Origin of the sequence: Kibdelosporangium banguiense, from assembly GCF_017876405.1 — a bacterium.
Lineage (GTDB): Bacteria > Actinomycetota > Actinomycetes > Mycobacteriales > Pseudonocardiaceae > Kibdelosporangium > Kibdelosporangium banguiense.
Genome location: NZ_JAGINW010000001.1, coordinates 12,684,411 through 12,742,081, shown reverse-complemented (window position 1 = coordinate 12,742,081; position 57,671 = coordinate 12,684,411). Strand labels below are relative to the sequence as shown.

47 protein-coding genes and 1 tRNA gene (2 of these 48 cut by a window edge) are annotated in these 57,671 nt (G+C 67.1%); 20 read left to right on the top strand and 28 right to left on the bottom strand.

Translation table 11 applies throughout. From position 1 onward, the window contains the following. The 5 genes from JOF56_RS57070 to JOF56_RS57050 form a co-directional block, all read right to left on the bottom strand. A protein-coding gene (locus tag JOF56_RS57070) for a hypothetical protein (RefSeq protein WP_245378832.1) crosses the window boundary here: on the bottom strand, window positions 1–224 show its 5' portion. 40 nt of this gene lie to the left of the window's left edge; 224 of the gene's 264 nt are visible here — the first part of the coding sequence; it begins with the start codon at window positions 222–224; its stop codon lies off the left edge, out of view. 24 nt (window positions 225–248) lie between these two features. Continuing rightward, on the bottom strand, window positions 249–1,175 hold the full coding sequence (locus tag JOF56_RS57065; protein ID WP_209647827.1) for a tyrosine-type recombinase/integrase: 927 nt from the start codon (window positions 1,173–1,175) through the stop codon (window positions 249–251). Window positions 1,176–1,252: 77 nt separating this feature from the next. Further along, a tRNA-Val gene (locus JOF56_RS57060) sits at window positions 1,253–1,327 on the bottom strand. A gap of 62 nt (window positions 1,328–1,389) precedes the next feature. After that, a complete protein-coding gene (locus tag JOF56_RS57055; protein WP_209647826.1) occupies window positions 1,390–1,851 on the bottom strand; it encodes a peroxiredoxin in 462 nt (153 codons plus the stop codon). Window positions 1,852–1,947: 96 nt separating this feature from the next. Beyond that, window positions 1,948–2,379: a DUF3052 domain-containing protein gene (locus tag JOF56_RS57050; RefSeq protein WP_209647825.1), complete on the bottom strand. Its 432-nt coding sequence runs from the start codon at window positions 2,377–2,379 to the stop codon at window positions 1,948–1,950. A 372-nt stretch (window positions 2,380–2,751) separates the two neighbouring features. Between JOF56_RS57050 and aceE the strand changes: the two genes are divergently transcribed. Further along, window positions 2,752–5,499 (top strand): pyruvate dehydrogenase (acetyl-transferring), homodimeric type, encoded by a 2,748-nt coding sequence (gene aceE, locus JOF56_RS57045; RefSeq protein WP_307855759.1) that lies wholly within the window; start codon window positions 2,752–2,754, stop codon window positions 5,497–5,499. Here the strand turns inward: aceE and JOF56_RS57040 are convergent. From JOF56_RS57040 to JOF56_RS57025, 4 genes are all read right to left on the bottom strand, one after another. Further along, complete coding sequence (locus JOF56_RS57040) at window positions 5,442–6,713, bottom strand: MFS transporter (protein ID WP_245378831.1); 1,272 nt, start codon at window positions 6,711–6,713, stop codon at window positions 5,442–5,444. The genes aceE and JOF56_RS57040 overlap by 58 nt on opposite strands. An 87-nt stretch (window positions 6,714–6,800) precedes the next feature. Continuing rightward, complete coding sequence (locus JOF56_RS57035; protein ID WP_209647823.1) at window positions 6,801–8,048, bottom strand: M14 family metallopeptidase; 1,248 nt, start codon at window positions 8,046–8,048, stop codon at window positions 6,801–6,803. Between the two features lie 449 nt (window positions 8,049–8,497). Then, window positions 8,498–10,894: a helix-turn-helix transcriptional regulator gene (locus JOF56_RS57030; RefSeq protein ID WP_209647822.1), complete on the bottom strand. Its 2,397-nt coding sequence runs from the start codon at window positions 10,892–10,894 to the stop codon at window positions 8,498–8,500. A 40-nt stretch (window positions 10,895–10,934) separates the two neighbouring features. Then, the gene (locus tag JOF56_RS57025) at window positions 10,935–12,131 is read right to left on the bottom strand and encodes an Hsp70 family protein (RefSeq protein ID WP_209647821.1); all 1,197 of its coding nucleotides are present in this window, start codon (window positions 12,129–12,131) and stop codon (window positions 10,935–10,937) included. 285 nt (window positions 12,132–12,416) lie between these two features. On the opposite strand from JOF56_RS57025, the gene JOF56_RS57020 reads away from it, so the two are divergent. The 3 genes from JOF56_RS57020 (at window position 12,417) to JOF56_RS57010 (ending at window position 17,147) form a co-directional block, all read left to right on the top strand. Beyond that, window positions 12,417–13,718, top strand: a complete 1,302-nt coding sequence (locus JOF56_RS57020; protein ID WP_307855758.1) for an IniB N-terminal domain-containing protein — start codon at window positions 12,417–12,419, stop codon at window positions 13,716–13,718. A 226-nt stretch (window positions 13,719–13,944) separates the two neighbouring features. Next, window positions 13,945–15,744: a dynamin family protein gene (locus JOF56_RS57015; protein ID WP_209647819.1), complete on the top strand. Its 1,800-nt coding sequence runs from the start codon at window positions 13,945–13,947 to the stop codon at window positions 15,742–15,744. Next, entirely contained in the window at window positions 15,741–17,147 is a 1,407-nt protein-coding gene (locus tag JOF56_RS57010) for a GTPase family protein (RefSeq protein WP_209647818.1), read from the top strand. Before JOF56_RS57015 ends, JOF56_RS57010 begins: the two co-directional genes overlap by 4 nt. Here JOF56_RS57010 and JOF56_RS57005 read toward each other — a convergent pair. From JOF56_RS57005 to JOF56_RS56995, 3 genes are all read right to left on the bottom strand, one after another. Then, window positions 17,144–17,326 (bottom strand): DUF397 domain-containing protein, encoded by a 183-nt coding sequence (locus JOF56_RS57005; protein WP_307855757.1) that lies wholly within the window; start codon window positions 17,324–17,326, stop codon window positions 17,144–17,146. The two genes, JOF56_RS57010 and JOF56_RS57005, sit on opposite strands and share 4 nt — an antisense overlap. Window positions 17,327–17,343: 17 nt before the next feature. Next, the gene (locus JOF56_RS57000; protein WP_307855756.1) at window positions 17,344–18,186 is read right to left on the bottom strand and encodes a helix-turn-helix domain-containing protein; all 843 of its coding nucleotides are present in this window, start codon (window positions 18,184–18,186) and stop codon (window positions 17,344–17,346) included. 76 nt (window positions 18,187–18,262) lie between these two features. Beyond that, on the bottom strand, window positions 18,263–19,483 hold the full coding sequence (locus JOF56_RS56995) for an HNH endonuclease signature motif containing protein (RefSeq protein WP_209647817.1): 1,221 nt from the start codon (window positions 19,481–19,483) through the stop codon (window positions 18,263–18,265). A gap of 1,051 nt (window positions 19,484–20,534) precedes the next feature. On the opposite strand from JOF56_RS56995, the gene JOF56_RS56990 reads away from it, so the two are divergent. Next, complete coding sequence (locus JOF56_RS56990; protein ID WP_209647816.1) at window positions 20,535–21,380, top strand: SAM-dependent methyltransferase; 846 nt, start codon at window positions 20,535–20,537, stop codon at window positions 21,378–21,380. Here JOF56_RS56990 and JOF56_RS56985 read toward each other — a convergent pair. Then, window positions 21,377–25,420, bottom strand: a complete 4,044-nt coding sequence (locus JOF56_RS56985; RefSeq protein ID WP_307855755.1) for a LamG-like jellyroll fold domain-containing protein — start codon at window positions 25,418–25,420, stop codon at window positions 21,377–21,379. The two genes, JOF56_RS56990 and JOF56_RS56985, sit on opposite strands and share 4 nt — an antisense overlap. Before the next feature lie 137 nt (window positions 25,421–25,557). Then, on the bottom strand, window positions 25,558–26,544 hold the full coding sequence (locus tag JOF56_RS56980) for a helix-turn-helix domain-containing protein (RefSeq protein ID WP_209647814.1): 987 nt from the start codon (window positions 26,542–26,544) through the stop codon (window positions 25,558–25,560). 274 nt (window positions 26,545–26,818) lie between these two features. Between JOF56_RS56980 and JOF56_RS56975 the strand changes: the two genes are divergently transcribed. The 4 genes from JOF56_RS56975 (at window position 26,819) to JOF56_RS56960 (ending at window position 34,610) form a co-directional block, all read left to right on the top strand. Further along, a complete protein-coding gene (locus tag JOF56_RS56975) occupies window positions 26,819–31,228 on the top strand; it encodes a S8 family serine peptidase (RefSeq protein WP_209647813.1) in 4,410 nt (1,469 codons plus the stop codon). Window positions 31,229–31,364: 136 nt separating this feature from the next. After that, window positions 31,365–32,729 carry an AAA family ATPase gene (locus JOF56_RS56970; RefSeq protein WP_209647812.1) on the top strand — a complete coding sequence of 455 codons (1,365 nt, stop codon included), beginning with the start codon at window positions 31,365–31,367 and terminating at the stop codon, window positions 32,727–32,729. Next, the gene (locus tag JOF56_RS56965) at window positions 32,726–33,484 is read left to right on the top strand and encodes an HNH endonuclease family protein (protein ID WP_209647811.1); all 759 of its coding nucleotides are present in this window, start codon (window positions 32,726–32,728) and stop codon (window positions 33,482–33,484) included. The genes JOF56_RS56970 and JOF56_RS56965 overlap by 4 nt, the downstream gene beginning before the upstream one ends. An 88-nt stretch (window positions 33,485–33,572) precedes the next feature. After that, a complete protein-coding gene (locus JOF56_RS56960) occupies window positions 33,573–34,610 on the top strand; it encodes a saccharopine dehydrogenase family protein (RefSeq protein WP_209647810.1) in 1,038 nt (345 codons plus the stop codon). A gap of 9 nt (window positions 34,611–34,619) precedes the next feature. On the opposite strand, the gene JOF56_RS56955 is transcribed toward JOF56_RS56960, so the two are convergent. Together JOF56_RS56955 and lipA are read right to left on the bottom strand one after the other, a co-directional pair. Continuing rightward, window positions 34,620–35,300, bottom strand: coding sequence for a DedA family protein (locus tag JOF56_RS56955; protein WP_209647809.1), 681 nt, complete (start codon window positions 35,298–35,300; stop codon window positions 34,620–34,622). A 98-nt stretch (window positions 35,301–35,398) separates the two neighbouring features. Then, a complete protein-coding gene (gene lipA / locus JOF56_RS56950) occupies window positions 35,399–36,400 on the bottom strand; it encodes a lipoyl synthase (protein ID WP_209647808.1) in 1,002 nt (333 codons plus the stop codon). Window positions 36,401–36,586: 186 nt separating this feature from the next. Here lipA and JOF56_RS56945 point away from each other — a divergent pair, with 186 nt between their 5' ends. Further along, window positions 36,587–38,092, top strand: a complete 1,506-nt coding sequence (locus tag JOF56_RS56945) for an alpha/beta hydrolase (RefSeq protein ID WP_209647807.1) — start codon at window positions 36,587–36,589, stop codon at window positions 38,090–38,092. Window positions 38,093–38,164: 72 nt separating this feature from the next. Then, entirely contained in the window at window positions 38,165–40,714 is a 2,550-nt protein-coding gene (locus JOF56_RS56940) for a M14 family zinc carboxypeptidase (protein WP_307855754.1), read from the top strand. On the opposite strand, the gene JOF56_RS56935 is transcribed toward JOF56_RS56940, so the two are convergent. Then, the gene (locus tag JOF56_RS56935) at window positions 40,698–41,606 is read right to left on the bottom strand and encodes an oxidoreductase (RefSeq protein WP_209647806.1); all 909 of its coding nucleotides are present in this window, start codon (window positions 41,604–41,606) and stop codon (window positions 40,698–40,700) included. The two genes, JOF56_RS56940 and JOF56_RS56935, sit on opposite strands and share 17 nt — an antisense overlap. Window positions 41,607–41,625: 19 nt before the next feature. Further along, window positions 41,626–42,123, bottom strand: a complete 498-nt coding sequence (locus tag JOF56_RS56930; RefSeq protein WP_209647805.1) for a hypothetical protein — start codon at window positions 42,121–42,123, stop codon at window positions 41,626–41,628. A 127-nt stretch (window positions 42,124–42,250) separates the two neighbouring features. Between JOF56_RS56930 and JOF56_RS56925 the strand changes: the two genes are divergently transcribed. Then, entirely contained in the window at window positions 42,251–42,844 is a 594-nt protein-coding gene (locus JOF56_RS56925) for a TetR/AcrR family transcriptional regulator (protein WP_209649118.1), read from the top strand. A 14-nt stretch (window positions 42,845–42,858) separates the two neighbouring features. Continuing rightward, window positions 42,859–43,809: an LLM class F420-dependent oxidoreductase gene (locus JOF56_RS56920; protein WP_209647804.1), complete on the top strand. Its 951-nt coding sequence runs from the start codon at window positions 42,859–42,861 to the stop codon at window positions 43,807–43,809. Between the two features lie 54 nt (window positions 43,810–43,863). Here JOF56_RS56920 and JOF56_RS56915 read toward each other — a convergent pair whose 3' ends face one another. The 7 genes from JOF56_RS56915 to lpdA form a co-directional block, all read right to left on the bottom strand. Next, entirely contained in the window at window positions 43,864–44,169 is a 306-nt protein-coding gene (locus JOF56_RS56915; protein WP_209647803.1) for a hypothetical protein, read from the bottom strand. Continuing rightward, entirely contained in the window at window positions 44,138–44,434 is a 297-nt protein-coding gene (locus tag JOF56_RS56910) for a hypothetical protein (RefSeq protein WP_209647802.1), read from the bottom strand. Before JOF56_RS56910 ends, JOF56_RS56915 begins: the two co-directional genes overlap by 32 nt. Before the next feature lie 42 nt (window positions 44,435–44,476). Beyond that, window positions 44,477–45,208 carry a lipoyl(octanoyl) transferase LipB gene (gene lipB, locus JOF56_RS56905; protein WP_372448355.1) on the bottom strand — a complete coding sequence of 244 codons (732 nt, stop codon included), beginning with the start codon at window positions 45,206–45,208 and terminating at the stop codon, window positions 44,477–44,479. A 2-nt stretch (window positions 45,209–45,210) separates the two neighbouring features. Next, the gene (locus JOF56_RS56900; RefSeq protein WP_245378829.1) at window positions 45,211–45,819 is read right to left on the bottom strand and encodes a phosphatase PAP2 family protein; all 609 of its coding nucleotides are present in this window, start codon (window positions 45,817–45,819) and stop codon (window positions 45,211–45,213) included. Beyond that, window positions 45,816–46,706 (bottom strand): TIGR01777 family oxidoreductase, encoded by an 891-nt coding sequence (locus tag JOF56_RS56895; RefSeq protein WP_209647800.1) that lies wholly within the window; start codon window positions 46,704–46,706, stop codon window positions 45,816–45,818. The genes JOF56_RS56900 and JOF56_RS56895 overlap by 4 nt, the downstream gene beginning before the upstream one ends. Before the next feature lie 104 nt (window positions 46,707–46,810). Next, window positions 46,811–48,508, bottom strand: a complete 1,698-nt coding sequence (gene sucB / locus JOF56_RS56890; RefSeq protein WP_209647799.1) for a 2-oxoglutarate dehydrogenase, E2 component, dihydrolipoamide succinyltransferase — start codon at window positions 48,506–48,508, stop codon at window positions 46,811–46,813. A gap of 51 nt (window positions 48,509–48,559) precedes the next feature. Continuing rightward, window positions 48,560–49,930: a dihydrolipoyl dehydrogenase gene (gene lpdA / locus JOF56_RS56885; RefSeq protein ID WP_209647798.1), complete on the bottom strand. Its 1,371-nt coding sequence runs from the start codon at window positions 49,928–49,930 to the stop codon at window positions 48,560–48,562. A gap of 176 nt (window positions 49,931–50,106) precedes the next feature. Between lpdA and JOF56_RS56880 the strand changes: the two genes are divergently transcribed. Further along, the gene (locus JOF56_RS56880; RefSeq protein WP_209647797.1) at window positions 50,107–50,442 is read left to right on the top strand and encodes an oxidoreductase; all 336 of its coding nucleotides are present in this window, start codon (window positions 50,107–50,109) and stop codon (window positions 50,440–50,442) included. A 360-nt stretch (window positions 50,443–50,802) separates the two neighbouring features. On the opposite strand, the gene JOF56_RS56875 is transcribed toward JOF56_RS56880, so the two are convergent. Beyond that, window positions 50,803–52,278 carry a leucyl aminopeptidase gene (locus tag JOF56_RS56875; RefSeq protein ID WP_209647796.1) on the bottom strand — a complete coding sequence of 492 codons (1,476 nt, stop codon included), beginning with the start codon at window positions 52,276–52,278 and terminating at the stop codon, window positions 50,803–50,805. 142 nt (window positions 52,279–52,420) lie between these two features. Between JOF56_RS56875 and JOF56_RS56870 the strand changes: the two genes are divergently transcribed. From JOF56_RS56870 to gcvT, 4 genes are read left to right on the top strand one after another with little or no spacing between them, the layout of a single operon-like run. Then, a complete protein-coding gene (locus JOF56_RS56870) occupies window positions 52,421–53,662 on the top strand; it encodes an APC family permease (RefSeq protein WP_209647795.1) in 1,242 nt (413 codons plus the stop codon). Window positions 53,663–53,686: 24 nt separating this feature from the next. Continuing rightward, window positions 53,687–54,145, top strand: coding sequence for a DUF2269 family protein (locus tag JOF56_RS56865; RefSeq protein ID WP_209647794.1), 459 nt, complete (start codon window positions 53,687–53,689; stop codon window positions 54,143–54,145). 5 nt (window positions 54,146–54,150) lie between these two features. Further along, window positions 54,151–54,603, top strand: coding sequence for a DUF2269 family protein (locus tag JOF56_RS59350; RefSeq protein ID WP_245378828.1), 453 nt, complete (start codon window positions 54,151–54,153; stop codon window positions 54,601–54,603). An 11-nt stretch (window positions 54,604–54,614) separates the two neighbouring features. Beyond that, on the top strand, window positions 54,615–55,700 hold the full coding sequence (gene gcvT, locus JOF56_RS56860) for a glycine cleavage system aminomethyltransferase GcvT (RefSeq protein ID WP_307855753.1): 1,086 nt from the start codon (window positions 54,615–54,617) through the stop codon (window positions 55,698–55,700). 119 nt (window positions 55,701–55,819) lie between these two features. On the opposite strand, the gene JOF56_RS56855 is transcribed toward gcvT, so the two are convergent. Beyond that, entirely contained in the window at window positions 55,820–56,110 is a 291-nt protein-coding gene (locus tag JOF56_RS56855) for a hypothetical protein (protein WP_209647792.1), read from the bottom strand. Between the two features lie 144 nt (window positions 56,111–56,254). On the opposite strand from JOF56_RS56855, the gene JOF56_RS56850 reads away from it, so the two are divergent. Next, a complete protein-coding gene (locus JOF56_RS56850) occupies window positions 56,255–57,346 on the top strand; it encodes a branched-chain amino acid aminotransferase (RefSeq protein ID WP_209647791.1) in 1,092 nt (363 codons plus the stop codon). A 53-nt stretch (window positions 57,347–57,399) separates the two neighbouring features. On the opposite strand, the gene JOF56_RS56845 is transcribed toward JOF56_RS56850, so the two are convergent. Then, entirely contained in the window at window positions 57,400–57,597 is a 198-nt protein-coding gene (locus JOF56_RS56845; protein ID WP_209647790.1) for a hypothetical protein, read from the bottom strand. A gap of 62 nt (window positions 57,598–57,659) precedes the next feature. On the opposite strand from JOF56_RS56845, the gene cobU reads away from it, so the two are divergent. Next, on the top strand, window positions 57,660–57,671 hold the start of the coding sequence (cobU, locus tag JOF56_RS56840; protein WP_209647789.1) for a bifunctional adenosylcobinamide kinase/adenosylcobinamide-phosphate guanylyltransferase. 516 nt of this gene lie beyond the right edge of the window; the window shows 12 of its 528 coding nt (coding positions 1–12); its start codon is at window positions 57,660–57,662; its stop codon lies beyond the right edge, outside the window.

Below are 57,671 nucleotides of genomic sequence, written 5' to 3'. Positions count from 1 at the left end.
CTGAGCATGTGCGCCTTGCGGGCTGACAATGCCCTCTGCCGCCGGACCTCAGGTGTCAGAATTCCGTCCGGGTCGACCTGCTGCTCGAATCGCGCGAGGAGCGCGTCGCGACCTTTGCGGGCTTTCTCGCTGCGGTCCGTGGTGTTGGCCCACGAAGCGTGCGCAGCCATTCGAGCGCGTAGGGCACGCTGCTCGGGGGTCATGGTGGTTTTGACGTCTCCCATACCCCCGAGCATGCGGCCCGCTTGTTACTTGAGTCGGTCGCCGAGCGAGAGCTTCCGGGCTGTTGCAAGGGCCCGTTCGTCGGCGGCGGATTCGCCGTATCGACGGGCCATGGCGTCGGTCCGCCACCCGAACACTCTCATCATGTCCTCTGTGCTCGCGCCGGCCATCTTCCACGCGTGTGCGGACGCGTGCCGACCGAGATGGGCGTGGACGTTGCGGCCGATCTCCTCGTTGATCCCGGCGGCTTTGCCGCGTCGCCGCAACATGAGTTTGATCCCGTTGGCGGTCAGTGGCCCTTTTCCTTTCTCGGAAAGCCACAAGGCTTTGTGGTGTGCCCATTTGTCGTTCGCGCGCACGCGGAGGTATCGAGAGAGTGCTTGTCCGGTTTTTGGGCTGAACGGGACGGCTCGGGGCCGTCTGCCTTTGCCCACTACTTGGATGACGTCGAGGTCGAAATCGATGTCGTCGACTGTCAGGTTCGCGACCTCCGAGAGTCGCGGGCCGTTGTCGGTGAACAGCCGGATGAGCGCGGCGTCGCGACGTGAAATGAGGTCGCGGCCTTTGCACCCGTCGAGGAGTCGGTCCCACACGTCGTCGGGGACGACCGGGACCGGGGCCGGTGGGATCTCCGGCGGCTTCATCTTCGCCATGGGATGCTCGTCGATCTCCCCCTCGGCAACCAGCCATTTGAACCACTGCTGGAGGTGGCGGTACCGGGTGTCTGCCGTGCTGGCTGACCGGGTGTCGAGCAGGTGCCCGATCCAGTCCCGGACCATGGTGGTGGTGATGTCGGCCGGCTCGTCGGGTGGTTCAGGGAGTTGGTCGAGCCATGCGGCGAAGAGGCGGGTGGACTCGTCGTAGTTGCCGATAGTGCGGGGGCTCTTGTTGTCGGCTTTGAGAGCCCGTCGCCATTCACGCAGTAGGGGATACCAGCGGTGGTCTGTCTCCATATGCGGACTCCACAGTGAGGGTGTCACTGAGCGGCCCGCTAACGGATGCCTCGAGGTTTTTCGGGTGTTTCTGCTGGTGGTGGGCGTAGCAGGTTTCGAACCTGCGACCCCCTCCTTGTAAGGGAGGTGCTCTTCCGCTGAGCTATACGCCCTGATCAGGTGACGCCGATGGTTGAGGCGGAGTCACCTGACTGTATCAATCATGCTGGGTCAATCATGCCAGGTCGGCGACAGCCTTTTTCCAGGCCTCCTGGTCGCGGGCTTCGCCGGGCTGGTTGATCTCGGCGTAGCGGACCACGCCGTCCTTGTCGATCAGGAAGGTGCCGCGGTTGGCGAGGCCGGCTTTGTCGTTGAAGACGCCGTAGGCGGTCGCCACGGTGCCGTGCGGCCAGAAGTCCGAGAGCAGGGGGAACTGGTAGCCCTGCTGGTCGGCCCATGCCTTGAGGCTGAAGGGGGTGTCCACGGACACGCCGATGACCTGGACGTTCGCGTCGGTGTAGGTCGCGAGCTCGTCGCGGACCTGGCAGAGCTCACCCTGGCAGATGCCGCTGAACGCGAACGGGTAGAACACCAGCAGCACATTCTTCTCGCCCTGGTAGGACGACAGCGTGACTGGCTGCTTGTTGTAGTCGTTGAGCGTGAAGTCAGGGGCCTTCGAGCCGACCTCGACCGCCATACCCGCATCCTCCCAGAGGTGTCTGCTTGTCCGAGCGTGCCCAGCCTAGTACCCCGTCTGGGGACACGGCCCAGACGGTTCGCCCTTCGGGGAACGCTAGCGGCGGGTGTTGGCCGATTTGGGCGACACCAGCCTGTTGCCCGTCCAGTCGTTCCCCACGTTGATGTTGGATGTCTGCGACATGCCTGCTGTCGACACCGCCTCGGCGATCTCACTCGGCTCGACGTGCCCGTCGCGGCCGGTCTTGGGTGTCAGCACCCAGATGATCCCGGTGTCGGCGAGCGGGCTGCGTACGTCCAGCAAGGTGTCGGCGAGGTCACCGTCGTCTTCTCGCCACCACAGCAGGACTACGTCGACCACCTCGTCGGCGTCCTCATCGAGCAGGTCGCTTCCGCTCCGCTCCTCGATGGCGGCACGCACGTCGTCGTCGACGTCCTCGTCCCAGCCGATCTCCTGGACGACAATGCCTGGCTCGATCCCAAGCTTCTCGGCGACGCCTGCTTTGCCGGCGTCTCCCGCGGCCACCACGGCTTCCACTCCTCCATGCGAACCATTGCGGCGCCGGAAGGCTCCGCGTGTTAGGCGATAGCGAACACTTTCAGTACCCAAGTGCGCAACCGTCCACACCGGGATAAGCCCCAACTGTGTCCGCGCGGGAGTCCAACCTCGCCCGCACTACGGTGACGGTATGCATCGGAACGTCCTGTGCCACGTAGAGGCAATACCACTCCTGCGAGTGTGGGGTACACCGCCATCGGGTTACTCACCAGTAGTGATGACGTGGCGCTCGATCGGGACGACGATGGGTATGACGCGCGCCAACCGGGTTGAATTGGCGTGAGTAACAACGAGAGAACCAGGCGAGGAGACCCCTTGGCCCCGCAAACCAACTCAAACAGCGTGAATGCCCCTGGCCGGGTGCACGTTATCCGCGACGGCCTCGCCGCCCATCTGCCCGATATCGACCCGGACGAGACCACCGAGTGGCTCGAGTCGTTCGACGCCGCCCTCAAGGAGGGTGGCCAGCAGCGTGCTCGCTACTTGATGCTCCGGCTGCTCGAGCGTGCCCGCGAGAACCGCGTTGGGATCCCGTCGCTGACCAGCACCGACTATGTCAACACCATCCCCACCGAGCAGGAGCCGTGGTTCCCCGGTGACGAGGAGGTCGAGCGCCGGTACCGGGCGTGGATCCGCTGGAACGCGGCCATGACCGTGCACCGCGCGCAGCGGCCGGGTGTCGGCGTCGGCGGTCACATCTCCACGTACGCGTCGTCCGCGACGCTCTACGAGGTCGGGTTCAACTGGTTCTTCCGTGGCAAGGATCACCCGGGTGGCGGTGACCAGGTCTTCTTCCAGGGACATGCCTCCCCGGGCATGTACGCGCGCGCGTATCTGGAGGGCCGCCTCGCCGAGACCCAGCTCGACGGCTTCCGCCAGGAGTACTCGCACGCCGGGATGGGCGGCGGCCTGCCGTCGTACCCGCACCCGCGGCTGATGCCGGACTTCTGGGAGTTCCCGACGGTGTCCATGGGCCTGGGCCCGATGAACGCCATCTACCAGGCCCGGTTCAACCACTACCTGCACGACCGCGGCATCAAGGACACATCCGACCAGCGAGTATGGGCGTTCCTCGGCGACGGCGAGATGGACGAGCCGGAGTCGCGCGGCCTGATCCACGTGGCGGCCAACGAGGGCCTGGACAACCTGACCTTCGTGATCAACTGCAACCTGCAGCGGCTGGACGGCCCGGTCCGCGGCAACGGCAAGATCATCCAGGAGCTGGAGTCGTTCTTCCGCGGCGCGGGCTGGAACGTCATCAAGGTCATCTGGGGCCGTGAGTGGGACGCCCTGCTGCACGCCGACCGCGACGGCGCCCTGGTCAACCTGATGAACACCACCCCGGACGGCGACTACCAGACCTACAAGGCCAACGACGGCGCCTACGTGCGTGAGCACTTCTTCGGCCGCGACCCGCGGACCAAGGAGCTCGTGGTCAACCTGGACGACCCGGAGATCTGGAACCTCAAGCGGGGTGGCCACGACTACCGCAAGGTCTACGCGGCCTACAAGGCGGCCACCGAGACCAACGGCCAGCCCACGGTGATCCTCGCCAAGACGATCAAGGGCTACAACCTCGGCACGCACTTCGCGGCGCGCAACGCCACGCACCAGATGAAGAAGATGACCCTGGACGACCTCAAGGGCTTCCGGGACACGCTGCGGATCCCGATCTCCGACGCGGAGCTGGAGAAGGACCCGTACCTGCCGCCGTACTACCACCCGGGCATGGAGTCCGCGGACATCCAGTACATGCTGGAGCGGCGCCGTCAGCTGGGCGGGCACGTGCCGGAGCGCCGGGCGAAGGCCAAGGCGCTGGTGCTGCCGGGCGACAAGGTCTACGACGTGATCCGCAAGGGCTCGGGCAAGCAGGAGGTCGCCACCACCATGGCGTTCGTCCGGCTGGTGCGCGACCTGGCCAAGGACCCGGAGATCGGGCCGCGGATCGTGCCGATCATCCCGGACGAGGCCCGGACCTTCGGCATGGACTCGATGTTCCCCACGCAGAAGATCTACAACCGCAACGGCCAGCTCTACACCAGCGTGGACGCCAAGCTGATGCTCGCCTACAAGGAGAGCGAAAAGGGCCAGATCCTGCACGAGGGCATCAACGAGGCGGGCTCGACCTCGTCGTTCACCGCGGTGGGAACGTCGTATGCCACGCACGGCGAGCCGATGATCCCGATCTACATCTTCTACTCGATGTTCGGGTTCCAGCGGACCGGTGACGGTCTGTGGGCGGCGGCCGACCAGATGGCCCGTGGGTTCGTGCTCGGTGCGACTGCGGGACGAACCACCCTGACGGGGGAGGGCCTGCAGCACGCTGACGGCCACTCGTTGCTCCTGGCGGCCACGAACCCGGCTGTGATCGCGTACGACCCCGCGTGGTCGTTCGAGGTGGCGCACATCGTCAAGGACGGTCTACGGCGGATGTACGGCGACCAGGCCGAGGACATCTACTACTACCTGACCGTCTACAACGAGCCGTACCAGCAGCCGGCCGAGCCGGAGAACCTGGACGTGGAAGGCCTCCTGCGTGGCCTCTACCACTACGCGGACGCCCCGGCAGGCAATGGCCCGAAGGCGCAGATCCTGGGTTCGGGTGTGGCGCTCCCGGCGGCGCTCAAGGCGCAGCAGATGCTGAACGACGAGTGGGGCGTGCAGGCCGATGTCTGGTCGGCCACGTCGTACTCGGAGCTGCGCCGTGACGCCGTGGAGGTCGACAGGCACAACCTGCTGCACCCGGAGGCCGAGCCTCGCGTGCCGTACGTGACATCGGCGCTGTCGCGGTCGGACGGTCCGGTCGTGTCGGTGTCGGACTGGATGCGGGCGGTTCCGGACCTCATCCGGCCGTGGGTGCCCACCGACATGGTCACCCTCGGCACGGACGGCTTCGGCTTCTCCGACACGCGCCCGGCGGCTCGCCGTCACTTCCTCGTGGACGCGGAGTCGACCACGGTGGCTGTGCTGGCGGCGCTGGCCAGGCGTGGTGAGGTCGACAAGTCCGTGGTGATCGAGGCGACCCGGAAGTATCAGCTCGACGACGTGTCCGCGGCCGGTCCGCAGACTTCGGACCCGGGCTCGGCCTGACGCTGGGAGACCTTGGTGGGCGGTGCCGATACGGCGCCGCCCACCAGCGTTTCCGGGGCCCGTAGCCACACGGCCAGGGCCAGGACGGATATGACCGCGGTGGCTGAGAACGCCGCCTGGTAGGACCACATGTCCGCGAGCGCGCCCGCGACCACCGGCCCGACGATGGCGCCGAGGTCGGCGGCCATCTGGAAGGTCGCGAGCACCGGACCGCCCCGCACCTGCGTGCCGATTACGTCGGCGACCGTCGCGGTCTGCGCCGGGTTGATCATGCCCGAGCCGATGCCCGCGATCAGGGCTGCGCCGACCAGGAACTGCATGGACTCCGCCAAGCCCAGCGCCAGTACGCCCATCGTGAGCACAGTGAGCCCGGCCAGGGCCACAGGTCTACGGCCCTTACGGTCGGCGATACGGCCCGACAGCAGCAGTGTCGACGCCGTACCGACCGCATAGACAGTCAGCGTGATGCCTGCGGTCACGCTGGTCCCGCCGAGGTGGTAGACGACGAACAGCGGGATCAACGCGAATCGCACGCCGAGCGTGACCCATCCGTTGGCGAACGACGACGCCAGTGCCGCCCGGTAGGCCTTGGTACGCACCGCTTGCCGGACCGTGAACTCCGGCAGGTCACGCACTGCTGAGGGGGCTGTGTGCACGGAGTGGCGCAGCAGCAGCCACACGATCAACGCGGCCAGCAGCGTCGAGCCGCCGTACGCGATGAACGGCAACCGCAGCGACGACCCCGCGATCAACCCGCCGAGCAACGGCCCGGCCATGTTGCCGAGCAGAGCGCTTGTCGACCACATCCCGGCGGCCCGGCCGCGCAGCCCGGCCGGGCTCAGCCGGAGGATCAGCCCGATACCCGCCACGGTGAACATCACCGAGCCGATGCCCGCGATCGACCGGAACACCAGCAGTTGCGTGTACGACCCCGCCCAGCCGCACGCGGCCGTGGCGACCCCGTTGAGCGCCAGCCCGGCCAGCAGGACCCGCCGTTCGGCGAACTTCGACACCAGCCGCCCGCCCATCGGCGCGAACAGCAGCCGCACGATGGAGAACGCGCTGACGATGAACGACGCCGCGGTGATCCCGACCCCGAAGCTGGTGGCCAGCGCGGGCACGACCGGCGCCATCACCCCGAACCCGAGGGTGACCAGGAACGTCGCCGACAGCAGTACCCAGACCTCGCCCGGAAAACGGGCTTCGTCGCTCAACGCTCAACCCCCAGATCCAGGTTTTGTTTGCCCCCAATGCCACATTGGTGGCATGGGATGTCCCCAATGTGGCATTGGGGACAAAACTCAGCGGCAGTTTTGGACTGGGGTGGCGGCGACGAGCTCGAAGTCGGCCCGGGCATCCAGCAGCAAGGGGATCAGGGCGCGTGCCTGCTGGGCAAGCGGCACGAACCCGTTGCGCTGGACGTGCACCCCGTGCAGGGCGAGCTTCTCTTTGACCTGTTCGTGCTGCGCCGCAGTCAGCTGGTAGCCGCATGGCGGGTCCGCCACGACCTCGCCGGGCGCGGGTGCCTCGTTGTCGGCGCCACCGAAGTAGATCGGGCCCCGCTTGAACGGCGCCGTCACCCGGCTCAGGGTCGTCGCGGATTCGAGCTGGCCACGCCGTTCCTTCAGCAGCCGGAAGGTCCCGGCGACGCCGTCCAGGTGCGAGCTCACGCGCCGACGGGCCGCGGCGGGGACGTCCTCGCCTGGGTTGGGCTCGTCGTTGGTCTCCACAAGCAGGCCAAGGGCGTGCTTGATGCCCACGGTGTTGCGCAGGATCCGCTCTTGGCCGTCACCCGCGATCTGCTGCGTGGGCTGCCCGGTGACCGGGTCGATCAGGATCCCGTACACGCCGCTCGTGTGCCCAGCGGCCTCCACGTTCACGCGCACGTAGTCGCGTGAGAGCTTCTCGGCTTCGTCGTGCACGCGCTGGTTGACGTTGAGGTTGCGCGGCCACAGCCACAGCACGTCCTTGTCGTACACCAACGGCCGAGGTCCGAACTCGTGCAAGTCGTGCACCACATCCGGCTCGTAGTCGCGGATGAGCTTGGCGAACGTCTTGCCTTCGGGCGTGTCGAGCGCGATGTGGTCGCGGTTGATGTCGACGCCGTTGGCGTTGCCCCGGGTGTTGGCCGCCCGGCCGTCAGGATTGGCCGTGGGCACGAACAACAGCGTCGCCGCAGGTGGGATGGCCGCCTTGCCGAACGCGAGGTCCCGGATCTTGATCAGGCACGCCTCCCGGCCGGCCGGCTCGTCACCATGTTGCGAGCACAGGAAAAGCACGGTCGTCGGCTTGCCCTCACCGATCCGGACCAGCTGTAACGGCCTGCCCTGGACGGTCTTGCCGATCTGGCTGACGCTCACGTTGCGGCCGGCCCGGTCGACCTCCCGCAGGAACTGCTGCTCCTGCGCCTCAGTCGTCCAACGCGCGCCGTCGGACTGCTCGAAACCAGTCCTGGGCGGACGTTGCTCAGCAGCGGCAGGCAGCCCAGGGAGCACTGTCAGCACCAGAGTCACAGCCGCTGTGGCCACCAGTTTTCCGGAAATCGCCATGGTCTCGTCCCTTCTCCACTACCTGCAACTGACCAGAGACGCCCACCGGCTGTCAACGGCCGTCCGGCGGGCGGCCCGCCTGGTCAGCCACGCCGCCGGTACCCGGGCGGCAAACCGCGGCCAGGGCGTCTATGATTGGCGAATTCTCAAACTGCGAATAAGAGCCGCCGCGCCCGACGAATTGAGCACGTCATGTTCTCGATGAAATCGATCGTCCACTTTGTTCGGTTGCTCATCCGGACCCGGCATGTTCCGCCCAGGGCGGTGCTGACGTCCTCGGAGAACTGTCGGGAGTGCGCGAACAGATGGCAGGCCTCCGGCTATGATCCGTCGGTTCGTTGCCCGAAACACCGGGTCACATAAGATGTTGTGAAGTGCGCGGTACCTGGTGCGAAATTTTTTTCCGATAATGGGGTACCGCGCACGATCTTCACATTCTCTAATGTGGCTCATGTTCGTGAGGTAAGTGCGCGAAGCTGGGCCAGCAAGTCACTGCGGCTGCTGGCGCCGAGTCGTTGCCGCATCCGCGCCATATGGTGTTCGACGGTCTTGGCCGAAATGAACAACTGATCGCCGACCTGCTTGTAGGTCATGCCTTGCAGAACCAGGCCGGCCACTTCCTGTTCCCGGTCGCTCAGCGGGCTCTCGGCGGCCGGTGCGGGGTCCGCCGCGGCCTGCCGGCCCTGCAACTCCCGGGCGCAGTCCAGCAACGTCACCATCGCCTTGCGGTCGGAAGTACGGATCGCGGCCTGGCCGGCCAGGCGCGATCCGTCCCACCACATGCCCGCGTCGTGCAGGCCACGCGCGGCGGTCTCAGCGCGCACAGGGTCGACTTTGCCTGCGACGACATCGAGCCAGCACTGTGCGGCCTCGGCCATCGCGCGGCCGAACCGGCTTTGGTTGGCGGCCATGGCGGCCACATGTTCGGCTGCTTCGGCAGGTTTCTCGGCCACGATCGCGGCGTGCAGGCCGTTCCAGTGCAGCGGGCTGACCCACAGTTCCGGGTCGCCCAATCGGCTGGCCAGCGCGTACGCCTCGCGAAGGTGCGGCCCGAGGCGGCTTTCGTCGCTCAGTTTCGCCGCGGCGACGGCGAATTCGCCGAGCGGCAGGATAGTGAACAGGTCGACTGGGTGGCGCACAACGGCTTCGCACGCCTGCGCCCAGATCCGGCGCAACGTCTGGACATCGCTGTTCCGCCTGGCCAGCCCCACTTCCAGGGCGACCGCGAACAGCCAGTCGCGCGGTTCACGCGGCCGTGTCGCGGCCAGATGCTCGGCCGCGGTGCTGAGCCGGCCACGCACCATGCAGATCCACGCCTGCAGCAATCGGTGCCGCGTCGAGAGCAATGGTCCGCCCATGTTCGCTTGCACAGCACGGGAAAGCACCGAGTCCGCGACGTCGAGCTCACCGCAGTGCACGCCGACGAGTGCCGCGAGTGCCGCCGGACTGTCCGGCAGCAACACGCCCCGGCCCGCAGGTTCGAGCAGTCCCGCGGCCCGGACCAGGGCGGACAAGGCGTCGACGGCGTTACCCGTGACGGACTTCGTGACGCCTTGTGCCATCAGGGAAGCCGCGCCGTCGAGCAGGGTCGGCGGTCCGTCCCCGGCCGAGGCGGGCACGGCCTGCAGGTGTCCGGTTGCGATCAAGCCGATGGTGGCGAACGAGTTGTCCCCGGACCACCGGTACAACTCCGCGCTGCGGCCGAGCTGTCCGCGGTGTGCGAGGGCCGTTGCCGCGACACGGGCGCCGCCTGCTTTGTCCTCGCCGGAAATCGCCTGATCGGCAAGGCGCAGCGCGGAATCGAGGTCACCGGCGAGCGCGGACGCCTGCGCCCAGCCCGCGGCGGACTTCGCGATGGGCCGTCCCGCGGCGACCGCGGCGGCGAACAGTTTCGCCGACAGCGCCGGGTCCTCGGTGAGCGATTCGTGGGCCGCCGCATGGAAAGCAGCCGCGACACCGGCTCCGCCGACACCGCTGCCCAGCAACGACCGGGCCACCGGCAGGACGGATTCACCACGTTCCAGCAACAACTCGGCAAGCCGTTGCCGGACAGCGAGACCACGCTCGGCAGGGATCACCGACCGGATCGCGCGATGACAGATCGGCAGCAGGGCGCCGTCGTGCCCGAGCAGTCCCGTCGCCCGCGCCGCCTCCATCACGGTGACAACATCGTTGGCATCACGGCCAAGCAGGCTCGCCAGAAGATCAGTGCGCAGTCCCGCACCTGCTTGTGCGGCCAGCACGTACAGCAGCACGTCGGCGTCGAGCAGATCCAAGTCGTAGCGGAACCCTGCGAGCGCGGCCTCCGGTACCTCGGTCGCCGGACGCGCTGCCAGGGCTGTGATCAGGCGTTCCGCATACGCGGGCACACCACCTGTCTGGGAGAAAAGGTACTCGACGAGTTCAGCCGTCGGAGCCGCGCCGAAAGCACCGGTCGCGAGCGTCTTGATCTGACCGCGGTCCATCGGCGTGAGCATCACCGTGGTGCCCAACGCCCGCGTCAGCTCGGTCAACGCCGCCGATCGGGGCCACGGCCGCAAAGCTATGGCCAGCCGTGGCGTGTCCGATTCGGCCAGCTCCCGAAGCCGGTCGTCTGGCAGTGCGTGCGCGTCGTCGACGATGACAGCGACGTCCGGATCGCCTGGCCTGTCGGAGATACGCACGCCCGCGTTGTCGTACGCACGCCGCAAGGCCCGTAGGAACACGGTCTTGCCGTAGCCGCCTGGCGCGATGACGGCCACTGAGATGGGCGTGAACGGGTCAGCCTCGACCGCGTCCAGCACTCGTCTGGCCGCGTCGTCCAGCAGGATGCCGGTCCGGGCACGGGTCGCTGCTCGTTGGCTCAACGGCCATCCTCGCGTGTCTCGGGAACGGGGGAGTGGTTCATCAGGACCCCGAGGTCTTGGCCTTGGGCCTGCCGGTCAACGCCCGCATGATCGAGCGCGGCCTGGGCAGGTCCAGGGGCGTGATCTCGATCAACGGCCGTGGCGGCGACGGCGGCACGTCGTCGGCGATCACGACTGGCGCCGGAGCCGGCTGGGGCACCGGGACCAGGCGTTTCGCCGCCGTCGCGGCGCCGCGTGCGCAGGCCAGTTCGGGTTCGGGCGCGATCACGATCCGCTTGCGGACCTCGGTTTTCACCAGGTCGCCGACGAGCGGGATCCGTGCCGAGCCGCCGACCAGGACGACCGTGTCCAGGTCCGCGGGTGCCGAGCGGATCGTGCGGAGCAGTTCCTCGATGCCGGCCTGGACCGCCGTGCGGATCATGTCCTCGAACGCGACCCGGGTCAGTGGGACCTCGCGGACCGTGACGTCCGTGCTGACCGAGAGGAACTCCTTGGCCGCCGCGCATTCCCGGCGCAGCCGCGACAGCGTGGTCCAGGCGTCCGGATCGGCCGGGTCGAGCCCGCCGAGACCGTCCATCACGTGCTCGAACACGACGTCGTCGAAGCTGTTGCCGCCGTTGGGCTCGACGCTCTCGGCGGAGTTGAGCAGTTCGAACGTGCCGATGGGGGAGCGGCGGACCACCGCCGAGGACAGGCCCCCGGCACCGAGGTCGTAAACCCCTAACGAGCCCCCATTGGGCACGTCGTAGACGGCCGCGTGGCTCTCGGCGACCGTGACCGGGGAGGGCAGCAGGGTCACGTTGTCGAGGTTCGTGTCCCGCAGTGCCCGGTGCAGCAGGCGGCGCCGGTAGTTTCCCCAGTTCGGAGGGTGTGCCAGCACGATGTGCTCGGGATGCATGCCTTCGGCCGCGGCGACCTCGTTGACCACCCAGGTGACCAGGACGGCGGTCAGTGCCTCGGCACTGCAGACCTCGCTCCCGACCATCAGGGGAATCTCGTCGCCGATCCGCCGGGGGAAGTCGCGGGCGGCGTTGGCAGGGTCGCCGCCGGCGTTCCGCTGGGCCGCGTCGCCGACGATCACCGTCCCGTCGGCCGCGAAATACACCACGGTCGGAGCGGTCGCGGTGCGCTCACCGAGCTGGACCGCTTCGGCATCGCCCCAGGTGGAGCCGGTCTGCCGGGACACCGCGGCCGAGGTGGCACTGGTGCCAACGTCGATGCCCAGGACGTATGGCATGCAGGCGCGCCTCCAGGCTCGATCGGTTGGGGCCCCGGCTGGGTTACCCCCGGATGGGTCACATCTTGATACCAAACACACACCCTTGGTGGTGAATCGGGACAGAACTAATAGGGGGACGCCCTAATCCCCCTAACGGGCGAGTGCTCGTAACCCCGGTGATCGATCTTGATGACTCGGAGTGATCCCCGATGTCCGGTCGGGGCCCGGCGCCATAGCTTTTGGCTGCATCACCGGACACCGAAGACCGGTAGTTGCCCCTGTACCCGCTCGAGGAGAGATTCCGTGGTCTACGACGAGGCTCCCGCGGCTGCCCCAGCCGCATCGGCCGCCCCCGCCCCTGCCGCTCCGGCCGAGGTCCCGGCCGCTGTTCCAGCGGTGCCGGGAGCACCCGGCTGCGAGCCCACCCTGCACGACTTCGTGCTCAACCTGCTGCAGGACCCCTCGGCGATGAAGGCGTTCGACCTGGACCCGACCGGCTGCCTGAAGAACGCCGGCCTGACCGACATCACCCCGGCCGACGTGCACGATGTCATCCCGCTGGTGACCGACCTGGTCCCGACCGGCGGCCTGCCCGGCCTCGGCGCGGTCCCCGGCCTGGACGCGCTGCCTGCGCTCGACGGTCTGCCCAGCGTTCCCAGTGTCCCCAGCCTGGACGACCTGACCAGCAGCATCGCCATCGACGGTGAGGCCGGCGCCGACGGCGGCTGGGCCACCGTGGACGGCAGCAACCCGCTCGGCGACCTGACCTTCGGCGGTAAGGCCGAGGCCGGTACCGAGGGCGTGCAGTTCGGTGCGCTGGGCATTCAGGAGACCCCGCTGGGCAACCTGGGCGTCGGTTCCCACGGTTCCGCGGGCCTCGACGGTGCCAGCCTCGGTGGTGGCCTCTACTCGCCGCTGGGCAACGTGGAGCACGGTTTCAACGTGGGCGTCGACGGCGCGCAGGGCCTGTACCTCGACGGCGGCATCGCGTTGCCTGACGACCGGTACGTCAGCGTGAGCACCGGTGGTGGCCTGGACGTCAACCAGAACGTGGTGCCCGGCCTGCCCACCAACGTCGGCGACCTGGCCAAGGGCCTGTCCGACCCGACCGCCGCCGCGAGCGCCATCGCCGGTGCCGTGCCCGCGCTGCCCGCCGTCCCGGGCGTGCCGCAGCTGCCGCTCAGCGACCTGCCGCTGCCGTCGGTGGGCGAGCTGCCCGTCGACCTGCCCGCGGTTCCGGCTCTGCCCGTCGCCGACCTGAACAACTCGGTCGACACCGCGCAGCAAGCCGCCAACGGCGCCGTGGACGGCGGCCAGGCCGACGCCGGCTCGCTGCCCGCCCTGGGTGGTCACCTGCCGCAGCTGCCCGACGTGGGCGGCCTGCTGCCGAACCTGCCGGTCAACCTGCCTGACCTGCCCGTGCACCTGCCGAACCTGCCCGTCGAGGTGCCGCAGCTGCCGAGCCTGCCGGTCGCGGGCGGCGTCGACGCGCCGAGCGTCGTCGGCAACGTGGTCGACCACACCGGTCTCGGCAACGTCATCAACCACAACCCAGTCACCGAGACCGTGCACGACATCGTGCCGGATCTGCACCTGGGTCTGTGACAACTCCGGCGGCCGGTCCTCACTCGGGGTGCGGGACCGCCCGCCGGTGACAGCGATGAATGTGATCAATAACCCGGTTTGAGCCGGGCAAGATCCAGCCCTGGGCCTGTCTGCCCAGACCAGACGGCCGGTGGCCGGGTTCACCCTCGGGGGGCGGCTCGGCCACCGGCTACTTTGTGCGGTAAGTGGTCTTCACCCGAACGGTCGAGCAAGGCACACTGTTCGGGTGACTGCGGCGACCTGGCTCGAGGTTCTGGACCAGACCATCGGGGCAACCGTCGTCCACCACAGACCTGATCTGGCCGAACGCCTGCGGGCCAAGCGTGCGCAGCTGCTCGACCCGCAGATCAGGGTGATGGTGATCGGCGAGGCCAACCAAGGCAAAAGCCAATTGGTGAACGCGTTGGTCAGCGCTTCCGTGTGCGCGGTAGGCGACGACGTCACCACTGTCGCGCCCACGATCGTGCGTTACGCCGACAAGCCGTCCGCGGCCCAGCTGCTGCACGACGGCGAAGGCGCGGAGCCGCAACGCGTGCCGATTCCCGTTGACCAGGCGACAAATCGCGGCGGCGACCCGGTGATGACCGAGATCCGCATCCCGCGCAAGCTGCTCGCTGCCGGGCTGGTGCTCATCGACACGCCCGCGGTCGGAAACCTTCATCAGCTGCGCGCGCAGAACACGTTCGCGGCGTTGAGCGGCGCGGACGCGGTCTTGCTGACCACCGACGCGACCCAGGAGCTCTCGGCGACGGAATTGGAGCTGCTGCGCCAGGTTCGCCGGCAGTGCCCGACGATCGTGCTGGCGCTGACCAAGATCGACCTGGCGCCGCGCTGGCGGCACGTGGCCGAGAGAAATCGTGAACACCTTGCCAGGGTTGGTGTTTCGGCGGCGGTTGTGCCGATCTCGTCGGCTCTGCGCTTGCGTGCCGCGGCAAACGACGACGCGACGCTCAACGCCGAGTCCGGTTTCCCTGAGCTGATCGAACGTCTGCGGACAGACGTGCTGGCGGTCTCGTCGGCGCCCGCCCGGCACAACTTCGCGGCGATGACCGGCACTGTGCTCGCCGAACTGGTGGGCCAGCTGAACAAGGAACTCGCCGCCCGCCCGGACGGCCAGGACTCGCCTGCCTTGGCCGAATTGCGTGACGCGCAACAGAAAATGCTCGACCTGCGGCGCCGGTCGACGCGCTGGCAGAACGTGCTCAACGACGAGATGGCCGACCTGATGGCGGACCTCGAGTACGACCTGCGCGACCGTACCCGCAAGATCCTCCGCGAAGTGGACAAGGCCTTCGACGAGGCCGATCCCGCGAAAACGTGGGAGAAGTTCGAGGACTGGCTGGCCGACAACCTGACCGAGGCCGCCGAGACGAACTACAACTGGCTGGTGGAGCGATCCTGGTGGGTGGCCGACCGGGTGGCGGAGTGTTTCCCGGAGCGCAAGGACGTGCTGCCCGACTCGGTGATTCCGGATGACGCGGACATGTCACCCGGCGACGCCGAACGCCCCAAACTGGAGAAATTCACCGCGGGCCAACGGATTTTCACCGGGTTGCGAGGCTCCTACGGCGGCGTGCTGATGTTCGGTCTGATCACCAGCCTGGCCGGACTGCCCCTGATCAACCCGATCTCGATCGGTGCCGGTATGGCGCTGGGTGGCAAAAGCATCGGTGAGGAAGGCGAATCCCGCCTCAAGCGCAGGCAGGCCACCGCGAAATCGGCCGCGCAGCGCCACGTCGACGACTTTTTCCTGCGTTTCTCCAAGGATTGCAAGGACGCGGCCCGCCGGATCCAGCGCGGCCTGCGTGACCACTTCGCCGAACTGGCGGAACAACTGCAGCAGGGCCTGACGGATTCAGCGGCCTCGGCACAGAAAACGGCACAGGCCGAACTGGCCGGCCGGCAGCGCCGTGACCAGGAACTGAGACAGTCCCTGCAACAGCTGACCCAGCTGCACGGCCAGATCCAGCGGATAGCCGGGGCGCTGCCCGGCTCCTCGAAGAACCCATTGGAGATCTCAGCGTGAGCCGTACCGTCGACGAGGCGGTCTGGGCAATCCTGCACGAGGCACTGAGGCTGTACCAGGACAGTCCTCGAGCCACGAACTGGTTGCGTAACCACATAACCCGCTTCGACTCGCCCCTGCGGATAGCGGTGGTGGGCCGTTCCGGCGCCGGAAAGTCCACAGTGGTCAACGCAGTGGTAGGCGACGAGGTCGCCCCGATCGACGTGGACGGCGCCTTCGCCTGGTACCAGGACGGCCCACAACCAAAAGCCACGATCTACACGCCGCAAGGCCCGCTGGGAGACCCACCGATCGGCCGAGTCGACCGTCGGCTGGACATCGACCTGAGCCGATACGACATGTCCCAGATCAACCGAATCGTGGTGGAGTGGCCCGCGCGTGTGTTGCGTGACGCAACCTTGATCGACACCCCGCCGATCGCGGACGGGGTATCGGAACAGATCGCGGCCGAAGCTGACGCGTTGTTGTACTTGACGCCGCAGGTGCATGTGATGGACGTGCGGTTCCTCCAGTCCACACAGGACCACCCGGTGGCACGCGCGGCACCGGTGAACGGAATCCTGATCCTGTCGCGGGCAGACGAAGTCGGCGGCGGCCGGATAGACGCCTTGTCCACGGCCAAGCAGATCGCCCGTCGGCACCGGCGTGACGCCCGGGTGCGGGGCTTGTGCCAGAACGTGGTCGCGGTGTCAGGCCTGATCGGGCAGGCAGGCCGGACGATGCCCGACTCGGAGTACGCATCCTTGGCGACGTTGGCCTCCTCGCCTCGGGCAGCTACGGATGACTTGCTGTTGTCGGCTGACCGGTTCACGCGTTCCCAGCATTCGTTGCCAGTGCCTGTCCGCAAGGAACTCGCCGACCGCCTGGGAATCCTCGGCGTCCGCCTGGCAGTGGCATTGATCCGCCAAGGCGCCGACACTCGGGCAAAACTCGCGGCAGAGCTGGTCCAGCGCAGCGGCCTGAACGAACTACGCGACTCAATCGGCAGGCTGTTCATCGACCGCCGCGAAGTCCTGAAAGCCAGATCAGCCCTGTTGGGCCTGGACGTAGTACTGCGAATGGAGCCCCGCCCAGGCGCCGGCAAACTGGTGACAGACGTCGAGAGAGTACTGGCGGGTGCCCACGAGTTCCACGAGTTGAGGCTCCTGGGCGGCCTACTGTCAGGCCGAACCCGCCTACCCGACGACCTGGGCGCAGAGGCACAGAGGTTGATCGGTGGCCTAGGCACAGAACTGGACGCCAGGCTCGGTTTCGACCGCCCCGCAACCGAACCGGAAGTGCAGGCAGCGGTATACGACGCGCTGGCCAGGTGGCGCGAGCAGTCCGAGAATCCAATGCTGGGTAGCTCGGAGCGAGACGCAGCCCGGGTAGTCGTGCGCAGCTGCGAAGCGATGTTGAGTTAGCGCAGGGCAGCGAGGAAAGCTGTCCAGGGGCCGACGGGGATGGTGAGCGTGCCTGCCGTGGGATTCTTGGAATCCCGGACGAGAGCACTGAATGGTAAGCAAGCGAGCTCAACGCAGTCCCCGCCGCTGCCCTCGCTGCTGTGCGTGCTCTTGCGCCAGACCAGTCCAGAGTGATCCACAGTCAGTGCCTCGCATGTCAGGTGCCATATAGCCCAGTGGCCAACCGCTCGATCAGCGCGACAGAGTCACTGGGGTTCAGAGCCTCAGTGCGCAACCGCTCGAACAACAGCTTAGCTTCCTCTACCTGACCCGGTTTCTCAATTTGCAAGGACCCAGTCGGGTACTCGACAAAGAGCAAGTCCGGATCTTCGGGTTCCGGGAATCGCAGCACAGTGAACGGTCCGATCGGCACCCAGCTGTCCTTGCCGTTGAGCGGCAGCAACTGAAGGGTGACTGTGGGCAGCCCCGCCATGTCGATCAGGTGCTGGAGCTGCTCGCGCATAACTTCCGGGCCGCCGACCTCGCGATGGAGGACCGCCTCGTACATGATGGCCACCAGGTCGAGAGGCCGGTCCTCGTTGGTCAGGCGCTGTTTGCGAATCAGCCTCACGATCACATCGTTGTCGATCGTTTCTTGGCTCCGCGTGTACACCGTGCTGAACAATGCCCGCATGTAGGCCTCAGTCTGCAGCAACCCCGGCACGTTGACCGCCAGGAACTGTGTGACCTGCGCTGCTTCTGTCTCGATATCTATGTAGCCCAGGTCCTTCACCCCATATGCCCTGTACCACGGGGCCTTCAGCGCCTCCCTCACTTCATCCAGCAACCCCTCCTCATACTTGTCGTAGAGGTCCATCATGGACTTGACCAGGTGCACATCAGCCTTGGTCTCGCCTGTCTCCACTCTGTGCAATGCGCTCCGCTTGCGATCGAGCCTGGGCGCGGCGGTACCCAGGGTGAAGCCTGCCTCCTCCTTCATCCTTCGAAGTTTGGCGCCCAGCTTGCGGCGCTGGAACGTGGTACGTACTGGCTCAGTCACGGAAACTCCCCGGAAATTCACGCAGGGTGTTCATAGTGGCATCCGGGATGCCCGGGACCGGGATTTCCGATCCCGGTCATCCCACCGGGGAGTGGTGTAACCGATTGCGTCTGGGTTCCCGCGCCGGATCCACATAGGCAGGCGGCGTGAAGTACGGAACATCGTTGACCAGTTCAACCTCCCACTCGCTCCGATGTATGAGCCGATGATGTTGTCCACAAAGGAGCGTCAAATTTCGTAGTTCCGTCGGCCCACCCTTGAGCCAAGACTGGATGTGATGCGCATGGCACACACTGGCGGGCCGATCACAACCAGGAAAAGAACACCCACGATCCCGCAGCACAAGAGCCCGCCGAATATGTGCAGGCACCACATAAGCGGGCGACGCGACATCCAACGGCTGCGACGCCCCACCCATCACGGCCGGAAGAACATGACAATCACAGGCAATCCGCCGCGCATCGGACACGCTCAGGTTGCCCGGCAGAATCGTCTCTCCCAGAGCCCGCTCAAGCGCGTCGAGCGAGATGGTGAACGCGACCTCGGTCTTCAACCCGTTGTGTGTAGGCAAATCTGGCGCGTTGGCCGCCTTCTGCAATACGTCCGCGAACGCGTCACCCCCGCGCTCAGCGTAGCTGCGCATGTCGTCGCTGTCCCGCTTGTCGAACGGCGCCAGCAAAGCCTCGAAGAGAGCGGCGGCTTCGGCGTCGAGCCGCCCCTTGAACTCCATCCGCCCATCCCGGAACAGGTGGCGCCGCAACTCCCGCTCCGGCCGCTGCGGCTCCTCATCCGGCGGAGGAGTCCCGTCCGGATCCACCATCTCCCGCACATACCTCGCCCCATACCGCGCCAGCGCACCAGGATCATCGTCGGCGGCCTTGGCCACCATCAACTCCTCGGCCCAGGCACGCTGCTCCTGCTCCAGATGCCGCATACTGTCCAACGTCTTCTGAATAACCTCGACATGCCCAACCCCCAGGGTGCCCTGCTTGAGCCCCGCCGCTGTCAACGGCATCGCCGCCTCGGCAACCGCCCCAGTGGGCATGGTCACCTCATGCAACTGCTCCGCCTGCGAGATCCGCTGCCGAGCCTCACCCCGCGAAATCCGCAACGCATGAACAAGAAGAGCTGCAGTATTAGAATATCCAAGCCGCCCAGCACAACGACGACTGTCCAACTCCGACACAAGATCGAGCATGGCAGAATAGTTTTGCCGCATCCGAGTTTCCAGAGCAGCGAGAGCCTCGACCAGCTCCACATCACTGCTCTGCCACAACGGCGACGCAACTTCCCCCATGCCTCCACTCTACGCGCGGAAAGGGTGAAAGTCCTTACCCTCCAACCCATTCACCCCATCGAGCGCCACCTACTCCGCAGCGCAACCAACCCTTGCTGCAACCAGGTGAACCCCGAACGAACGGCCCATTCGCACCGACTCACCCCTGGAAACCCCCCGATGATCAGGCACCCCCGGTAGACTGGAGCAGGGACGCCCCCCGGGTTGGGTGGGGGACTGTCTATATGTGTTAGGGCGGTGGGGTTTCGTCGGAGTCGATCACTGGTGTGTGGGGTGGATGGTCGCTGTTGTGCTGGAATGGGTGGAGTTATTCTCTTATGGACGGTGGATTTTCGGCCAAAGAAGAGTCGCTGGACTCCAGGGCCGGCGGGCCTGGTCGGTGCCCCCGAGCGGAAAGCGAGACCGGTCCCCGAGACGAGGGCCGAGCCGGGGTGGCGCCCCGGCCGCGACTCAGGCCCGGTTGCCGAGCTGGAAGGCTTCTGGCGTGCCCGGTCAGCGCCGCTGGTCGGAAGGAGCCTCGGTTGCCGAGTTTGATGGTCTGGCGGGCGTGGTTAGCGCCGCCGGTCGCGAACCCAGCCCCGGTTACCGAGCCCCGGCAAAGCCAAAAGCGCGTCAGCGCAACAGAAGTCGGCTCTGAGTGTCCTCATCCTCGGTCGGCCTGGGCGAAGCCTCACCACACGAGTCCAGGGCGCCGCAAGCAGCGGCGAGCAACCCAAGCCCGGCGGCCCGCAACGAAACCCAACCCCAAACCAAAGCCATCCTCTCGGGAAATGCATCAACAACCCAGAGGCGCCGGCGAACGAAAGCCAGCGGTGTCCTGGGCTTGTGTGGTTACCCTTGGGCGGGCCGATCGAGGGTGAGGGCGCGAACCGCTCTTCCCCTCATCCGAGGGAGGTTTGCCTGCCCGGCGAGGGCATGATCCCTCCCCGGAAAAGGACCCGCATTCACAACCGGGAAGAAGCAAAACCACTGGCAAGGTTCTGCCAAAACGCGAGCAGGGACATGCGGCGTAGCGGGCTTCACATGATCTTGACTGGGATGGTCGTCTACGATGACGGTCGTGGTTTCAGGGAGTGGTCACCGTAATTCGGAGCATGAGCGCCGTCTGCATGACCTGCAGACGGACCAGGCGCATGGGGCCCGGATCTACGATTACATCCTCGGTGGCAAGGATAACTACGCCGTGGACCGGGAGGTTGGGGACGCATCGATGTTGGCGTGGCCCGCCTTACGGACCCACATGTGGGCCAACCGGACGTTCATGCACCGTGTCGGTCGGTTTCTCGCTGCTGAGCGGGGTATCTCGCAGTTCCTTGACATCGGGACCGGCATCCCCACTGAGCCCAACCTGCATCAGATTGTTCAGGGGGTACGGCCCGACAGCCGGGTTGTCTACACCGACAATGATCCGATTGTGCTTGCGCACGCGCGTGCGCTGATGGATGGGACTGCTGAGGGGCGGATCGCCTACATCCACGCGGACATGCGCGACACGCATTCCCTGCTGTCTTCTCCTCAGCTGCGTGAGGTTCTTGATCTGGGGCAGCCGGTTGGGCTGCTCATCATCGCGGTGGTGCACTTCATCGAGGATGACGATGAGGCCTATCGGGTGGTCAGGCAGGTGGTGGACGCGATGCCTTCGGGCAGCTATCTGGCGGCGTCGATTGCCACTGCCGACTTTGATCCTGTGCCGCTGGCCGCAGTGCAGCAGCAGTATCGGGACCACGGCGAGACTTTGCAGTTCCGGACGCGGGCGCAGGCCATTCGCTTCTTCGACGGCCTGGAGCTGGAAGAGCCCGGGTTGGTCCAGATCCACAAGTGGCATCCGGACGCCGGTGCCGGCGTGATCGCCGACACCGACGTCGCGATGTACGGGGCCGTCGCCCGTAAGCCCTAAGGCACGGGGGTGTTCCGGTCTGTGGTGATCTCGGCGGCTGTCAGGACTCGATTGTAGACGCGGACATCGTCGAGCGACCCGGAGAAGTACTCGCCCCAGATCAGGTTTCCGCCGATCCGGAGTGGGTTGTCGGAAGTGAGGAGCGCGCCCGAACTGGGTGCGGTGGCCACCTGGGTTCCGTTGACGTAGAAGCGAATGGTCGTGGCGTCGTACGTCACCGCGAGGTGAGTCCACGTGTTGGCGGGTACGGCCGAGGTTCCGTTCACCGATCGGTCTGTGGACCCGACGCGGATCCAGGACGTCGGCCGGGAAGCCGCGTTGTCGCTGTACAGCGAGTAGCTGAGCCCGTCTGCTCGCTCCTTCATCATGACTGTTCGCCAGGCGGTTCCTCCAGCCGAGGGACGGACCCAGGCTTCGAGGGTCATGGCGTTGGTGAGGTCGAGCAGGTTGGAGTCGCCAACAGTCACCACGTCGTCAACACCGTCGAAAGTCAAACCGCCGCCGGTGTTTCCAGTGCCCCAGGCAGCGCCGGAAACAGCACCGTTGTGGCCGCGCCCGGAGCGGTCGTTGAGGACAGCTCCGGAACCTTCGTTGAAGTTGTACGCCGCGATGGCTTGAGCAGGTCCGACGTTGCTCACGGTCACGGAGATAGAGCCGGAAGTTGTTGTGTTACCGGCCAAGTCACGGGCCACCGCGGTCAACGTGTGCGGTCCATTGGCGACAGACGTGGTGTTCCAACTGACTGAGTAGGGCGCCGAAGTGTCCTCGGAGCCAAGTGCGGCTCCGTCCAAACGGAACTGAACCCCTGCGACTCCGCCCGCGTCGGCCGCGTTCGCGGTGACGTTGACAGAGCCGGAAACACCTGTGCCATTGGCCGGAGCCGTGACGGAAACCGTTGGGGGAGTGATATCTCCGGTCACGGCTGTGGTCGCTTGGTTGGAAGGAGGGGATGTGTTGCCTGACCCGTCCCGCGCGATCACTCGGTAGAAGTAGGTACCAGCAGCGAGACCGGTGTCGTTGTGGCTGGTGCCGGTCACGGTGGCGACCTTGTCGGCGGCCGAAGGGACGAACCCGGAGACTGTGCCCCGGTGGATGTCGTACCCGGTCACGCCGACGTTGTCGGTGGAAGCGGTCCACGACAAGGAAGCAGTTCCGACGCCACCAGTGGCCGACAAGGAACCAGGCGCGGTCGGGGCAACGCCATCGCCGGCGACGGGAACATCCTTGTCGACAGCGACTTCGGCGGCCGACAAGGCCCGGTTGTATATCCGGACGTCGTCCAGCTGACCGGCGAAGTACTCGTTCCAGATCAGGTTTCCGCCAAGCCGCAACGGGTTCGTCGAAGACGTGATCGGCCCGGCCGCCGGAGCGGAAGCGACTTCCTCGCCATTGACGTAGAGCCGCATTGTGGTGTTGTTGAATGTGACGGCCAGGTGTGACCACGTGTTGAGAGGCAGCGGAGCAGGCCCGGTCACGCTCCGGTCGCCACCCGTGGAAGTGAAGTAGCTGGATGCGAAACCAGGACCGGCCGCATAGAGACCGTAAGACATGTTGTCCGGCCGTTCCTTCAGAATGGCTGTACGCCAATCATTGTTCGCAGTCGGTCGAATCCAGGCCTCGAGAGTCATCGCGTTGCTCAGACGCAAGTCTGCCGCGTCCGCGATGGTCACCAGGTTGTCGACCCCGTTGAAGGACAACGCGCCGCCGGCGTGGCCGGTGGTCCAGGTCGCGCCGGACAGAACACCGGTATGCCCACGGCCGGTCCGGTCGGTCAACGTGGACCCGCCGCCGTCATCGAAACTGTAGGCCGCCACGAGCGAAGGATCGCCACCCGAGACCCGCGCGAAGTTCGCCCGGTACACGGTATCCGTGGCCCCGACGAAAATGTCGTGTACTCGCGCCCCGCCGTCGGACCAGTTCTGGAATTCGTAGATGTTCGGCCCGACAGCCTGAGTCTGGGCCGACGACAATGTCAGCCGGGACCCGTGAATACCCTGAATTGTGAACGGCGTGGCACCGGATTTCCCGGAAACGGTGGCGGTGAGACCGGGTGGATTGGTCTCGATGGTCAGCGTGCTCACCTTGGGATCGAGCCGCCGGCTGGCTGTGGTGGTCGCGCCGGTGCTGTCGGTCGCTGTCAGCCGCAGTTCCAGATAGGCCGGGTATTCGTGATCCGGAGTGGGGAAGCTTCCGCTGGAGACGCCGGGGAATGTGGTCAGCTGATGCTGATGGCAGTTGTCGATCGTGGGACAGTGATGCAGGATCACCTGCCAGTTCAAGGCCGAAGCAGGCAACGCGCCTTCCTCGGCGTCAGTGGCGGAGCCGCTGAAGTTGACCACGTCACCGACTGCCCATGAGAAAGACGCTGCCGGAGAGCCGATGGACACCGTCGGCGGTGTCGTACCGGCGAAGATTCGTTTGGTGGCAACGTCGTTGAGCCCGCCAGGGTCGCTCACCCGGACGGAGGCGTTGTAGACCTTGGCAGTTGTGTAGGTCCGGCTCACCACAGGGCCGGTGGCGTCGGTGAACGACCCGTCCCCGTCAAGATCCCACGCGTAGGACAGCGCAGCACCTTCCGGATCGTTGGACGCGGACGCGTTGAAGGTGACGTTGAGCGGCAAAGAACCCTGGGCCGGGCTGGCTGTGATCGCGGCGACCGGCGGCTGGTTGCCCGAGTTGAACCGGAACCGGTGGACCTCGCCGGCCGCGATGTCCACATAGAACAGGTCGCCGTTCGGCCCGATCTTCAGGTCCACCGCGAAGGCGTTGTTCTTGAACCCGATTCGCGTCGCCGGGTCCGGAACACCGTTGGCGCCGGGGAACATCACCCAGGTGCAGCGCCTGCTGTAGTCGGCGAAGAACAGTGATCCCTTGTACTGCGCGGGATACGAGTCGCCGTTGTAGAAAGCAGCGCCGGACACCGACGATCCGACCTCGCCGTTGCAGCCGTCCCCGCCTGCAACGGGATCGGCGTGGTTGTAGGCGAAATGCGGCGGGACTGTCGGTACGGTGCCGCTGTAGATCCGTTCACACATTGTCAGGCCGAAGTTGTAGCCGCCGCTGAGCTGGTTGCCCTCCATGCACGGCCAGCCGAAGTTGTCGATCGAGCCGTCGGTCGGGCTGGTGATCCGGTTGATCTCCTCCCAGGTGCCCCAGCCCACGTCGCCGGCCCAGATCTCGCTGGTACCCGGCCGGAACGCGAACCGGAACGGGTTACGCAGGCCCGCCGCCACCAGCCGGCGCGCGTTCGCGTCCGGGCTGCTGATCAACGGGTTGCCGGGTGCGCCCTGGCCGGTGACCGGGTCGATCCGGATCACGCTGCCGTCCAGGCCAACCGGATCGCCCATCGTCTGGTAGTCCTGCGAGCGCAACGCGCCGCCCTCGGCGTTCGGCACGGTCTGCGTGCCGCCGACGCCGACAGGCGGGTCGCCGCAAGGGTTACGAGGGCTGCCGGCCTGGCCGTAGTCGGCGAAGTTGAAGCTCGCGCCGTCGCCCGCGCTGGCGTACAGGTAGCCGTCCGGGCCGAACTTCAGGTCGCCCACTGAATGGCTCGGGTACTGCTGGCACCAGTCCTCGATGAGGACCTGCTCGGTGCCGCCACCCGGCTGCGTGGAGTCCAGTTTGGACAAACGGCCGGAGATCACGCAGCCGTCGGTGGTCGCGCCGGGCGGGTTCGGGCAGGAGTCGCTGGTGGCGCCGGGGGTTCCCCAACGCGGTGCGGTCGCGCCAATTGCCGCGTCGTGTGCGTAAAGCACGTACACCGATGGATCGTTGGGGAATCCCGGTGGCAGGGCGAGGCCCATCATGCCGCGGTCGAGCTCGTTGTAGACCTTGGTGCGTAAGTCGGCGAACACGGTCGGCGTACTGTCGCCGAGGCCGTCGAAAACCTTGATGATGCCGCTTTTCTCGGCGACGAAGACGCGGCCGTCCTCACTGAAGTCGACGGACATCGGCTGGTCGAGGTTGGCGAAAATGGTCTGTTCGGTGAAACCGGCGGGCAGCGCGGCTGCCTGTTGTGCGGCCGTGGCGAGCACAACCACTGGTGTGAGGCCACACGTGAGAGTGACCGCAAGAGCTTTCTTCAATCCTGGCCGCATACGCCGTACTCGCGGACGGCGGCGTCTTCGTTACTCTGTTCGCTCGTGCCCCAGGAAACACGTTGTTTCCATTCAGGACATCAGATCCAGCCGCGTTTGGTGGCTTGCCAGATCAGCTGGACCCGGGTACGCACCCCGGTGATTTTGATCAGATCGTGTAATCGGCGTTGCACCGTTCGGGTGCTCAGACCCAGCTGTGCGGCGATCGACTGGTCGGTAAGACCGGCGAGCAGTAACGAAAGCAGCCGCATGTCGCCGGCTGTCGGTTCTTCACCGGCGCGGTCTTCGTCGAGTTCGCCATTGGTCCCCACCAGAATCGGTGTCGAGGACACCCAGAGCGTTTCGAACAACGCGACAAGCGCGTCGAGCAAACCGCTGGGTTGCAACAGAACCGCCGACGGCTCGCCACCGGGCTGTGTTTCGGCCACCGGGACAAGCGCCAGATCGTCGTCCGCGATCGCGAGTTTGAGCGGCAGGTCGACCGCGATCCTGGCTTCCTCGCCCCGTTCGGCCGCCTCGCTCACCTGATACGGATCGCCGGGCAGCATCAACAGTTGCCGGTCATAGATGACCCGGTACCGCACGCCTTCGGCGAGCACATCGAACTCTGCCTTGTTGTCCCGCGCAGAAACTGCGACAACTGGCGGCTTGACGAGCCCGCGCACTTCCTTGCGGGCGTTGCGCTGCAACTGATCCACGCGTTGTGCGATCGCCTTGGCGCCGTGCACGAGTTCGACGAAATGGCTTGCGCCACGCAATGCGGCCGTCCGGCTGCGATACTCGTCGGTAAGTTGTGTGATGCGGGCGCGGATTTCCCGTAGTTCCTGCTCCCGGCTCTGCAACAGTGGGCCGAAAGCCAGGTCCGGCGCGGTCGCCCGATAGCGTGGCGAGCCACCGGGCTCGGTGCTCGCCATTCCGCGATTCTCCAGCTCCCGCAGTAGATCGGCGGCTTCCGGCTGGCTGATTCCCAGTTGTTCGGCCAGGTCCGGCACGGAGGCCGCCTGGAATCTCAGTAACGTCCGGTAGGCCGACACCTCGGCGGCGTTGAGGCCGGCGACCTCGAGCATGAGACCCCCTCCGGTTGGTTCTTTTCCAGCTACGTCGCGTTCCGGCCAGAAAACGTGACGGAATCACGTCATGTCATCAGTCCGCCACCGTCAGGCATGGAGCGCAGCGTATCCGAGTACACACAATCCGAAGGGTCCCTCCGTGTTACAGGGCGATGATCGTTTGGGGGTTTCACACAGGTCGGAGGGGCAGTGGAGTGGGTTCGGCCAGGCCTTGCGCCGACCGGCGTAACGCCAGGCCCCTTTCGCGGCCAAGCCGCGAGACAGGAGCACTATGTCCACGCATAGACGGAATGGCGGAATACTGAGGGCCACGGTGGTCGCGGTACTCGCCTTCGTTCTGGCGACGGTGTACTCGACCCAGGCATTCGCGACCGCTGGTCCGAATGGTGGCAATGATTCGGCTGCCCAGCGCACCGCTGCGGCACAGAAAATCGACAAAGCGGTCACGGAATCACTTACCAAGACCGGCGCGGCAACGTTTTTCGTCGTCCTGAACTCAGAGGCCAACCTCAATTCGGTGTCGTCGTCGGGGCGGGCCGGCACCCAGCGCACCGCGGACGTGTTCAACGCCAAGGTGGCGCACGCCAATCAGACTCAGGCGGGTCTGCGTGAGCTGCTGACGGCGCGCAACGCCGAGTTCACTCCCTTCTGGATCGTCAACACGATCAAGGTGACCGCGACCGCGGCGCTGGTCGACGAGATCGCGGCGCGCCCCGAGGTCCGTCAGATCGTTCCCGAGCAGTTCCACCCGCTCGAGCAGCCCTCGCAGGCCGAGGAGCTGGCTCAGGTCAACGCGGTGGAGTGGAACATCGACCGGGTCCGGGCCAACAAGGTCTGGTCGGACTTCTCCGTGCGCGGCGAGAACGTCGTCGTGGCCAACGTCGACACCGGTGTCCAGTACACGCACCCCGCTCTGGTGGGGAAGTACCGGGGCAACAAGGGCGACGGCACCTTCGACCACAACTACAACTGGCACGACCCGTCCCAGGTCTGTGGTACCCCGTCGCTCGCGCCGTGTGACAACAACAACCACGGCTCCCACACGATGGGAACCATGGTCGGCGACGACGGTGCCGCCAACCAGATCGGTGTCGCGCCGAACGCGAAGTGGATCGCTGCCAAGGGTTGCGAGTCCAACAGCTGTTCGGACTCCGCCCTGCTCTCGTCGGGACAGTGGATCGTCGCGCCGACCGACCTGAACAACCAGAACCCGCGCACCGACCTCGCGCCGGACGTGGTGAACAACTCCTGGGGCAGCTCGCTCGGCGGCAACCCCTGGTACCAGACGGTCGTGGACGCCTGGAACCGTGCGGGAATCTTCCCGGCGTTCTCCAACGGCAACAGCGGGTCCAGCTGTGCCACCTCCGGTTCGCCGGGTGACTACGCCAACGCGTACTCGGCCGGTGCGTTCGACATCAACAACGCCATCGCGTCGTTCTCCTCGCGTGGACCGGGTCCGGGCAACAGCATCAAGCCGAACATCGCCGCGCCTGGTGTCTCTGTGCGTTCGTCGATCGCCAACGGCAGCTACGGTTCCAACTCCGGCACGTCGATGGCGTCGCCGCACGTGGCCGGTGTGGTCGCGCTGATCTGGTCGGCGTCGCCCTCGCTCGCCGGGGACATCAACGCCACCAGGGCCCTGCTCAACCAGACCGCCGTGGACACCAACAGCACCCAGTGCGGTGGCACGCCGGAGAACAACAACGTCTGGGGTGAGGGCAAGCTGGACGCCTTCATCGCGGTCGAGGCGGCCCCGCGTGGCCCGACTGGTGCCATCGCGGGCACCGTGACCAGCGGTGGCCAGCCCGCCGGCGGCGTGAAGATCGAGATCAGCGGCCCGACGTCGCAGGTCAAGACCACCGGTGCGGACGGCAAGTTCGCCCTCGACAAGGCGCCGGTCGGCGAGTACACCCTCAAGGCCAGCAAGTTCGGCCTGGTCGCCAAGGAACTGAAGGTCACCGTGGTGGAGGGCCAGACTGCCACTGCCACGTTCGACCTCCCGGCCGCGGTCAGCTACACGGTCAAGGGTGTCGTCAAGGGCGTCGACGGTTCGTCGCTCGCGGGCGCCGAGGTGTCCGTCGTCAACACGCCGATCGCCGCGGTGAAGACCGACGCCGCTGGTGCGTACACCATTGCTGGTGTGCCTGCCGGGACGTACGAGATCGCCGCCGACTACGGCCGTTGGCTGCAGGCGTCGCGGAAGTCCGTGAACGTCACCGGAAACGTGACAGCGGACTTCGTTCTCGACGCCAAGGTGGACGCGTACGGCTACACGCCGCGTCACGTCGCACCGGGCTGGGTCAACGCGTCGACCGCGCTCCCGCTCACCGGTGACAACGCGTCTGCGCCTGTCGACTTGCCGTTCCCGGTTACGTTCTACGGCAAGACATACAAGACCGGTGCTGTGCACACCGACGGTTACCTCGCATTCGCGGGTGTCGGTGCGCCCGGTGGCGCGATTCCGGCTCCGGCCGCCCCGAACGGCGCGATCTACGCGTTCTGGGACGACCTCGTGGTCGACGCCTCCGCGAGCGTCCGGACCGCGACCGACGGTGTCGCTCCGAACCGCCGGTACATTGTGGAATGGCGCAACGTGACGGTGAAGTCGGCGCCGGGCAGCCGCCTGTCGGCCGAGCTGATCCTGACCGAAGGCGGCCGGGTTCAGCTGCAGTACAACGGGATCGACCAGTCGAACCCGGCTGAGGCCGGGGCCGGTGCCACGGTCGGCCTGGAGAACGAGACCGGCACGGTCGCGTTGCCGTACTCGGTGAAGAAGCCGCACCTGTCCGACACCGTCGCCATCTCGGCGCGGGTGCCGAACACCGGTCTGGTCCGCGGCACGGTCACCGACGCCAACGACAAGCAGCCGATCGCCGGTGGGGCGGTCACTTTGCAGCGTTCAGGCAAGACGGTCAACGCGGTCGCCGACGCGGCCGGCTTCTACCAGGCCGAGGTCGCGCTGGGCAGCTTCACCGTCGTGGCAAGCCGGTCAGCCTACGAGTCCGAGCGGGCCAACCTCACGATCGGCTCCGAAGGCGTGGTCCTGACCAAGGACTTCGCGCTGCGGACGCCGTCCTTCGAAGCCAACCCGTCGGCGTTCGAGGTCGTCGTGCCGGCCGGGGAGACCCGCAAGCGCACCCTGACCGTCCGCAACAGCGGATCGGCCACCGGTAACTGGGAGTTCAAGGAGGTCTCCGGCGGGACCCTCGAGGAGCCCCCGGCCCGTGCGGCCCGCTCGGTGCCACGCAACATCGACCCCAACGCCCGCACCACCCAGGGGCAGAGCGATGTGGCGCGCGTGGAGCCGAACGCACCCGGTGAGCCGTTGAAGTCCTGGCTCGCCAACGATCTGACCAAGGGCTGGGGCGCCGGGTTCGGCGGCGGCAGCGTGTGGGTGTCGGACTCCACGGACCTGGCCATCGCTCAGTACAGCGCGGACGGTTCGTTCGCCCGGAAGTTCCCGGCGAGCTTCGGCGGCTGGCCTGCGGACCTGACCTACATCCCGAGCCGTGGCCTGCTCTGCCAGGTGACGGTCGGCGGCGACAACGCCATCCGGTGCCTGAACCCGGCCACCGGCCAGGTCACCAACACGATCACCGGCAGCCCGTGGTCCTCGATCTCGCAGCGCGGCCTGGCCTACCGCGCCGACGACGACACGTTCTACATCGGCGGCTGGAACCAGGGCGTGATCTACAAGGTCAAGGGTCTGTCCTATCCGGACCCAGGCGCGCTGGTCAGCCAGTGCGCGCCGGGCGGCGCGCTGTTCAACATCGCCGGGCTGGCGTACTCGCCACGCGGCGTGCTGTGGATCTCCACGAACTCCTCGCCGGACGTGATCACCGCGGTGAACCCGGACACCTGTGCCGTGATCACCTCGGTGCCCGACCCGGACCCGACGGCGTTCTCCGGTGCGGGCCTCGAGCTTGACGAGACCGGCAACCTCTGGGCGGTCTCGCAGCTGGCGGGCAAGAGCAAGGTGACTCTGGTGGAGACGCCGATCCCGAGCTTCGCCGACGTGCCGTGGCTCTCGCAGAGCGTCGCGTCCGGCAGCCTCGTGGCCGGTGGCGGGCAACAGGTCGAGGTCACCGTCGACGCCACGAACCTCCAGCCGGGAGTGCACGCGGCGACGATCTTCCTGACCACCAACGCGGCCAAGCGTTCGACCATCTCGATCCCGGTCAAGGTGGTCGTGCCGAAGTCGCGGATCGCGCTGGACTCGGGCGGCAACGGCGGCGTCGACACGCTCGGCGACTCCTGGAGCCCGGACCAGGCGTACTCGACCGGTGGCGCGGGCTGGCTGGGCCAGTCCTCCAAGCCGGTCTCGACCACCGAAACGATCTCCGGCACCTCGGAGCAGTCCATGTACCGAACCCAGCGTGAGGGTGCGTACGAGTACCGCTTCGACAACCTCGCCAAGGGCATCTACCAGGTCGAGCTCAACTACGCCGAGCTCGGCTGGACAGACCCGAACGCGCGCCTGTTCGACGTCATCATCGAGGGCAGACTCGTGACCCCCGCCCTGGACGTCGCAGGTGAGGTCGGTGGATTCGCGGCCCTGGCGACCTCACAGTTCGTCCAGGTCGACGACGGCCAGCTCAACGTCCGCTTCGTTTCGCGGTCCGGAGCCCCGATCGTCAACGGCATCCGGGTGACCCAGCGGCCAGACCGCACGACACCCTGATGAGTAGATGAGCAGGGTGGTTGCCGCCTTCGGGCGGCAACCACCCCTCGTCAGCACCGATCCAGCACGGGCCGGGCCGGGTGATCGTCGGTAATGTACGGCGAGGCCGGATTTCGGAGACTTGGCTGGAGGCGGCGTGTACGTGTCGCGGGTGCGCTTGCGGAACATCAAGGGGTTTCACGGTGTCCGCGAGGTCGATCTCGACCTGCGCCGGCCGGACGGAACGTACGCCGGGTGGACTGTGCTGGCGGGCCGCAACGGCTCGGGCAAGACTTCGCTGCTGCGGGGGATAGCGCTGGCGCTGGGCGGTCCCGCGGTGGCCCGCAACCTCGTGGCGGACTTCGACAACTGGATCTCCGCGGGCGCTCCTGAGGCACAGGCCGAGGTACTGGTGCACTTCGATTCGGCGTGGGAGAAGTTCAAGTCGGGGCGGCCGCCGGCGACGCCGTTCTGGGCCGGGTTGCAGTGGACGGCCCCGGACATCAACGGGAACGTGTTCCAGCGGCCGGTGCAGCCGTCGCTCGGGGAGTTCAACTCCAGCAGCAAAGCCAGAACCGCCGCCCGGCGAGGGCCTTGGCAGGACAATCCGACGGGGTGGTTCTCAGCCGCGTACGGTCCGTTTCGCAGGCTCGTCGGCGGCACCGGGGACGCCCAGCGCCTGATGCTGACGTCCGGTCCGGTCGCGCGGATGGCCAGTCTGTTCCACGAGGACGCGTCCCTGGCCGAAGGCGTGAGCTGGCTGATCGAACAGCACCTGCGATCGCTGGAGAAACGCCCAGGCGCGAAGCAGCTCAAGGAAGGCGCCCTCAGCATCCTGGGCGACGGGCTGCTGCCGGACGACTACCGCATCGAGTCCGTCGACTCCGACGGACTCTGGGTGAACAGTGACGGACGCCGGTTTCCTTTGCGCGAGATGAGCGACGGCTACCGCACTGTCGTGTCGTTGGTCGTCGACCTGCTCAAGCAGATGTACGAGGCCTACGGGGAGCTTCCGCTCTTCGACGACCTGTTCGCCAAGACTCCCGTCGTGACGGCGCCGGGCGTGGTGATCATCGACGAGGTCGACGCGCATCTGCACGTCTCATGGCAGAAACGCATCGGGGCATGGCTGAAGAGCCATTTCCCGGCTGTTCAGTTCATCGTCACCACGCACAGCCCGTACATCTGCCAGGCGGCGGATCCCGGCGGCCTGATCCGGCTGCCCGGCCCCGACCAGCCGGAGGCGCCGGAGATCGTGGGCACGGATTTGTGGGAGCGCATCGTCTACGGCACCGGCGACGACGCAGTGCTGTCCGACCTGTTCGGCCTGGACACCGCGTATTCGGACAAGGCCAACGCCTTGCGTGAGGAACTGGTCTCGTTGGAGATGCTGGTCCTGGAGGGCACGGCGAACCGTGAGCAGCAGACGCGGTACGACGAGCTCAAGAGCATGCTCACCAGTTCGCCCGTGACCCGGGTCGGGGAGGTCGCCAGGCGCCTGTCCCGGACGGCGCCCCGGTGATTCGCCTGCACCGGCCGGAACTCACCGACCCGCTGGCGGATCAGCTCGCGACGCTGACGAGGACCATCGGCAGGACAACCGGTTCCGGGCGGCAGTCGCGGCTGGCCGCTCAGGTCGTCGAAGCCCGGCGGCTGTGGCGTGGCCGTCCGCTTGTCCGCACCAGACTGCGGGAGTCGCTGGAAAGTTTCGCCAGTGGCCGGAGCCGGTGCATGTACTGCGGGGACAACCAGGGCACCGACATCGACCACTACGAGCCGCTGGCCAAGGCTCCACTTCGGACCTTCGTCTGGCTGAACCACCTGCTCGCGTGTTCCGGATGCAACAGCCGGTACAAACGGGACGCCTTTCCCCGGGCGGGCAACGGTCGCCCGTTGCTGCTGGACCCGACCGTCGACGATCCGTTCGACCATCTCGGGCTCGCGCTGAGCATCGGCCGGTACACCGCGCTGACCGACCGCGGCGCGGCCACGATCGATATCTGCCAGCTCAACCGGGACATCCTTTGCCGTGGTCGGCAGGTCGCCTACGACACCGTCACCGTGATCCTGGAAGGCTGGCAGCAGGCGCTCGCCGCGCGTGACGTGCGAAAGATGGGCAATCTGGCCGACACCATCAGGGAACAACCTTTCGCGGACGTAGTCCACGCGATGTTGCGCTATGCGCACGCGCCTGGAGCCAACCGGTTGTTCGCAGACCGGCTGCGTCTACTGCCGATCCTCACCGACACGCAACTCCGTGCCACCCTGCTTGCCTGATGGTTTTCCGGTAGGCCCGCCCGTACGTTCCGTGACTGGGCTCTTCGTCACCGCGAGAACTTCGCTACCCGGCGGTAATGTGCTGGGTATGACGTGGATGGTGTACGGGGCGAACGGTTACACCGGCGAGCTTGTCGCGCGGCTGGCGGTGCGGCGGGGTGAGCGGCCGGTGCTGGCCGGGCGGAACCCGAAGGTCCGGGAGCTGGCGGGGGAGCTCGGCCTGGAGTACCGGATCTTCGATCTTTCGAAGGCCTCACAACACCTGGACGGCGTCGACGCGGTCGCACACTGTGCGGGACCGTTCTCGGCGACGTCGAAACCGATGGTGGACGCGTGCCTGGCGACAGGGACGCACTATCTGGACGTAACCGGCGAGATCGACGTGTACGAGGCGATCTTCGCCAGGTCGGAGGAGGCAGCCGACAAGGGCGTCGTGCTGCTGCCGGGAGCCGGGTTCGATGTCGTGCCAAGTGATTGCCTGGCCGCGATGCTGGCAGGGGCGTTGCCGGGTGCGACGCATCTGAAGCTGGCGTTCCTGGCTGGCGGAGGTCTCAGCGGCGGCACCCTGCGCACGACTGTCGAAGGCATGGGGACCGGCGGCCAGGCCCGGGTGGACGGCAAGATCGTGACTGTCCCGATCGGACACTCGACGCCGACGGCGTTCTTTGCGTCAGGGCCGAAAACAGTGCTTTCCTTGCCGTGGGGTGACGTGTCGACGGCGTACCGGTCGACCGGCATCCCCAACATCACGACACACATCTACCTGCCGATCCCGGCCGTTTTCCTTGGCCGGGGCCAGCAGTTGTTCGCACCCGTGATGAAAACCGCACTGGCCCAACGGATCGGCAAGAGCATCGTCGGCCTCATCAGCGGCCCAGGAGAGAAGCGCCGCGCCGGCTCTCGCGCCGAATTCTGGGGCGAAGTCCGTGACGCCGACGGCCGCACCGCCACCGCCACGCTGACCACCCCGAACTCCTACTCCATCACCGCCGACGCCGTCGTCCGAATCGCAACCCAGATCGGCAGCGTGAAACCCGGCGCCCAGACCCCCGCGACCGCATTCGGGGCCGCATTCCTCAAAGAACTGGACGGGGTGACAGTCGGAGCAGTCACTGTTATTTCGTGAAACGCAGGGTCAGTCGGCCGGGATGGTCTCCGGGGCGGCGTCGGCTGCGGCGGCTTTGGCCTTCGCCTTCTTGCGCTTGCGGATGGTGAACACGATGAAGCCGGCCAGGACCAGCCCGGCCACCACGATCAGGCCGCCGGTGTTGAGGTACTTCTCGATTTCCTTGGCGGCTTTGCCCATTGCCGCGCCGATCGAGATGTGCACGAGTGACCAGCTGGCCGCGCCGAGCATGGCAGCGGGCAGGAACTTGCGGTACGGCAGGCCCGCGGTGCCTGCGGCGGCGGGCATCAACGTCCGCACGACTGGCAGCCACCGGCCGAAGAACACCGCCCAGGCGCCGCGTTTACGCAGGATGCCGGTGGTCTTGTCCCAGCCTTCCGCGCCGTATTTCTGGATCAGTTTGGTCTCTCGCAGCGAGGGGCCGAACCTGCGGCCGATCGCATAGCCGATCGAGTCACCGATCGCCGCGGCGACCGTGACCACGGCCCACAGGACCAGGAACCTGGTCAGGGAGAAGCCGTCCGGGCCGCTGGAGACCGTGGTGGACGCGACCAGCAGGCCGGCCTCACCTGGCGCGATGAAGCCCAGCCCGATGGTGCATTCCAGCAGGATCAACCCGCCTGTCGCACCGACAAGGGCGGGCTGTGGCAGGGCCGCCAGCCAGTCAAGAACGTCGCTCACCAAGGCCACTGGAATGTCCTCCCCAAACTCGGGCTTATCGCCCAGGAAAGACGCCTGTCCCAGCGCTCAGGTTCCACGGACGTGCCCCCAATGTCTTGAGGAACACATTACCTGGACAGCAGCGAGCCGATCTCCTGGCTGGCCGGGCCCTGCTCAGCGAGATGGGCCAGGTGTTCGGGCACGATTTCGCCGCGGTGGGCCATTGCCTGGGCGTACAGGCGGCCCGCGCGGTACGACGAACGCACCAGGGGCCCGGCCATCACGCCGGCGAATCCGATCTCTTCGGCTGCCTCTTTGTGCTGCACGAACTCCTCGGGCTTGACCCAGCGGTCGATCGGGTGGTGGCGGGGCGACGGCCGCAGGTACTGGGTGATCGTGACGATGTCGGTGCCGGCTTCGTGCAGGTCACGCAGGGCCTCGGTGACTTCTTCCGGCGTCTCGCCCATGCCCAGGATCAGGTTGGACTTGGTGACCAGGCCTGCCGCGCGGGCCTTGGTGATCACTTCGAGGGAGCGCTCGTAGCGGAATCCCGGCCGGATGCGCTTGAAGATCCGCGGCACGGTCTCCAGGTTGTGCGCGAGCACCTCCGGACGCGATCCGAAGACCTCGTCGAGCTGCGCGGGGTCGGCGTTGAAATCCGGGATGAGAAGTTCGACACCGGTGCCGGGGTTCATCGCGTGGATCTGGCGCACGGTCTCCGCGTAGAGCCACGCACCGCCGTCTTCGAGGTCGTCGCGGGCGACGCCGGTGACGGTCGAGTAGCGCAGACCCATCGCCTGGACGGACTCGGCTACCTTGCGTGGCTCCTCGCGGTCGAGCGCGGCGGGCTTGCCGGTGTCGATCTGGCAGAAGTCACAGCGGCGGGTGCACTGGTCGCCACCGATGAGGAACGTGGCCTCGCGGTCCTCCCAACACTCGTAGATGTTGGGGCAGCCGGCCTCCTCACACACCGTGTGCAGACCCTCGCGCCGCACCAGGCTTTTCAGCTCGGTGTACTCCGGGCCCATCCGCGCCTTGGTCTTGATCCACGGCGGCTTCTTCTCGATCGGCGTCTGGCTGTTGCGGACCTCCACACGCAGCAGCTTTCGTCCTTCCGGCGCCACAGTCACAGACATCAGGTTACGCCCTGTCCAGACGTGTCCGGCGTCACGCGAAGGTGGGGTGCCCCGAAAGCCACGTTGGGGGCACAACCACATCCCCTAGGGGAAAGGGACGTCCCTGGGGAGGATGTGGCCGTTTCCTGGGAATCCATAGCCTGCGGTGGTCACTCGACGAAACTCCTGGGGAGGAGAGAAATGCGGCCACTCGTCTTGGCGTTGAGCGCCTTGATCGCGGGAACGCTCGTCACACCGTCGACCGCCACTGCCGCGCCCACGGGCCTGCAGTGGCAACCCTGCGCCGACCTGCCGCTGGAATGCGCCAAGGTCAGCGTCCCGCTCGACTACCGCAAGCCCGGTGGCACCAAGATCGATATCGCGGTGTCCCGGAAGAAGTCCGGCGACCCCGCCCGGCGCCGAGGGGTGTTGCTGCTCAACCCGGGTGGTCCCGGCGGGGCCGGGCGCGATCTGCCCGTGCCGATCGCTCAGCTGGCGCCACGCAGCGTGACCGATGCCTATGACCTGATCGGGTTCGACCCGCGTGGGACCGGGCAGAGCGCGCCCAACACCTGCGCGCTCACGCCTGAACAGCAGGATCCGACGAAGGTCCTGCCGTATCCGGCACCGAACGGGGACATCACCGGGTCGGTGGCCTACGCCAAACAGATAGCCAAGCAGTGCTTTGAGCACTCAGGCGCACGGCTGCCGTACGTCACCACTGCGAACACCGCCCGCGACATGGACATGATCCGGGCCGCGCTGGGTGAACGGAAGATCTCGTACTTCGGTGTCTCGTACGGCTCCTACTTGGGTGCCGTCTACACGACGATGTTCCCGCAGCGCTCCGACCGGATCCTGCTGGACAGCGTGGTCGATCCGCGGGACGTGTGGCGGACCGTCTGGCAGGCATGGGGCCCGGCGACCGAGGAGCGTTTCGAGGACTTCGCGAAATGGGCCGCGGAACGCAACGCGACCTATGAACTCGGTGCGACCCCCAAGGCCGTCCGCGACACCTATCTGAACCTGGCCAAGAAGCTGGACACCGCTGCGATCGGTATCTGGACCGGGAACAATCTGCGGGCGCAGACCCGTGGCTCGATGTATTTCGACGCCGCCTTCGAGCAACTGGCCGCAATCATGCAGAGCCTGGTGCGGGGCAACCCGGACCCGGTGGAGATTCCGCCGCTCGACCAGTCGTTCCCGGCGACGCTGTGGGGCATCGTCTGCGGCGACGCGGACTGGCCAGGCAGCATCGGCCTGCACCAGTGGCAGGTGCTCAGCGACAAGAAGAAGTACCCGATCACCAACGGCCTGCCCTCGAACATCTGGCCCTGCGCGTTCTGGCCGACCGAGCCGATCGAGCCGCGGGTCCGGATCACCGACCGTGGCCCGAGCAACGTGCTGCTGACCCAGAACCTGCGTGACCCTGCGACGCCGCTTGTCGGGGCCGTCGCGATGCGGGCCGCGATGGGCAACCGGGCCAAGCTGGTGACCGCTGATCAGGGCGGGCACGGCACGTACCTGTTCACCGACAACGCTTGCGTGTCCGACATCGCGACGACGTTCCTGGTCAACGGCACCCTCCCGGCCAAGGACGTGGCTTGCGGCCCGCAGAGCGGGCTCGCGCTGGACGCCCCGCAGATCGACCGGAAACGCCGTGACGAACTGGTGAAACAACTGCACTCCCGGCAGATGCCGTTCTAGGCACGACGATCGGCGGTTGACACCCGCACCTCCCAGTTGGCTGACTACTCGCACCCACTGGGAGGTGCTTTCGTGCAGATTCGTCCGGTTGGCAGATTGCTCACCGCATCGGCGTTATCGCTGCTCACCGTCATGACCCTGGCCCCGGCTGCCGTCGCCGCGCCACCGCCCGGCAGCAAGGGGGAGGAGCCTGGCAACGGCCCCGAGCGCAACGAGGTCGCCGCCGTCGACCCGCCGTCCATCGCGGCGCGTTCCGCGTTGGGGGAGAACAAGTCCGGTACGCGGGAAGGGTATCCGCGCACGACCCGGCTGCGGGTCTATCCCGAGGACCCGGCCGACAAGTCGATCAAGCTCGGGCTGACCCCGTACCACGCGATCGCACCCAGGCTGAACGCGTTGCAGGCCAAGAGCAACCGCATCTCGGTCGAGGTCGTCGGCCAGTCCGGCCTCGGCCGTGACCTCTACCTGGTCACGCTGACCGCGCCCGAGCGCGCGTCGGAGACCCGCCAACAGGAGCGGTGGCGCGACAAGATCGAGAACGATCCGGCCGCCGCGGCCCGTGACCGCCAGCTTGCGCGGGAGTACAAGACGCCGGTCTGGATCAACAACAACATCCACGGCAACGAGTGGGAAGGCACCGACGCCGCGCTGCGCCAGATCGACTACCTGGCCACCACCAAGGACCGCAAGGCCCTGGATCTGTTGCGCGACAACCGGATCTACTTCAACGTCACGGCCAACCCGGACGGCCGCAACGCCGGTACCCGGGTGAACGCCAACGGCTTCGACCTCAACCGGGACTTCGTCACCTCGTCGCAGCCGGAAGGCATCGCGATGCGCGACATCGTCAAGACGACCCAGCCCGTGCTGATGCTCGACGAGCACGGCTACGTCGACGGCACGCTGATCGAGCCGACCGGCCCGCCGCACGGCCAGAACTACGACTTCGACCTGTACATCAAGCACGGCTGGGAGAACGGCCTCAAGATCGAGCAGGCCGTCAAGGCGCTGGGCTACCCCGAGGCCCAGAACACACAGATCCCGTTCCGGGACTACCCGCCCGGCGAATGGGACGGCTGGGCGCCGATCTACACCGCGCAGTACTCGATGTTCCACGGCGCGATCTCGTACACCATCGAGATCCCGCAGCGGGTCAACAACGACGCGTACAACACCTTGCCGGAGACCGAGTTGCGCCGCCGCTCGGCGATCAACACCGACGTCTCCGAGGCGAGCATGAAGGCCAGCTTGTCCTATGTGGAGGCGAACCGGAGTGCGCTGATCGCCAATCAGATCGAGATCTTCCGCCGCGGCGCCGCCGGTGAGGCGCAGCGCTACATCCCGGACGGTTTCGTACCCGGTTTCGGGCCGGAGGACCGGTTCACCACGAAGTTCCCGCGTGCGTACGTGCTTCCGGCAGGTCCGACGCAGCGATCCGGCGCGGCTGCGGCCAGGCTGGTGGACCAGCTTGTGGCGCACGATGTCCGTGTGCGGCAGGCAGATCGGCCGTTCTCACTGGCCGGCCGGACCTATCCGGCTGGGTCGTACATCGTGGACATGCACCAGCCGAAACGGGCACTGGCCAACGTGATGCTGGAGCAGGGCCGGGACGTCTCGGCGAGCGCCGAGGTCATGTACGACATCTCCGGCTGGAGCCACCGCCTGCTGTGGGGTGCCTCCGTGGACATCATTCAGGGCGGTGACCTGCGGGTTTCCAGCAAGCCTGTAGTGACGGCGTCACCGACCGGTGGCGTGGACGCGGCACCCGGCCAGGACCTCGCGATCACTGTGCGGGACGGCAAGGACGCGGCCGCGGTCAACGACCTGCTCGGCCGCGGTATCGAATTGCGCAGGCGGGTCAACGGTTCGGTGATCGTCCCGGCTTCGGCCAGGGTCGCCGCGATCCAGGTCGCCGATCGGTACGGCGTGCGATTCAGCCTTGCTCCGGCCGGTGCGCCCGGGAGCGTCCTGCGGCGGCCCACGATCGCGGCGGCGGTGGCCGCCGATGAGCTGTTCGCGTTGCGGGACATGGGCTTTGAAGTCCGGCCGGTGTCCACGGCGGTGCTGAACGACGGCTTCGACCTGTCCCGGGTGGATGTGCTGATCGCCTCGTCGGGGATCAGGTACGACCAGCTCAACCCGGCCGCGAAGGCCGCCGTGGACGCTTTCGCGGCACGTGGTGGCGTGATCACGCGTGGCGCCACCGGTTCGAAGTTCAACGCCGATGCGGGTCTGCTGCAGGTGACCGCGGTCGCCGGTCGCGCAGATGCGAACGGGATCGTGAATGTGGTCAACGCCAACGGCCCGGTCGGCGCGGACGCTCTGCCGCAGTCCTTTGTGTACGCACCGCAGTGGTTCACGGGTCTCGGCGCGGGCGTGACCGTCGAACAGCGTTACGCCACCGGAAACCCGTTGGCTGCTGGGCACTGGCGTGCCAACGAGGACGGCACGGGCGGTCCCGCCGCGGCAAGTGGTCAGGCTGTGGTCGTGTCGGGCACCGATGAGCGTGGCGCCCGGGTGGTCATGTTCGGTACGGAGCCGTTGTTCCGTGCGCATCCCAAGGGCTTGTACGCCCAGGTCGCCAACGCGGTCTACTGGAGTGCGACTAGAAATCCGGTGTGACGCCGGTCAGTTCGGCAGTGACCTCCCAGAGCCGTCGTCCCAGCTCCTCGTTGCGGGCGGCGGCTCTGGGCAGCACCCGGACCGGCGGGCCGAACATCTGCATCACCCACTTCGGAGCGAAGTAGTCGCCGCCCCGCACGTCGGGCGCGGTGGCCGCGTACAGCTGGGGCAGGGCGCCGACCTCGACCGACTGGCAGACCAGGTGTGATCCCCACACCATGATCGATTCCACGGTCTTGTTGTGCCACGATCTCATCGAGTTGCCGACCAGGCTCGTGTCGGTCATACCGGGGTGGCCGCCCGCGCTGATCAGGGCGCGGCCCGCTGCCCTGGCCCGCCGGTCCAGCTCGACCATCCAGATCAGGTTGGCCAGCTTGGACTGGGCATAGGCCACGGCCATCGAGTACCGGCGGCGTTCGAAATTGGGGTCGTCCAGATTGAGACCCGGGCTTCTGGCGGCCTGGCTGGACACGGTGATCACCCGGGCGCCGTGCAGCGCGGGCATCAGCAGCCACGTCAAAGCCGCGTGCCCCAGGTGGTTCACGCCGAACTGCAGCTCGAACCCGTCTGTGGTCCTGGTGAACGGCGTGCCCATCACACCGGCGTTGTTCATCAGGATGTCGAGCCTGTCGTCGGTACGCTCACGCACCTCGGCCGCGGCCTTCCGGACCGAGGCCAGATCCGACAGGTCGAGCTCGACGAACTCGGCCCGGCTGCCTGCCTGCACTGCGGCCGCACGTCCCCGCTCGGGATTGCGGCACGCGAGCAGCACGCGGGCTCCCATTCCCGCCAACACTTTCGCGCTGCGGAGACCGAGCCCCGAGTTGGCCCCGGTGATCAGCACCGTCCGCCCGCTCTGGTCAGGGATGTCTGCCTCGGACCAGTTCGCCATCAGGCGAGAATATGCCGCGCTAAGCGCTCGCGACGAGCCTCCGGATGAGTTCCACCTGGCTGCAGCGACGAGCCGGCTTCTTTGCCGCCGTTCGGAGCAACGCCAGGAAAGCCACGCCGACCCGGGTGATCTCCTCGGCCGGCTCGTGCGGCTCGGCGAGCCCGGCGGCGAGCGCCAGCGTGCGCTGTTCGGCTTGCAGCTTGGGGATCAGGGCCTCGTACCGCTCGGCGTGCGCGTCGAGTACGGCGTGCAGAGTCCGGTTGTCGGCGATCGTCTTGCGCCAGGCGTCAGAGACGGCGTCCACGAGGTCGATAGACGCGTCCCGCTCGGTCTCGGCCAGCGCCATCCCGAGGCTGCCGGTGAGTTTGAGCGTCCATCTGTAGTGCAGGGCCAGCAGCAGATCGGCGGGCCCGTCGAACATCGGTGAATGGGGCAGCGGGCCGGCGGGATTCCGCTCGGCCCGGACGAGTACCGAGTCGAGTGCGTCGCGGCGCTCGTAGTAATCGCTCCAGCTCATGTCAGCTCCCCTGGCCGTGACCTGGTCGTACCGCTGGTCTGCGGCATACCGTCGGTATGTCCCGACACGGCCAACATACCATGAGTACGTACCGACGGTATGTCCTATCGTTGTGAGAATGCCGATGATGCGGTCCAGGCGCTCGGACTACTCCGAGTCCACCAAGCAGGCGCTGGTCGATTGCGCCACCGACCTGTTCACCCGCAACGGGTACGCCAGCACCTCGCTGGACGCGATCGTCAAGCGCGCGAGGGTCACCAAAGGCGCGCTGTACCACCACTTCAGCGGCAAGCAGGCGTTGTTCGAGGCGGCCTTCAACCAGGTCGAGACCCGCACGATGACCCAGCTGAAAAAGGCCATCGACAGCGAGGCCTCGCCATGGGAACGCGCGCTCAAAGGCGTGCAGGAGTACATCAACGTCTGCCTGGACCCCACCTACCAGCGGCTTGTCATCCGCGAGGCGCCGGTGGTGATGGGCATCGAACGCTGGCGTGAGGCCGAGGAGCACTTCAGTTTCGGGATCGTGCGCAGCGTGCTGGAACAGCTGATCGCGGCCGGTGAGCTGGGCGACATCCCGATCGAGGTCACCGCGCGGATGATGTTCGCCTCGCTGTCGGCGGGCGCCACCATCATCGCCGAGGCCAGTGACCCCAAAAAGGCAGGCGCCGAGGTTTTCACGGCCCTGATCCACATGATCGAAGGGATAAGGCGCGACCGCTGAGTTAGCGTTGAGCGGTGGAACTACGGATCTTCACCGAACCGCAGCAGGGTGCGACCTACCACGACCTGCTCAAGGTGGCCAGGGCGGCCGAGGACGCCGGGTACGACGGGTTCTTCCGATCGGACCACTACCTCGCGATGGGCCACAACGTCGGGGGCGGTTCCGCCGACGGGCTGCCAGGCCCGACCGACGCGTGGACCACCCTCGCCGGCCTGGCGGTCCAGACCAGCCGGGTCCGGCTCGGCACGCTGATGACCGCGGCGACGTTCCGGCAGCCCGGCCCGCTCGCCGTCACCGTGGCCCAGGTCGACCAGATGTCCGGCGGCCGCGTCGAATTCGGCCTCGGCAGCGGTTGGTTCGCCGACGAGCACACCGCGTACGGCATCCCCTTCCCGGCGCTGGGCGACAGATTCGACATCTACACCGAGCAACTGGAAGTCCTGACCGGACTCTGGACGACCCCGCTCGGCGAGAGATTCTCCTACGAGGGCAAGCACTATCAGCTCACCGACTCACCCGCGTTGCCCAAACCCGCGCAGCGGCCCCGGCCGCCGGTGATCATCGGTGGCGTGGGCGCCAAGCGAACCCCGGCATTGGCCGCCCGGTTCGCCGACGAGTTCAATCTGCCCTTTGTGGACGCTGAAACCACGGCCACCCAGTTCGAGCGGGTGGACGCCGCCTGCCGGGCGATCGGCCGCGACCCGGCGGGCATGATCCGGTCCACCGCGCAGACCACGTGCGTCGGCTGGGACGACGCTCAAGTCGCCCGCCGCGCCGGGAACATCCGTCGCGACGTGGACGACTTGAAACAGAACGGTTTCGCCGGCACCCCCGCCGAAGTCGTCGACCAGATCGGCCGCTGGCGTGAGCGGACCGGCATCAGCCGGATCTACCTGCAGATCATGGACCTGCACGATCTCGACCACCTCGAGCTCATCGCAGCCGAGATCGCTCCACAGCTTTGACAGAAAAAGACTCTGCCGTGCGGGGAAAGGCCCCGCACGGCAGAGTTTTGTCTGTCAGCAGCTGCGTTTGTAGGTGACGGCGAGGTAGTCGCTGGTTGCCGGGTTCCACTTGTTCCCAGCCACCACACCGGTGTCGGTGAAGCCGCCGAGAGCGTTGACCGACGTGCCCTTGATGGAGTCCTTCAGTACGCCGCTGCGGTAGAAGTTGATATCCCCGGCGACATTGCCGACGACCGTGCCCCGCGAATCGATGAACCATTCCCGTGCCGAGGCGTCGATCCGGACCGGCTGGGCGTGCCCGCTCAGATCCCACACCAGGGTCGCGAAGTCACCCGCGCCGTTGTCGAAGGTCTGACCCACCACGCGGCCGTTGCGCAACGCGGTGGGCTGGGCGCTGCCGTTGGGTGTGGGGCGTGGGCAGTTTGACCGACGTTCCGTCCGGCGACCACACCTTGCCGTCGGTCCGGCCGGTGGTGTACGCCCAGACCAGAACCCTGCCCTGGTCGTCGATGTCCTCAGGCGAGGCGGAGGAGTACTCCGCGCCGACGTCGAGCACCTTGACCGTGCCCGGAGCGGACGCGGGCCAGAGCACAGCCTGCTGCCCGGTCGGACCGCCGTCGGCCACGCCGACGATATCGCCTGCGTTGTTGATGGCAGAAATGGACAGTTACTGCAGGGCGAAGGTGACACCCGGAGTGCTCGGCTGCCGGGTGCGCGGCAGCCAGTGGTCGGCCACCGGCAGCGTGCCTTCCAACGCCTCGAGCACGAGCTCCTTGGCGTGCGGCAGGACCTCGGCGACAGTCACGTCACGGCCGAGTTCCCAGGTCAGCGAGGTGACACCGGCGTCACGGATGCCACAGGGGACGATCCGGTCGAACGCCGACAGGTCCGCGTTGCAGTTGATCTCGAAGCCGTGCATGGTCACGCCACGCTGGACGCGGATGCCGATCGCGGCGATCTTGCGCTCGGGGCCGCGGTCGTCGGCGGGCAGCCAGACGCCGCTGCGGCCTTCGACGCGGCCGGTCTGCAGGCCGAGCCGGGCACAGACGGCTATCAGGGCCTCTTCGAGCCTGCGGACGTAGTGCACGACATCGATAGGGTCGGCCAGCTGAACGATCGGATAGCCGACCAGTTGGCCCGGGCCGTGCCAGGTGATCTTCCCGCCGCGATCCACGTCGATGACCGGTGTGCCGTCGTCCGGGCGCTCGTCGGGCTGGGTGCGTTTGCCTGCGGTGTAGACCGAGGGGTGCTCGAGCAGCAGGAGCGTGTCGCCGCCGGTGCCCGCGGACCGGGCTTCGGCCAGCTCGCGCTGTAGTTCCCAGGCGGCCAGGTAGTCGATGGTGCCGATCTCACGCGTGTCCACGGGTTGCGTGGCGGCACGGCAGGATGTCTCGATCACTCTCAAACCCTACGCTCTCTCACCGGCAACAGTCGCAGCGCGGCCGCGACGACCAACCCGACCCCGGTCACACCGAGCGTGCCACCGAGCACATCCGTGACCCAATGCACGTCCAGCAACACCCGGAATGTGGCTGACAGCACCACAAGAACGACTGCGATCACGGTCACCCGTCGCAACAATCGCCCCGCCAGCCACGCACACAGCACAACGCTGGTGAATGCCACGCTTGCCACCGAGACCACGTGCCCGCTCGGATAGCTGAAGTCCGAATAGGCCCGTGGCCGGTCCCGTTCGAACACCGTCTTGAACAACGACACCGCCCGGCACGCGGCGAGCAGCACAATGCTGCGCAGGAACACGTTGACCAGCCACGCGTCGTCCCAGGCCCGGATCGTGGCGATCACCAGCACGAAGAACATCACTATCGGCAGTACCGGTCCGAGGATGTCGGTCAGGACCGATACGACGTCACCCGGCCCGGTCCGCCAGAACCCGTGCAGCGCGTTGGAAACCGCGGTGTCGATGAACCAGGCCGAGTCGTGGACGAGGTAACCGAGCAGCAGGAACAGGCCGAGCAGCGCAAAACCCCATGCGCTGACCCGGATCAACGTTTCGCCACCGAGCCAAGTGCCTCGTCCACGGTGTTGTACGTGAACTTGAAACCGCTGTCCTGCAAGGCTTTCGGGATGACGTGCTGGCTGGCAAGGGCGCCTTCGTCGGCCAGTTCGCCCAGCGCGAGGCGCAGCGCGAACTTCGGTGCCACCCACGGCGCAGGCCGGCCGAGCGCCGCAGAGAACGCACGCGTGAACTCGGCGTTGGTGACCGGGTTCGGCGCGGTCACGTTCACCGGGCCTTTCACAGACTCGGTTTCGAGGATGTGCAGCACCGCGTTGATGTGGTCGGTGTGGTGGATCCACGGCATGTACTGGCGACCGTCACCGAGCCGTCCGCCCAGCATGAACGTGAACAGCAGCCGCAGCGGGCCGAGCAGCCCGCCTTGCTTGCTCAGCACCAGACCGGTCCGCAGCATCGCCACCCGGGCACCGGAGTCGGCGGCGGGTTTGGTGGCGGCTTCCCACTCCTGGCACATTTTCGACAGGAAACCCTGGCCCGCCGGGGTGGTCTCGTCGACCACGCGGCCACCCGTGTCGCCGTAGTAGCCGACGGCGGAAGCGTTGATCAGCAACGGGATGTCGTGCTCGGCGATGGCTGTGGCCAGGACCTCGGTCGGCTCGATCCGGCTGTCGGCGATCACCTGCTTGCGGGCGTTGCTCAGCCGGTTGAGCGTGATCGCCGCCCCACACAGGTTGATCACCGCGTGCGCGCCGTCCAGGGCGCCGTCCGCGATCTTGCCTGCCGGGGGATCCCAGGTGCGCTCGTCGGGCGCGGAGGACTCCCGGCGCACCAGCCGGACCACCTCGTGATCCGCGCGCCGCAGGGCCGACACGAGCTCGGTACCGATCATGCCTGAGGACCCTGCGATGACTACGCGCATACCCCGATCCTAGTGACCGCCCAGTCACCAGACGCAGTTGTGCCCCCAAAGTGGCTTTCGGAGCACTGAATGCTCCGAAAGCCACTTTGGGGGCAAAAAAACCGCTACAGGCCGAGTTCGGCCTCGAAGTTGCCTTCCTGCAGGCGGCGCTTGATGGTCGTGAGGAAACGACCGGCGTCGGCGCCGTCCACCAGGCGGTGGTCGTACGTCAGGGCCAGATAGACCATCGAGCGGATGGCGATGGTGTCGTCACCGTTCTCGTCGGTGATCACCACGGGCCGCTTCACGATCGAGCCGACGCCCAGGATTCCGACCTGCGGCTGCAGGATGATCGGGGTGTCCGACAGCGCGCCGACACTGCCCAGGTTGGTCAGCGAGAACGTGCCGCCGGCCAGCTCGTCGGGCTTGATCTTGTTGGTCCGCGCCCGGGCCGCCAGGTCGGCGATCTTGTGCGCGAGACCCGTCAGGTTCAGGTCGCCCGCGTCCGCGATCACGGCGTTGAGCAGGCCGCGCTCGGTGTCGATCGCGATCCCGAGGTGCTCGGCGCCGTGGTAGGTGACCTCCTTGGCCTCCTCGTTGATCGACGCGTTGAGCTTCGGGTGCTGCTTGAGCGCCTCGACCGTGGCCTTGGCGAAGAACGGCAGGAACGTCAGCTTGACGCCTTCGCGCTGCTCGAACGAGTTCTTCGCCTTCGCCCGCAGCCGGGCGATCTTGGTGACGTCGACCTCGAACAGCTGGGTCAGCTGAGCGGAGACCTGCAGCGACTCCCGGGTGCGCTGCGCCACGATCTGACGCAGCCGGGGCAGCTTCTCGGTCTTGCCCCGCAGCGCGGCGGCCTCGGCCGACGGCGCCGGAGCGGCTGCGGCCGGTGCTGCCGCGGGAGCCGGGGCTGGGGCCGGCTTCTTGGCGGCCTCGACCGCCGCGAGCACGTCCTGCTTGCGGATCCGGCCACCGACACCGGTGCCCGTCACCTTGGCCAGGTCGATGCCGTTCTCCGAGGCCAGCTTGCGTACCAACGGCGTGACGTACGGGGCGTCGCCGCTGTTGTTGGTGGCCTGTGGCGCAGGGGCCGGTTCGGGCTTCGGCTCAGGCTTGGGCGCCGGGGCCTGGGCGACCGGCTCTGGCTTCGGCTCGGGTTTGGGTTCCGGCTTCGGCTCGGGCTTCGGTGCGGGGGCGGGTGCCTGCTGGGCGGGCGCGGCGTCGGCCGAGCCGATCACCGCGAGCTGGCCGCCGACGTCCACAGTGGCGTCTTCGGCCGCGGTGATCTCCAGCAGGGTGCCCGCGACCGGGGACGGGATCTCGGTGTCGACCTTGTCGGTGGACACCTCCAGCAGCGGCTCGTCGACGGCGACCGAGTCGCCGACCTGCTTGAGCCACCGGGTCACGGTGCCCTCGGTGACGCTTTCGCCGAGCTCCGGCATGGTGACCGGGGTCCCGGACGCGCTGCCGCCGCCGGAGGACGCCTGCGGGGCAGGCGCCGCCTCGGGTTCCGGCTCCGGTTCGGGCTCGGGCGCCGGGGCGGGCGCGGCTGCCTCAGGCTGGGCCGCGGCACCGTTGTCGCCGGAGCCGTCACCGATCACCGCGAGTTCCGCGCCGATCTCGACGGTCTCGTCCTCCTGGGCGACGATGCGCTCGAGCACACCGGCGGCCGGGGAGGGGATCTCGGTGTCGACCTTGTCGGTGGAGACTTCCAGCAAGGGCTCGTCGACTTCGACGGTGTCGCCGACCTGCTTCAGCCACCGGGTGACCGTTCCCTCGGTGACACTCTCGCCGAGGGCCGGCATCTGGACGGAGAAGGCCATGGTTTCGCTTACTCCTCGTGCTGTCGAGCTTGGCTGACCTGTGCCCGTGCGTCAGCCGTGCACGTGCAGGGGCTTGCCGGCAAGGGCGAGGAAGGCCTCGCCGATGGCTTCGGTCTGCGTTGGGTGTGCGTGAATCAGCGGGGCGACGTCCTCGGGGTACGCCTCCCAGCCGTAGATCAGCTGCGCCTCGCCGATGAGCTCCCCGACGCGCTCGCCGACCAGGGTCATGCCGACCACGGGGCCGTCCGGTGCCTTGATCACCTTGACGCCCCCGGAAGTCTTGAGGATCTTGCTCTTGCCGTTGCCGGCCAGGTCGTAGACCAGGGTCTCGACCGAACCGTAGCGCTGTTTGGCGGCGGCCTCGGTCAGGCCCACCGAGGCGACCTCGGGCTTGCAGTACGTGACCCGCGGGATGCCGGCCTCGTCGATGACCTTCGGGTTCTGCCCGGCGATCTGCTCGGCCACGAAGATGCCCTGCTGGAAGCCGCGGTGCGCGAGCTGCAGGCCCGGCACGATGTCGCCGACGGCGTAGACGTTGGGCAGGTTGGTGCGCAGCCTGTCGTCGGTGAGCACGAAACCGCGGTCCATGTTCACGCCGGCCTCTTCGTAGCCCATCGCGGCGGTGTTCGGCCCACGGCCCACAGCCACCAGCAGCAGATCGGCCTCGAACTGCTCGCCGGACTCAAGCGAGACGGTGACGGCGTCGCCGGTCTGGGTGGCGCCGGTGAACCGGACACCGGTCTTGAACTTGATGCCACGCTTGCGGAAGGCGCGCTCCAGCTGCTTGGACGCGTACTCGTCCTCCAGCGGGACCAGCCGCGGCAGCGCCTCGACGATGGTGACCTCGGCGCCGAACGAACGCCACACGCTGGCGAACTCGACCCCGATCACGCCGCCGCCGAGAACGACGACCCGCTCGGGCACGTAGTCGAGGTTCAGAGCCTGGTCGGAGGTGATGATCCGGCCGCCGATGTCCAGGCCGGGCAGGCTCTTGGCGTACGACCCGCTGGCGAGAACAACGTTCTTGCCGGTGTAGCGCGTGCCGTTGACGTCGACCGCGTTGGGCGCGACGAACGTGCCGGTGCCCTCGACCATCTGAACCTTGTTCAGCTTGGCCAGGCCCTGCAGGCCCTTGTACAGCTGGGAGATCACTCCGTCCTTGTACGAGTTCACGCCGTTGATATCGATGCCTTCGAGCGAGCTCTTGACCCCGAACTGGTCACCTTCACGCACGTTGTCGGCGATCTCGGCGGCGTGCAGCAGAGCCTTGGTCGGGATGCAACCACGGTGCAGGCACGTTCCGCCGAGCTTGTCCTTCTCCACCACGATCACCGAAAGGCCGAGCTCGGCAGCGCGAAACGCGCAGGCATAACCGCCCGACCCGCCACCCAGGATCACCAGGTCTGCGGAGGTGTCACTCACAAGGTCTCCTCGACAGCTTCGTCTCTTTCGGACCAGCCCAGTACGCCCCACCGGTCCGACCACACGCCATCTTGTCACTTCATCGGGCAGGCTTGCGAACTGGCCAGGTGTGTCGGCCGGCTCTCAGCCGTGTGAAGGAGAATGTCCGGTATACGGCAGCTAGGGAGGTTGTCCAGGTGGGGATTTTCGACAAACTGCGCCGCAAGCCGAAAGCAGGCGTGACAAGGACCGCGAGCTCGAAAGACACCGACCATCTCGCGGCATGGGCACGAGACAGGCGCGGCGTCGAGGCCTACGTGGAGCCACGCACCAATGTGACACACACGACTGTGGTCCTCGTCGCCTTCGACGGCGAATGGACCCGCAGGCGAATCGACAACGAAGAAGCGGCCAAGAACCTGGGCCGCAAACTCAAGATCCCAGTCTACGACGCAGGCATCGTCGGCTACCCCCAGCGCATGCGCGAATACACCCGCCGAAAAGCCGAGGAAGAAAAACGCCGCAACAGCTAGCAGGCCGGGCCGCGAAGGAACGCCGGTTGCCGAGCTTGAAGGTCTGGCGTGCCCAAAGCTCACTCAGTCGCGACACCCAACAGGGAAACCCGGCAGAAACCAGCACTCACCTGAGCGCCTAGCCGCGAGCAACACCCAAGCCTTACGCCACCCAGGTGATCCCGGTGCGAACGGCCCACTCACACCGGTTCACCCCGCAAAAACCCCAGCTCAACCCCCATCCCCGATAGACTGGACCAGGGACGCCCCCCCCGGGATGGGCGGGGGACTGTCTACCCAAGGACGGGGCGAAAAAGCCTGGTCGGGCTGGGGTTTGAGGTTGAGGGTTGGGGCGATCGCCGCCGCCGGGGAGGGCGGGGGTCAGCCGTTCTCGGCGATGTCGGCGAGGACGGCGGCGATGGTGCGGACGGGGACGCCGGTGCCGCCGTGCGGGGTGTAGCCCCAGGGGCCTGCGTTGTTGAAGGAGGGGCCGGCGATGTCGATGTGGGCCCAGGGGAGGTTGTCGGGGACGAATTCCTTGAGGAACTGGGCTGCCGCGAGCATGCCGCCCCAGCGGTGGCCGGTGACGTTGGAGAGGTCGGCCAGGCGGGAGTCCAGGTCGGAGCGGAGTTCGTCCGGCAGGGGCATGGCCCAGGCGTTCTCGCCGACGGCTTGGCCGATGCGGGTGACGCGGTCGCGGAATTCGTCGGTGCCCATGACGCCTGCGGTGCGGCGGCCCAGGGCGACCAGTTGGGCGCCGGTCAGGGTTGCTGTGTCGATGAGGTAGTCGGGGGCGTCTTCGGCGGCGCGGACCATGGCGTCGGCCAGAACGAGACGGCCTTCGGCGTCGGTGTTGAGGACCTCGACGGTTTTGCCGCCGTACATCGGCAGGACGTCGCCTGGGCGGTAGCTGGAGCCGGAGGGCATGTTCTCGGCCAGCGGCACGGTGGCGATGACTTCGAGGGGGAACTTCAGTTTCGCGGCCAGGACGACCGCCGCGACCACTGCCGCCGCGCCGGACATGTCGGAGGTCATCTCGTCCATGTTGGCCGCGGGCTTCAGGGAGATGCCGCCGGTGTCGAAGGTGATGCCCTTGCCGACCAGGGCGATCTTCTTGGTCGCCTTCGGTCCTTTGTAGGTCATGCGCACGAGCCGGGGCAGCCGGGACGAGCCGCCGCCGACGCCGAGGATGCCGCCGAAGCCGCCCTTGCGCAGCGCTTTCTCGTCGAGGATCTCCACCTCGAGTCCGGCGGCCTTGCCCAGTGCGGCCGCGCGGTCGGCGAACGAGGCCGGGTAGAGGTCGTTGGGCGGGGTGTTGATCAGGTCACGGGCGGTGGCCACGGCCTCCGCGATCGCGGTCGCCGCCTTCAGGGTCGCCTTGTTCTCTTTGGAGCTCTCGGCGGCGAAGTCCACACGGGCCACCGGGCTGTCGCCGTTTTCCGACTTGTACTGGGTGAACGCGTACGCGCCCAGGGCTGTGCCCTCGATGGCGGCGTGCAGGTCCACTGCGGACAGGTGGTTGTACGCACGCTTGACGCCGGTCAACGTCCGGGCGGCGGCGCCGCTGGCACGCCGGACCTGCTCGGGGCCGGGGTCCTTGCCCAGGCCGACGGCGACCACGAGGCCTGCCTTCAGTTTGCCGAGCGTCGGTACTTTGACGACCTCGTCGGCCTTGCCGGTGGCACCGAGCGTGCTCAGGATCTCCACGAGCTGTCCGTCGAACGCGGCGTCCACGGTCTCACTGCCCGGTGCGAGGGAGAAGGTTCCGCCCGTCCGCTGCACTGTCCCGATCACCACGACGTCTGCCGTGGCCTCGGTGACAGCGATGTCGGACAGAGCGAGTTTGGGGGCGGTCACTGGCTACTCCTCGTCGGGCGGTTGATAGTGACGCATGCTAACGACATTGCGGATGTCCCGGACCCGTCAGGGGCAGGACGCAACGGGGTGAACCAACTGACGAGCTGTTGGTTCCGGGCGATCGGTCTGACAGTGTGTCCGGGTGAAACAAGCCGTCCCCCACCGGCTGCAGGTCGCCGCCGGAGTCGTACCGGGACTGTCGGCGATGCTGGGGGCCGGCCTGCTCACCGGGCTCGCGCCCGCGGCCGGGGCGGCCGGGCGCTGGCTGCTGGCCGGGATCGTGATCGGCTTCTCCATCGCGTTGTGCAGCGGGTTCTCCACCGGGGACCAGTCCCGGCGGTATGCCGGGGTGGGTGGGGGATATCTCTACACGCGCCATCAGCTCGGGGTTCTTCCGGGCCGGATGGCCGGCAGTGCCGCGCTCGTCGGCCGGATCTGTGCGGGCGCCGCCGTCGCGGGCACGTTCGGTGTGTACGTCCTGCCCGAGCATCCGGTGTACGCGGCGATCGGCGTGAGCCTGGCGGCGACGGCACTCGACGCAGTCGGCTTCCGGCCACCACGTGGACTGGTCATCGGCGTCGTCGTGACCGTGGTTCTCACGCTCACGTTGTACGTCGCGGTGTGTTTCTCGATCGCTCCGCCTGATCCGGTGCCACTGCCCGCGGATGTGGCCGGTTCGGACAACGTGGGCGGACTGTTGCCGGCGGCCGGGCTGATGTTCTTCGGGTTCCTCGGCTTCGAACATGTCACGTCGTCGACCGACCGCACGTACTCGGTCCGCCAGATGCACATCGCGGTGCCGGTGCTCATGATCGTCACGCTGGTGGCCGGGCTCGCGGTCGCCGGCGCCACGCTCCACCAGCTCGGCGGGCCCAGGATGGCCGTGTCGCCCGCGCCGTTGCGGGACGCGCTCGCGGCGGCGGACGGGCAGTTCTTCCAGCCGTTGATCTCCGGGGTCGCGGGCATCGCCACGATGTTCGGGCTGCTGCTGGCGGTCGCCTCGATCCGGCGCACGCTCAGCGCGATGGCCGAGTTCTCCGATGTGCCGCCGTCGTTGTCGATCGTCGGGCCGCGCGGTGTCTCCGCGCCCGCGGCCGTGCTCAGCGGGGTGGCGATCGCCGCGGCTGCCGCGTTGCTCAACCCGCCGCAGGCCATCGGGGTCGCGGCGTGCCTGTTGCTCTTCTACTACGCGTTCACGAACGCCTCTGCCCGGCTGCTCACGCCGGCGGATCGGACGTGGCCGCGCCGGGCGGCCTGTTTCGGGCTGGGCCTCTCGGTGCTCGTCGGAATGAACATGTCGGTGAAATACCTGGTCGTCGTGGTGCTCGTGATGACGGCCGGGTGCGTTTCCGGAGCCATCATTTCCAGGTACGCCAGAAAGTAGTCGCGGTTTTTCCCAGGAGGGGTCATGGGCGCACGCGAGTTGTTGCTGCTCGGTCACATCATGTTCGCTGTGATCTGGATCGGCAGCCATATCGGAATGCTGTGGCTGGGTGCCCGCGCCAGCCGGGAAGGGCCGGCCAGAATGGTGCAGTACGTGGCCGACTCCATTTGGCTGGGCGGCGGGCTGCAGGCCGTCTCCGGGGTTCTGGTGCTGTTGTTCGGCGGTGCCCTCGTCGTGGTCGACGGTTTCGGGTTCGGTGATCTGTGGATCCTGCTCGGGCTGATCGGGTTCGTGGTGCTGCTCGTGATGGGGGCCGGGTACATGACGCCGCAGTCGCGTCAGATCATCGCCCTGGCCGAGCAGAAGGGCGCGGATGCCGCCGAGGTGCGGACCAAGATCCAGGCCGTGCGGCGGGTGGCCATCCTGCAGGCGGTCTTGATGATCGCGATCGTGCTGGACATGATCGCCAAACCGGGAATGTGACCGTGATGCGTGAACTGCTGCTGCTCGGTCACATTGTTTTCGCGATAATCTGGATCGGCAGCCATATTCTGCTGATCGCACTCGGTCGCCGGGCCAGTAAAGGCGGTCCGGTGAAAATGGTGGAATTCATCGGCGACTCGCGATGGCTGGCCACCAGATTACAAGGTCCCGCCGCGTTCCTGGTGCTGTTCTGCGGCGTCCTTCTTGTCGTCGAGGACGGCTTCGGGTTCACCGATTTGTGGATCGCGCTCGCACTGCTCGGTTTCGCCACTCTCCTGGTGGTGACCGCGACATATCTGCTGCCGGAGTACAAACAGATCATCCAGCTCGCCGAAAGCTACGGCGCCGACGCGCCGGACGCGCAGGCCAAGATCCGAAAGGTCGTCCAAGTGATGCGAATCGATTCCGTGGTGATGATCGCCATCGTGCTGGACATGATCATCAAGCCGGGCCTGTAACGTTCGCGACCGTGACTGACCTGCTACGTGGGCCCCTGCACGATCTGCACGCGAGCCTCGACGCGACTTTCGCCCCCTTCGGGGGCTGGGAGATGCCGATCCAGTACAAGACCGGAGTGGTCGCCGAGCACACGGCGGTCCGTACGGGGACCGGCGTTTTCGACGTCTCGCACCTGGGCAAGGTCCGGGTGACCGGCCCGGGCGCGGCCGAGTTCGTCAACCGCTGCCTGACCAACGACCTGGGCCGGATCGAGCCGGGCAAGGCGCAGTACACGTTGTGCTGCACCGAATCCGGCGGCACGGTCGACGACATCATCGTCTACCTCGTCGGCCCCGAGGACGTCTTCCTGGTGCCCAACGCGGCCAACACCGCCGAGGTGGCGCGCAGGCTGATCGAGGCCGCGCCTGCGGGGATCTCGGTGACCGACGAACACCGGGACCACGCCGTTCTGGCGGTCCAGGGCCCGGGGTCAGCGTCGCTTTTGGACGGTCTGGGCCTGCCGACCGAGCTGGACTACATGGCCTACCGGGACGCGTCCTGGCGCGGCATCGACGTCCGCGTCTGCCGCACCGGATACACCGGCGAACACGGGTACGAGCTGATCCCGAGCTGGGCGGACGCCCCCGTGGTGTGGTCGGCCCTGCTGGAGGCCGGTGCCACGCCGTGCGGGCTGGGCGCGCGGGACACGTTGCGCACCGAAATGGGCTATCCGCTGCACGGGCACGAGCTGTCGCTGGAGATCAGCCCGGTGCAGGCCGGGTCCGCGTGGGCGGTCGGCTGGTCGAAGGACGAGTTCTGGGGCCGGGACGCGCTGGTGGCCGAGCGCGGCCGGCCGGTCCGGCGGCTGCGCTGCCTGAAGGCGCTGGAGCGTGGCGTTCCGCGGCCGGACATGGCCGTGCTGGACGCGGACGGCAAGCAGATCGGGCTGACCACGTCCGGCACGTTCTCCCCGACCCTGAAGACCGGGATCGCGCTGGCGCTGATCGACACGGCGGCCGGGGTCGAGCCGGGCGCCGAGGTGGTGCTGGACGTACGCGGCCGCAAGTTGCGCTGCGAGGTCGTCAAGGCGCCGTTCGTGGAGACCCACGTTCGCTAGGACTTGCGGGGGTCTGGGGGTCGTCCCCCGGAAGATACGACGGACGACCCGGCGAGGTTGCAAGGCAACCGAGCAGGGTCGTCCTGAGGACGTGATGCCCCGGCGTGCCGGGGCATCCCTCACATGCTTGCCAGCGCGGCGATGAACAGAATCACCGTGATGACGATGGTGAGTACGAACGGGCCGCCCTCGACGTCCCGCGGGAAGAACTTCTTGTTGTGCTTCTTGCGCCACCACACCGCCCACCACAGCGAGCCCGCCGCCGCGAGGACCACGCCGAACCAGGTCAGCCACAGGAACCCCACCAGGAACATCAGCCCCGCACCGAACGGGATCAGCGCGCCGAGCGTCGCCACCCGGAAGTCCGAGCCCGGACCGGCTGTGACCGCGTTCTGCTTGCTATTCGCCACGAGCCCCATCCTAGGCGCCGGCACGCCGGTCCCGGCGCTGATCGGCCCGGAAAAGCCCTTCCGGGCAGGCTGTACCCGAAAGTAGGACGTCCGATCCTCGGGATGGCGATTTTCTCGGACGCGAACGACGACTACCGTGCAGCCATGACGTCCACGCTGTCTTTCACCCAGTCCTCCAGCCCGTCCCCGGCGACCCCGGAGCGGCTCGCGGAGGTATTGGCGAATCCTGGCTTCGGACAGCACTTCACCGACCACATGGTGACGATCCGTTGGAGCCACGACCAGGGCTGGCACTCCGCCGCTCTGGAGCCGTACCACGCGCTCACGCTCGACCCGGCAGCGACCGTGCTGCACTACGGTCAGGCGATCTTCGAAGGCCTCAAGGCCTACCGGCACCCGGATGGGTCCATTGTGGCCTTCCGGCCGGAGGCGAACGCGGAACGGTTCCAGAACTCGGCCCGCCGGATGGCGATGCCGCAGCTGCCGACAGAGCTGTTCATCGAGTCGCTGCACCAGCTGGTCGGGGTCGACAGCAGGTGGGTGCCCGGCCGTGAGGAAGCGTCGCTTTACCTGCGGCCGTTCATGATCTCCGACGAGTCCACGCTCGGCGTGAACCGGCCGGCCAACCACTACCTGTACGCGTTGATCGCCTCGCCGGCCGGGCCGTACTTCGCCAACGGAGTGAAGCCCGTCAAGGTCTGGCTGAGCACTGACTACGTGCGCGCGGCGCCCGGTGGTACCGGTGCTGCCAAGTGCGCGGGCAACTACGCGGCGTCCTTCGTTGCCCAGGCGCAGGCCGTGGCCGAGGGCTGTGACCAGGTCGTCTGGCTGGACGCGGTGGAGCGGCGCTGGGTGGAGGAGGTCGGCGCGATGAACCTGTTCTTCGTGTTCGGCAACCGGCTGGTGACCCCGGAGCTGTCCGGCGCGCTGCTGCCCGGCATCACCCGCGACAGCCTGCTGACCCTGGCCCGCGACCTCGGGTACACAGTGGAGGAACGCCGGATCTCTACCGACGAGTGGGAGAAGAAGGCCGAGTCGGGTGAGCTGACCGAGGTCTTCGGCTGTGGCACCGCGGCGGTCATCACCCCGGTCGGTTCGGTCAAGAGCAGCGCGGGCGAGTTCACCATCGCGGGCGGCGTGCCCGGCGAGGTGACCATGAAGCTGCGTCAGGCCCTCAACGACCTGCAGCGCGGCGCCGCCCCCGACACGCACTCCTGGTTGCACCGGTTGGCCTGATCCCTGGCTGGGCAAGCCCTCGTCATGATGGTGGCGGGGGCTTGCCCGGGCTTTCAGGCAGAGTGCAGGCTCATCGGGCCGTAGACCTCGGCCTCGCCGTGCAGCAGGGTGACCTGGTCGACACCGGCCGCCAGCAGGTCCGCCCAGGTCTCCCGTAGCCAGTCCTCGGCCTCGGTCTGTCCGGTGAACAACGTCTCGTCACCAGGGATGTCGCGTCCTTGCGCGTCCTGACAGCGCCATCGATAGTCCACATCGACCCCTTGGAGCGGTAACTTTGCCCCGAGGCTATGTCACCCGGCGACGTGAGGGACATGTGACGCGCAGG

Coding starts and splice junctions, on each gene's coding strand:
- JOF56_RS57065 (WP_209647827.1), bottom strand. CDS start 1,175: ATGGAGACAGACCACCGCTGGTATCCCCTACTGCGTGAATGGCGACGG.
- JOF56_RS56995 (WP_209647817.1), bottom strand. CDS start 19,483: ATGGGGGAAGTTGCGTCGCCGTTGTGGCAGAGCAGTGATGTGGAGCTG.
- sucB (WP_209647799.1), bottom strand. CDS start 48,508: ATGGCCTTCTCCGTCCAGATGCCGGCCCTCGGCGAGAGTGTCACCGAG.
- JOF56_RS56980 (WP_209647814.1), bottom strand. CDS start 26,544: ATGCTCGAGGTCGCCGGCCTCAACGCCGCCGAGGTGTCGGCCTACCGG.
- JOF56_RS56945 (WP_209647807.1), top strand. CDS start 36,587: ATGCGGCCACTCGTCTTGGCGTTGAGCGCCTTGATCGCGGGAACGCTC.
- JOF56_RS56925 (WP_209649118.1), top strand. CDS start 42,251: ATGCGGTCCAGGCGCTCGGACTACTCCGAGTCCACCAAGCAGGCGCTG.
- JOF56_RS57025 (WP_209647821.1), bottom strand. CDS start 12,131: ATGCCATACGTCCTGGGCATCGACGTTGGCACCAGTGCCACCTCGGCC.
- JOF56_RS57055 (WP_209647826.1), bottom strand. CDS start 1,851: ATGGCGGTCGAGGTCGGCTCGAAGGCCCCTGACTTCACGCTCAACGAC.
- JOF56_RS56935 (WP_209647806.1), bottom strand. CDS start 41,606: ATGGCGAACTGGTCCGAGGCAGACATCCCTGACCAGAGCGGGCGGACG.
- JOF56_RS56960 (WP_209647810.1), top strand. CDS start 33,573: ATGACGTGGATGGTGTACGGGGCGAACGGTTACACCGGCGAGCTTGTC.
- JOF56_RS56895 (WP_209647800.1), bottom strand. CDS start 46,706: ATGCGCGTAGTCATCGCAGGGTCCTCAGGCATGATCGGTACCGAGCTC.
- JOF56_RS56850 (WP_209647791.1), top strand. CDS start 56,255: ATGACGTCCACGCTGTCTTTCACCCAGTCCTCCAGCCCGTCCCCGGCG.
- JOF56_RS56990 (WP_209647816.1), top strand. CDS start 20,535: ATGACGGTCGTGGTTTCAGGGAGTGGTCACCGTAATTCGGAGCATGAG.
- JOF56_RS57035 (WP_209647823.1), bottom strand. CDS start 8,048: ATGGCGATTTCCGGAAAACTGGTGGCCACAGCGGCTGTGACTCTGGTG.
- JOF56_RS56930 (WP_209647805.1), bottom strand. CDS start 42,123: ATGAGCTGGAGCGATTACTACGAGCGCCGCGACGCACTCGACTCGGTA.
- JOF56_RS59350 (WP_245378828.1), top strand. CDS start 54,151: ATGCGTGAACTGCTGCTGCTCGGTCACATTGTTTTCGCGATAATCTGG.
- JOF56_RS56975 (WP_209647813.1), top strand. CDS start 26,819: ATGTCCACGCATAGACGGAATGGCGGAATACTGAGGGCCACGGTGGTC.
- JOF56_RS56865 (WP_209647794.1), top strand. CDS start 53,687: ATGGGCGCACGCGAGTTGTTGCTGCTCGGTCACATCATGTTCGCTGTG.